The sequence below is a fragment of the Prevotella sp. Sow4_E9_plate genome (assembly GCF_052116205.1).
In the GTDB taxonomy this organism is placed as follows: Bacteria; Bacteroidota; Bacteroidia; order Bacteroidales; family Bacteroidaceae; genus Prevotella.
The window spans coordinates 115343-173013 of record NZ_JBQKLN010000001.1 but is presented as its reverse complement, the minus strand read 5'-3'; the positions used below and the strand labels follow the sequence as shown (position 1 = coordinate 173013).

The following is a 57671-nucleotide window of genomic DNA, read 5'->3' as shown; positions in this document are numbered from 1 at the left end:
GTTTGCCGCTCCAGACAACTTCTACGCTACTTCGGTGAAGAAACCCGAAAAGACTGTGGACATTGTGATGTTTGCCAGGAAAACAGTAAATCCCGCAATATAGATGACGAATTAAACAACATATCAGAACAGATACTGAATATGCTTTCAGATAAACAAATACATGATATACAAGAGTTAAGACTAATCAAAGCTCCAACTCAGATGATCAACAAGGCTGTGAGATCATTAATAGCAGAAAATATCGTCATAACAGACAAATTCGACTTTTGGTTAGGAAAGAATTAATTGAGATTCTAAATCAGAAAAAACAACAAGAGCAAATTTGAAAGATTGAGAAAACATTTAAAAACAATAAAAAAGGGAACGACCCATCACGGACCGTTCCCTTTTAAACATTATGTACGAGAAAAAAATTAGTTGTTCTCAGGGCGAAGTTTACGTACAGTAACACCAGCCTGCCACATTTCCTTGTTGCGCATAGCCTCAAGTTCTGCGTTCAACTTCTCACGGTAATCAGCCTGAGAGTTCTTGTCGATAGAAATCTGAGCCTCATTACCAGTCTTAACAGAGTAATACAACCACTCCATAACAGGCTTGATGGCCTCACGGAAACGAGGAGCCCAATCAAGAGCACCACGCTGAGCTGTTGTAGAACAGTTAGCATACATCCAATCCATACCCTTAGCACCGAAGAGAGGGCCAAGGCTCTGAGTCAACTCCTCAACTGTCTCGTTGAATGCCTCAGATGGAGAGTGACCATTCTCACGGAGAACATCATACTGAGCCTCCAAGAGACCCTCGATAGCACCCATCAAAGAGCCACGCTCACCAGTAAGGTCAGAAGTAGCCTCACGCTGGAATGTAGTCTTAAACAAATAACCAGCACCGATACCGATACCGAATGCAATAGTCTTATCCTCTGCCTTGCCAGATGCATCCTGGTATACAGCATAAGAGCAGTTCAAACCACGACCTTCGCAGAACATAGTGCGGAGAGAAGTACCAGAACCCTTAGGAGCAACCATGATTACATCAATATCCTTAGGTGGAACAACGCCTGTGCGATCGCTCCAGTTGATAGCGAAACCATGTGAATAATACAAAGTCTTACCTGGTGTGAGGTATGGCTTAATCTTTGGCCAGCAAGCAATCTGACCGGCATCAGAAAGCAACATACAGATAATAGTACCCTTCTCTGCTGCCTCCTCGATAGAGAACAAAGTCTTGCCAGGTACCCAACCGTCCTTCAAACACTTCTCGTAGGTCTTACCCTGACGCTGTCCGACGATGACGTTGAAACCATTATCGCGAAGGTTACATGCCTGACCAGGACCCTGGATACCATAACCGATAACTGCGATAGTTTCGTTCTTCAATACTTCACGTGCTTTCTCCAATGAAAATTCATGACTGGTGACAACTGTTTCCATTACGCCACCGAAATTCATTTCTGCCATAATTGTAATTTACTTTTTGTGCGGCTTGCCATTTGTGGAGCCGCGGGTTATACTTGTCCATACGGATGCGAGCTGTATTCTTATCCAAAGAGAGCCTGTTTGATCCGTCCACCACCTATCCAAGATAGCGGCTCTGGGGTTATTTTTTATTTTCGACTGCAAAGGTAAGAAATTCTCATGAAATCACCAAATTTTTCTTTCATTTTTTTACAAATTTTACTTTACTTCTTACGATTTCCACCTCTTCAGAGCTATTTTTACTTATTTTTGTTATTTTTATGCAATATTCTTCGCATTTTTCCTCCTCATTTGTTTTTTCCAAATAGAAATTAAGTTGGTCACCTTGATGACTTTCTGCCACATAAGCAACCTCGAATCGTTGCAAAAAGTGAATTCTGTAATAATCCAAATCAAAGAGATCGAGGATATGTTCTATATATTTCACCGAATTGATGTGTCCATTCACGTCTACATCATTGTAATAAGTATTGATTGTGCGCACCAATTTCGCATCCTTACTCATCTTAACTCTTGAGCTGGCATCTATTGGACATAGCGTTTCTTCATCAATATATTCTTTGATGAGTCCATCATTGATGCTGAAAATATCAACAGGCTGTCGGGTATCAGTATCTATCATTGCCCAGACACTCTTACCATAACCATAGATTTTTTCTTCTATATCCGCAGAAGAAGCATCTACCTTTCCACAGATTTTGAAATCACGGGCAGTGAAATACTTCATAGCATTCTCAACCCAAGTCTCTACGAAAAACTTATCATAAGACTTTGGCATCTCTGTCATTTCTACAGCCAGACGGCTAAGCACCCATGTTTTGTGACGAGACATCAGATAATTCATTCCATACCCACGGTCATTACTATGAAAATCGGCTGCATTGAGCAGATGATTGCCCAAATGTCCCATAAAAAGATGGCTGGAAAAATCACAATGGAATGGTTCTGCCAAAAACTCGTATCGTCCTACTTTACTTAATAATTCTGGTTTCATTTTACTAGATCTTTAAATTAATTTTCCCGTACTAAAAATTTCAAGCTATTTTACACCTTATTATATATAAAGTACACCTTATATTATATATTAAGAAGAAAACAGCTTGCTAAAAACTATACTTATAATAAGAAAAGTCCCTTGTTTCCCTACATTTTACTTGCAGGAAAACAAAGGACCCAATTCTTATCATTTAATCTTCTGCATTCTGCTTCAAATAGTCAGAAATTGGCTCATCAAAACTTCTTGTTACAGCAATTCGTCCGCTACGAGTATACTGCAACAGGCAATCATAACTATTAAGCTGATGGAAAAGATCGGTAATATCCTCTGTCAATCCCGCCAAGAGCACAGTACTGTAAGTAGGATTAACCTCCATCATACGCGCATCATGCTTACGAATGGTACGCGAAACCTCTGGGTTCTCTAACAAAATAGGAGTAGAGATCTTGAAGAGAGCCACCTCATGAATGAAAATCTGATCATCGGTATAGTAATTACTCTTCACAACATCGATTTTCTTCTCAATGGCCTTGTTGATCTTCTCTATCTGCTCAGGATCACTCCATACGGTAATAGTATACTTATGAATGTTCTTAATGCTACTGGCTGAAACATTCAAGCTCTCAATATTAACCTGTCTACGAGTAAATACTGCGGTAATCTGATTCAGAATACCCGCAATATTTTCTGAGTAAACGAGCAGTGTATATAATTTCTTTTCGTTATTATTCTCCATTGTCCTTTTCTTTTAATAGTGAAGCTAAGCTACATCTTAATAGTTAAGTTCAAGCTGCATTTCTTCTACACTCTTACCAGGTAGGGTCATCGGTACGATGTCCTCATTCTCCTTGATGGCACACTCCAAAAGGTATGGTCCCTTGGTGGCTATCATCTTCTCTACCTTTGCCTTGAGATCCTTACGGTCGATAACTACATCATAAGGGATACCATAAGCCTTGGCTATCTCCTCATAATGAGGATTCAGCATACGGGTGAAAGAATGGCGCCCCTCAAACATCAAGTCTTGCCACTGTCGGACATTACCCAAGTAATTGTTGTTCAAGAGAATCATCTTTACAGGAGCCTGCTGTTCCATGATAGTACCCAACTCCTGAATATTCATCTGGAATCCACCATCACCAAAGAAACAGCAGATTGTTCTATCTGGAGCACCGAAAGTAGCACCGATAGCAGCAGGAAGGCCGAAGCCCATGGTTCCGAAACCGCCACTGGTTACAATACTCAACTTCTTTGTAAACTTGAAGTAACGGCTGGAAATCATCTGGTTCTGACCTACATCATTTACGAGAACAGCCTCATTATGAGTAGCTTCTGTCACCACATTGGTAACCTCACCCATCAAGAGAGGTCCCTCTGTAGGATGAATATCCTTCTCTATCACCTTTTCCTGTTCCTGCTGACGATATTCCTCAAAAGAATCTCTCCATTCACGATGAACATTCTTATTCAAAAGACGAGTGATAGCTGGCAAGGTCTGCTTACAGTCACCAACAACAGCAACATCGGTTTTGATTACCTTGTCGATTTCAGCCTTATCAATATCCAGATGGATGATTTTAGCCTGCTTGGCATACTTGGAAGGAACACCGGTAATACGATCACTAAAACGCATACCGATAGCAATGAGCACATCGCATTCCTGGGTCTTCATGTTGGTAGCATAAGAACCATGCATACCAAGCATACCCATATTGAGGGGGTGATTGCTAGGAAGAGCAGAGAGACCGAGCAAGGTGCGGCCTGCCGGAATATCAGCTTTCTCCAAAAACTCAACCAATTCATTATGTGCACCACCCAATTCAACACCATGTCCTACAAGAGCAAAAGGCTTCTTTGCCTGATTGATAAGTTCTGCAGCCTCAGCTACAGACTTCTCATCAATCTTTGGATATGGATTATAAGATGTAACCTTTTCACATTTTACTGGCTCCCACTCACAGGTTGCAACCTGAGCATTCTTAGTAAAATCGAGCACTACAGGACCAGGACGACCACTGCGAGCGATATAAAACGCACGACTTATAGCCCAGGCAACATCCTCTGGACGACGAATCTGATAAGCCCATTTAGAGATTGGCTGGGTAACACCCACTAAGTCTACCTCCTGGAAGGCATCGGTACCCAAAGCCCCTACACCTACCTGTCCGGCAATAACCACGATTGGTGTAGAATCCATCATGGCATCAGCAATACCGGTAAGAGTATTAGTTGCTCCAGGACCACTGGTCACGAGAGTCACGCCCACTTCGCCACTGACTCGGGCATAGCCCTGTGCAGCGTGAGCAGCAGCCTGCTCATGACGTACCAAGATGTGATCAAACATCTTCTTCTCTCCTCTCGTGTAACCATACAGTGCATCAAACACTGGCATGATGCTGCCACCAGGATAACCGAAGATGGTCTTAACCCCTTCGTTATGCAGTGAGCGCATCAAGGCTTCAGCTCCTGTTATTACTTCTTTTGCCATTTATCTAATATATAAAAATGATAAGAGAACAGGAATTTCCGTGAAAGAAATCCCAAAATTCTCTCAGAATAATTCAAACTATCTTTTTTATTTTTCAGCTTAAAAAATTAATCGATGATTCTTACACCACCCTTATCAGCCGAACTTACGCTCTGTGCGTATGCACGCAAAGCCTTGCTTACCACGCGATTACGCTTCAGAGGCTGCTGAGGGCGAGCTGCCAATTCCTCTTCAGAGAGCTTCACATTAATAGAACGGCTAGGAATATCAATGACGATGATATCACCATCCTTAATCTTACCGATGTTTCCACCGGCAGCTGCCTCTGGACTGATGTGACCAATACTTAAACCAGATGTACCACCAGAGAAACGACCATCAGTAATAAGGGCACATTCCTTTCCGAGATGACGGCTCTTGATATAAGAGGTAGGGTAAAGCATCTCCTGCATACCTGGTCCACCCTTAGGACCTTCGTGTGTGATGACCACACAATCACCAGAGTTCACCTTACCACCAAGGATACCCTCGCAGGCATCTTCCTGAGAATCGAAGCATACTGCTGGACCCTCGAAATGCCAAAGCACAGGATCCACACCAGCAGTCTTCACAACACAACCATTCTGTGCGATATTACCAAAGAGAACAGCAAGACCACCATCCTTGGTATAAGCATGTTCGAGATCACGGATACAACCATTCTCTCTATCTGTATCAAGACTTTCCCACTGTGCATCCTGACTTCCCATCTGAGTAGAGAATTTTCTGCCAGGAGCAGAATGATAGATGCGGTCTGCCTCAGGATCAATCTCAGCACCAGTAATATCATACTTCTTCATCTGTTCATCGAGTGTCTTACCATCCACGCGCTTTACAGCACCATTAATCAAACCGCCCTTGTTAAGTTCGTTCAGGATACCCAAGATACCACCGGCTCGGTTGCATTCCTGCACACTATACTTCTGAGTATTAGGCGCCAACTTACAGAGGCAAGGCACCTTACGGCTCAATTGGTCGATATCTTCCATCTTGAAGTCAGCACCAGCTTCCTGAGCTACAGCCAAAAGATGGAGCACGGTATTGGTACTACCACCCATAGCAATATCAAGAGTCATGGCATTGAGGAATGCATCACGGGTAGCAATATTACGTGGCAATACACTCTCATCACCATCCTCATAATAAGCATAGGCATTCTTCACAACCTGACGGGCCGCAGCCTTGAAGAGTTCTATGCGGTTCTTGTGAGTAGCGAGAATAGTACCATTGCCAGGAAGACTCAAGCCGATAGCCTCAGTAAGAGAGTTCATGGAATTGGCAGTAAACATACCAGAACAACTACCGCAACCAGGGCAAGCGCACTGCTCAATCTGCTTCATCTCCTCATCACTCACGCTGGTATCAGCACCCTTAATCATAGCTGTAATCAAGTCGGCATTCTCCCCCTTCCAGCGACCGGCTTCCATCGGACCTCCAGAACAGAATACGGTAGGGATGTTCAGACGCATAGAAGCCATCAACATACCTGGAGTTACCTTATCACAGTTAGAGATGCAAATCATAGCATCAGCCTTGTGAGCATTCACCATATATTCCACAGAATCAGCAATGATATCGCGACTTGGGAGGGAATAGAGCATTCCGTCGTGACCCATAGCGATACCGTCGTCTACAGCGATGGTATTGAATTCGGCTGCATAGCAACCCATTGCCTCAATTTCCTTCTTGACAATCTGACCAATTTCATGAAGATGAGTATGACCAGGAACAAACTGTGTAAAGCTGTTCACGATAGCAATAATTGGTTTACCAAACTGCTCGTGTTTCATACCTGCAGCTACCCAAAGAGCTCGGGCACCCGCCATTCTTCTGCCTTCAGTACAGACGCTACTTCTTAATGGATGTTTCATATCTTTCTTATCTAAATTTCTATTCAATATCATAAAAAAGAGCCTTCAAAATGCTCCAGATTCTATAATTGAGTGCAAAGATACAGAGAATTTATGTAATAACCAACTAATTTCGCATAAACTTTCAAAATAACGCTATTTTTTGTTAGAAAATACAATAAATTGCTTACGATTTATTATAGAATAGCACATTTATATAGAATTGTGCAATCAAAAATCCACGGAATACATGAAATCCTGCAATATTCATGCATTCCGCGGATACTTTTTGTTATCTGATAAAAAACTATAATTCAAAAACCTGGGCAGAACGTCCCTTAACTTCTACTACCTTGTCACCAAGACCACTGATCTGAAGCTTGAGTGTACGTGGCAATGCATTCACCACCTTGAGCCAGGTCTTACCGGTTTTAGAATCCTTTACCACGCTGGTACCTACATAACGCTTCAAGGCTGCAGACAAATTCAGTTCAGAAACAACATAGGTATCACCTGCATGCTGGCCAAACATTTTCTGCATCTTATAGCTTTCGGTAAGACGAATCTTCTCAGAGTTGTCGAAGTAAATCATGTCCGGATTCCAATTGCTGTAACCGTTTTTGCAAAGCAATGGTGCATAAGAGGTCATCTCTACCACATCGGCATTGCGCTCTACATTGCAGAGATGGATGCCCTCTGCCAAAGCCCGGTCTAACTCATTATTACCATTGGCAGCATATTCGCCCAAATAAACCTTCGGTGCCTTGCGGTCGTAGTTATCGTAGTAGTCCTGATGATTGATGAACCATCCCGGCTTCTCGTAGTAATGTTCATCCACCGCATCAATCCATTGCTTATTCTCCTTGGCAATCTTCCACCCCTCAATATAATCAGAAGATGGGTAATGGAATGGACCTACCGTACCTATAACTTCTATCTCAGGATGCTTCTCCTTCAAAGCTTTACATATCATCAAATAGCGCTTCTCGAAATCTGTTGAAATCAAATCCTCATTACCGATTCCCACCATCTTCAGATTGAAAGAAGCAGGATGACCTGCATCGGCTCTCATCTTAGCCCACTTTGATGTAGCAGGGTCGCCATTCGCCCACTCCACCAAGTCGAGCACATCCTGAACATACTGCGGCATCTCCGACATTGGGATTCCTCCCTGCTGACCACAGATTCCATCAGTATTAGGCTGAGAATTCTGACAAGGTACGCCTGCAGCTAATACAGGCAGAGGCTCTGCGCCCATATCTTCACACCACTGAAAATACTCGAAAAATCCCAGCTTACGAGTCTGATGATAATTCCATATATTGCGTGCAGGCTTACGGTCTTTCTGCGGACCTACGCTTTCCTTCCAATGATAAATATTCTCCAAGCCCTGTCCGTGAAGCATACATCCGCCTGGAAAACGGACAAAGCGTGGATTCAATTCTGCGATGGTCTCAGCTAAGTCTTTTCTCAATCCATGCCCTTTATAGGTATCTTGCGGCATCAGACTCACAAGGTCAACGGCCACCTTTTCCTCACCCTTCGGGATAATGGCAAACCGGATATCCTTGCCATCACCTAAATCACCTTTATATTTGTCTGTGACGATGAGTTGGGCTTTATATTCTCCCCATTCAGTACCTTGTATCTTCATCTTAGCCTGAGCCATAGGAAGTCCTTCCTTATCGACAAGCGCCACGGTAAGCTGCTTTTTCTTTCCATCGACACATCGGGCATACAGCCCCACATTGTAAGCAGCACCACGCTTGATAGGAATACCTTCCCAACCTATATTATATATAGGAGTAGAACCCACCATGACAAAATGAGAATTATTCTTGCTCACGCCATTTTCCGTAGAAATTCGGGCAGGAGCATTCTTATCACCGGTAGAAGGCGAAAGTTCAACACCCATCCAGGCAGTAGTGGCATTCCACCCTTTTTTCTCACCATTATATTCGAAATCACCATTCTGAAGCAGCTCAGCACATAGACCACCATCGGCAGCCCTACTGATGTCTTCAAAGAAGATACCTATCAGTTTATCAGAGATACGATACGACTTCTGAGGCTTGACATGAAGCTGAGCGGTCACTTCACTACCACTTCCCAACTCAGTACCCTTTTCCTTCAGATATGCCTGAAGCTCAGCCTCATTGTGGGGCAACTTCCGGCTGTTCTCCCGATTCTCTTCAGCGAGAGCCTTATGCCAGGAACGGATATAATCAAGATGAACAGCCGGAATCTCAAAGTCGTTGCCTTCATATCGTTTTCCATTGATGGTTGCAGTATCCCGCTGCCAGAGAATATCATCTGCAGCAGCTTCGAGCGAATCCTCCTCAAAAGTACGGAAATTCCTATCGGCATGAACATATCGTTTCCCCTTAGCAGTCTTCAGATAGATATCAAAAGTACCATCATCCATCTGATAAGCAGCTACATCCGTGATACCCTTCTCTTTCATGATAGGATAATCCTGTGGACGCCAAGTAACCAGATCTTCCGAATATGCTACAGCAAATTGAGGCGAACGGCTATTGACGCTCCAAAGTGCACGCCAGGTTCCATCATTTGCCTTCATCACAAAAGGACGATACATTTTCTTCTCGCTCCCCCATGGGCCAAAATCACTGGCGCATAACTGTCCTACATCTACCCAGCGCTCATCATCTGTGAAATAAGCAAGATGCAGTCCCTGATTCTCAGCAGGTGAATATATGAAAACTTGACATGTTGAGTCCTTGCCTACTATAGAATAAGCAGGATTATCATTGATTGGATTCTGCGCAACAGATTGCATCGAGGCAAGCAAAACCGCAGAAAAAAGCAAATACTTTGTTTTCTTCATTTTTTGTTATTAATTATTTTTGCATGCAAAAAAGGCAGGATACATTCCTGCGCCCTGCCTCATAAAATCGAGATATTTACTAATCCAATATCTTATCAATAATTGATTATTGGTAATATTCCTTCTTGCCGGCAGCGAGCGTATTCTTCATCAAAGAACAAATCGTCATCGGTCCTACGCCACCTGGTACAGGAGTAATGAACGAACATTTCTCTGCCACCTCATCAAATTTCACATCACCATTCAAGCGGAAACCGCTCTTACGTGTAGCATCAGGCACACGAGTTGTACCCACATCTATCACAACAGCTCCTGGCTTGACCATATCTGCCGTAACAAAATCCGGTCTGCCAATAGCAGCAATAATGATATCAGCCTCAAGGCACTCCTCTTTCAAATGAGCTGAATGAGAGTGACATACAGTAACTGTAGAATCACCATATTGCTTCTGCATCATCAACTGAGCCATTGGTTTGCCCACGATGTTGCTTCTGCCTAGGATGACACACTTCTTGCCACTTGTTTCTATCTGATAATGCTGCAGCAAAGTGAGAATGCCAAGTGGCGTAGCAGAGATAAAGCAAGGCAAACCAATAGCCATTCTTCCCACATTGACCGGATGGAAACCATCCACATCCTTGCGGTAATCTATTGCCATCGTAACCTTCTGCTCATCAATGTGCTTAGGCAGAGGCAACTGCACGATGAAGCCATCAACATCGTCATCATGATTCAGGTTGTCTACACAAGCCAGCAACTCCTCCTCAGTTACATCTTCTTCATAGCGGATAAGGGTCGACTTAAATCCACATTTTTCACACGCCAAGACCTTGTTCTTCACATAGGTCTCGCTACCTCCGTCATGGCCCACAAGAATTGCAGCCAGATGTGGCTGCTTTCCTCCGTTAGCCACAATCTGGGCTACCTCCTGGGCTATCTGTTCTTTAATGGCGGCTGCTGTCGCCTTTCCGTCTAGTAGTTGCATTTGAAATTATGATTATGATTGTACTTACTCTTACATTCCTGGCATCTTAGGCATACCTGGCATACCCTTCATACGGCTCATCATCTGAGCCATCTTGTTGCCTGTCATCATCTGCATCATCTTGCGAGTCTGATCGAACTGCTTGATAAGCTTGTTCACTTCCTGGATATTAGTACCCGAACCCTTTGCAATACGCTGACGACGAGAGGTATTGAGGATAGCTGGATTGGTACGCTCCTTAGGAGTCATACTCAGAATGATAGCCTCGATGCCCTTGAAAGCATCTTCAGGAATATCAACATCGCGGATAGCCTTGCCCACACCAGGAATCATGGCTGCCAAGTCCTTGATGTTACCCATCTTCTTGATCTGCTGAATCTGATTGTAGAAGTCGTTGAAATCAAACTGATTCTTGCGAATCTTCTTCTCCAACTTCTTTGCCTCTTCCAAGTCGAACTGCTCCTGCGCACGCTCTACGAGAGATACAACGTCACCCATTCCGAGAATACGGTCTGCCATACGGGCAGGATGGAACACATCAATAGCCTCCATCTTCTCACCGGTACCGATAAACTTGATAGGCTTGGTAACTACTGTACGGATACTGAGGGCAGCACCACCACGGGTATCACCATCAAGCTTGGTCAATACAACACCATTGAAATCAAGACGGTCATTAAACTCCTTGGCTGTATTGACAGCATCCTGACCAGTCATTGAGTCAACGACAAAGAGAGTTTCATCAGGATGAAGATGATTCTTGAGATTACTGATCTCATTCATCATCTGCTCATCGATAGCAAGACGACCGGCAGTATCGACGATAACCACGTCATTGCCATTGGTCTTTGCCTGCTGGATAGCATGGTCGGCAATAATACATACATCCTTATTATCAGACTCACTATATACAGGAACACCAACCTGTTCACCCACAACATGGAGCTGCTGGATAGCAGCAGGACGGTAAACGTCGCAGGCAACGAGCAATGGCTTTTTACCTTTCTTTGTCTTAAGCATATTGGCAAGCTTGCCGCTGAATGTAGTTTTACCAGAACCCTGAAGACCGCTCATGAGGATGATGGCAGGATGACCTTCGAGCTTCAATGGAGCCTCTTCTCCACCCATGAGTTCTGCAAGTTCATCATGAACCAGCTTCACCATCAACTGACCAGGCTTCACTGCTGTCAACACATTCATACCGAGCGCCTTTTCCTTCACCTTGTTGGTAAATTCCTTTGCCACTTTATAGTTGACATCGGCATCGAGGAGTGCGCGGCGCACATCCTTCATAGTCTCAGCTACATTGATTTCGGTAATCTTACCTTCACCCTTCAAGATTTTGAAGGAACGTTCTAATCTATCACTTAAATTTTCAAACATGTTCTTAATTGTACTTTTTTATTTCGGGCACAAAGTTACGAACTTTTTCCGAGAAAGCCAACTCAATCTCAATTATTTTTCATTTTCTTGCTCTTTTGCTTCATTTTGAACATTTGGAAGCATTTTCTCTGATGATTCCTGCTTGGTCTCATCCTGCTTTTCCAAAGTTTCTTTCTTGTTAGCGCTCAGATTGATAGGATTATTCAGTTCATACTTCTTTCCCGTAGCTTTTTCGTAGGCATTGATGAGCGGATCCTTGTTTTCCATCTTCGAGAACACCTTCCTGGCCTCCTTCAGATGTTTCTGGTCGCGACGCCCCTGACTGTCCATCATGTTGCCCAGGTCGAAGCCTACCAGACGGGTATGTCCCAGTGCGGCATTTCTGCCTGCCTCCACAGCTTCCTGGCAGGCCTGGCTCTTCACCTTGCCGACGTTTTCCTGGTTCTTGCCCCAAACGGTTACCTCACCCAACTGCTTGGCTTCCGGTAAGAGAAACACTGTATCAGGCAATTCCTTGTATCGAATAGTTGCCTTCACATAACCAGGTTTAGATACTGTTGCAGAGTCAAACTGGTAGCGCATCGTCCAATAGCCCCGATAATCGGTTCTCGCCCAATGATTGTTGTTGGTATGGATAAGTGCTTCACGGATAGGCACATGATCTTCTGCCGATGCGATGACACATGTCTTCTGCGCATAGGCAACCTGCCCTATCATAGCAAGCAATACTACAAAAATCAATATCATTCGTTTCATGTTTATTTCCTCAGTTTTTATCTTTTCATTGTTCGTAGCAAATATCTTTGCTTTATGTTGTTCTTTTAAATACAAAAGTAATGATAAAATCTGATACTCCTTAGATTTCCTTAAGAAGTTTAAGTTCATTTAAAGAGTAAATCCTCTTTTTTTTATTTTCGTAACAGATTTCTGAACATCTGAAGCTGAACTTATCGGTTTTACATCTTTGATATACAGCGCGAGCAAGAAAGAATATAAAGAAATGATATATAAATAGTTACACTATATATTTAACACATATTTAACGCAGTTTTTTTTCAGTATTCAGCATTCAGAGTTCAGATTTGCAAAAAACGCCCTGCGGTTACTGTCGAGGACTAAGTATGATACTTTCATCCCATAAGTATGTCACTTTCACCTCATAAGTATGATACTTATACTTCAAAAGCAGCATGGAGATAAGAAGTAATACCAAACAGGAAGCGTCCTGCTCTTTTTTCTCGGTGAACCATAATCTAAGTGTGAGAAAGTATGAGGAAGTATGAAGTAGCGTTTTCAGATTTCGTATCTTTGCAGCGTCATTCAAAGAGAATGATATTCCTATCCCAACGGGGAGGGAAGTAATGCTAGCAAATTGATGAGAACTATAAAAAATATAGGGACATCTCAGTCTCTATCAAAGAAACAAAGGTGCCCCTATAAAATATACCAGAGTCGCCAGTCTGCAAATAAGGGATTTATTCTGCAATACCCTGCTTCTCAATACGCTTAGCCTCTTCAAGCAACTTGATGGCATCCACATACTGAGCGATACCCTGTGCCACTTCCTTGGCTGCTTTCATTGCCAAGACAACAGTCTGAGGACGGTGGACCACATCACCTCCGGCAAAAACACCGCGACGGGTTGTCATACCGAAAGGACGCTCCACCACCTTTACGTATCCCTTCTCATCTACCTCTATACCCTCAGTAGTAGACACAATACGGTTGGCAGGTCTCGAACCAATGGCCAGATAAATACGATCGAACTTTTCAACTCTTTCGCCCTCAGGAGTATTCAATACACAACTTCCAAGACGGCCATTTTTACCTTTGAGGAAAGCTTCAACGGTGGTCTTCCACTCAAATTTCACCCCTTCCTTGAGCGCTTCCTCATACTCACTTTTGATGGCAGGCATCTCTTCCTGCGTCTTACGATAAAGCACGGTTACATCAGCACCGAGACGAATGGCAGTACGAGCAGCATCCATAGCCACATTACCACCACCAATCACACCAACCCTTTCTCCATCACGCAAAGGCACCATATCACGAGTCAAAGCTCCTTCGTTATAGGCATTTACATTGTGCAGGAAATATGTACTCTGGCTGACACCGTGAAGGTTTGAACCTGGAGTGGAATCCATATTTTGAGGTACACTGGTACCTGTTCCCATAAAGATGGCATCATAGCCTGCACGGAAAAGACTGTCTATCGTAACATTGTTCTCACCTACCATACAGTTGGTAATAAACTGAACACCCAATGCCTCAATCTTACTGATCTCATCACGTACAACGCTCTTAGGCAAACGATACTCAGGAATACCATACATCAAGACTCCTCCCGGCTCTGCCTGTCTCTCAAAAATAGTAACATTAAAACCCTGACGAGCCAAATCGCCCGCAACAGTCAAACCTGCAGGACCAGAACCAATGACAGCTATACGACCACGGGTCTTCTGTGGCAAGCGTTCACGGGAAAGTTTCATCTTCGTATCAAAATCAGCAACAAACTGTTCCAGTTTTCCTATCTGTACAGGCTTACCCTTCTTTCCCAGCACACAATGACCTTGGCACTGCTTCTCATGAGGGCATACACGTCCGCAGATAGCAGGCAGATTTGTTTTTGCATTGAGGATACTCATTGCAGCACCCATGTTACCCATAGAGAGTTCATGCACAAAGTCAGGAATGTCGTTTTCAATAGGACATCCCTTCTTACACTGCGGAATCTTGCAGTGAAGGCAACGTTTGGCTTCCTCTATCGCCTCACGGGTAGAGAAGCCCTCGTTTACAACCTGAAAAGCGGCAGAGGTATCAACCTGAGTTTGCTGCTCATTCATATCTATTCCTTTCTGACTTGTCTGTTCGTCCATTACTACTCTTCTTTAATGTTTTACAATCTTTTTTTTAAAAAAAAGAGAGTCCAATATTCCCATACAAGACTCCCTATAAGACTTATTATAATTAACTATTATGATTTCTTGATTTCAATATCTTCCTTCACATGATTTCTAATCTTTGTGAGGAAAACCTTCATGCGTTTGGCATCCTTATGATCGATGATATCAATCAATTCAGCGAGCTCCTCGCGAATCTGTGCTACCTGACCACTAGTATATGGGTTGAAGAGAATTTCCTGCAACAGATAATCATCCTCGTTCAATACCCCCTTGGCAATCTGCATGTGACGCTTGAAGGTTGTACCAGGTGCATCCTGATGTTTCATAACCGCAGCAAATACGAAAGTACTTACAAAAGGAATACTCAACGAATAAGCCACCGTCTGGTCATGCTCATCAAAAGTATATTCATGAAGACTCAATCCCAACTTCTGATACAGATCCTTAAAGAAGATTTTACCCATATAGTCACCCTCTTTGATAATAACGGCATTCTCTTCAGAAAGCTGATTCAAATTGGCGAAAGTAGGACCAAACATCGGGTGCGTACTCACAAATCGGAAACCACTCTTTTCATAGAATTCCTGCAAACCAGTCTTTACAGATGCAATATCCGAAATGATACAGTCGTGAGAGAGATGTGGCAACACCTCTTCAAAGGCAGAAAGAGTGTATCTTACCGTCACAGCATTGATGACAAGCTCAGGACGGAACATCTCTATCTCCTCCATTTTAGTAAAGCGGTAGCAGTTATATGTGAAACGCAGACGCTTGGCATCCTTCTCGAAAACTGCCACCTCGTGATCAAAGCTGAGCAGGTCGATGAAGAAACTTCCCATCTTTCCTGCTCCCATGATTAATATTCTCATATTTTTCAAGTGAAGAGTGAAGAGTGATGAACAAAGAATTCTACAGCATCATTTGTTTAAACGAAAAAACTACAGCAAAGAACCCAAGCCCTCAAAGCATTTGGATTCTCCACTCTTCGTTCTTCACTCTTCACTTAATTTACTTCTGATTCAAAATTTCCAACTGCTGACGAACACTCTCTTCGTGAATGTGCTCAAAAATCTGAGCAGCAAACTCAGGACTCATACCACAGAGAGAAGCCTGAGCACCTCTCTTATCCAGAATCTCATTATAACGATTAGTCTGAACGATAGTCATATTATGCTCCTTCTTGTAAGTACCAATCTCACGGCATATACGCATACGCTTAGCCAAGAGATCCATCAACTGGTTGTCACACTCATCAATCTGGCCACGCAACTGATGTAAGCCCTCAGTAGAGTAATGCTCATCACGAACAACGAGCAGACTCAAAATGTAATCCAGGATTTCTGGAGTAACCTGCTGCTTAGCATCACTCCATGCATCGTCAGGATTGCAATGGCTTTCAACGATAAGACCATCAAAACCTAAGTCCATTGCCTGCTGGCAAAGAGGAGCTATCAAATCGCGACGACCACCGATATGGCTAGGATCACAAATGATAGGCAACTGAGGCAGGCGACGGTGCAATTCTATTGGAATCTGCCACATTGGAAGATTACGATAAATTTTCTTATCGAAACTTGAGAAACCACGGTGGATAGCACCAAGCTTCTTGATGCCAGCCTGATTAATACGCTGGAGAGCACCAATCCAAAGTTCGAGGTCTGGATTAACAGGATTCTTTACCAATACCGGTACATCCACGCCCTTCAAGCTATCAGCAAGAGCCTGCATGGCAAATGGGTTGGCAGATGTACGTGCACCTACCCAGAGAATGTCGATTCCATATTTCAAGGCGAGCTCTACATGCTCAGGAGTAGCCACCTCAGTAGCAGTGAACATACCAGTCTCCTCCTTTACCTGCTTCATCCAAGGTAAAGCAACCTCGCCATTTCCCTCGAAACCTCCTGGTTTGGTACGTGGCTTCCAAACACCTGCGCGGAACATGTGGCAACCCTTAGCTGCCAACTGTTTTGCGGTAGTCATCACTTGCTCTTCTGTCTCTGCAGAGCATGGACCTGCAATGATACAAGGGCGTTCCTGGTCACTAGGAAAATTCAATGGTTCTAATTCTAATTCCATAGTCGTATATTTTTATGTTCTTATGATTCAAATACTTTTTTAATTCTTTCCAATGCCTCCTTCATTTTTTCATCCTTGGCACAGAGGCTGATACGGATATATCGCTTGCCATTACTTCCGAAGATAAATCCTGGTGTGATAAACACACGAGCCTCATGGAGAATCTTCTCAGTGAGATCTTCGACCTCTGTATACTTCTCGGATATCTTACCCCAGAGGAACATTCCCACCTGATTAGGATCAAATTTGCAATCGAGCACCTTCATGATTTCTTCTGCAATATCACGGCGACGGCGATAATTAGCAATATTATTCTCACGATGCCACTCATCAGTATTATTGAGCATAGCTTCAGCTGCAGCAAGTTGGATACCACGGAAGGATCCGTTATCGATATTGCTCTTCACTTTCAGAATCCAAGAAATAAATGTCTTATTGCTCGAAATCATCGCCACACGCCAGCCTGGCATGTTGTGGCTCTTGCTCAGGGAATTGAACTCGATGCAGCAGTCCTTGGCTCCCGGCACCTGCATGATGCTCATTGGGTGCTCGTTGAGGATGAGCGAATATGGGTTGTCGTTCACCACCACTATGTTGTGCTTCTGGGCGAATGCCACCAGCTTTTCGTAGGTTTCGCGCTTCGCCACACCGCCTGTCGGCATGTTAGGATAGTTGGTCCACATCAGCTTGACGTGGCTCAGGTCCATCTTCTCCAGGGCATCGAAATCAGGCTGCCATCCGTTGTCCTCTCTCAGGTCGTAATAGGTAATCTTGGTTCCAAGAATCTTGTTGATGGCTGTATAGGTTGGATAACCTGGATTAGGAATGAGTACCTCATCACCAGGATTGCAGAATGCAAGCGTTACGTGCAGAATACCCTCTTTGCTACCGATAAGCGGCTGGATTTCCGTAGCCCAGTCAAGGTCTACATCATACCAACGCTTATAAAATCCAGCCATAGCCTTACGCAATTCCGGTATGCCCACTGTAGGCTGATAACCATGTGCGTTAGGATTATTGGCTACCTCGCAGAGCTTATCGATAGTCTGCTTAGAAGGCGGCATGTCTGGACTTCCAATGGCAAGGCTGATAATGTCCATGCCCTCGGCATTTAACTTAGCCACTTCCTTCAGCTTGCGACTGAAGTAGTATTCCTGTATTTCCGTTACTCTATTGGCTGGTTGTATCATAATTCTTATTTTTAATTCTTAACTGTCAACTATTAACTATTCATTTCAATCTATTCCTTCTCCTCGTATTCACCAAGGACCTTGATTTCCTTTACCAGTGGTGTGATGGCATCAATACTTTGGCGATAACGTGTCAAATTATCATAGGTAAGATCCACATAGAAGAGATATTCCCATTCATGTCCGATGTTCGGCAACGACTGAATCTTCGTCAGATTGATGTCATAGAAACTAAGAATGGTGAGTACCTTGGAGAGCGATCCTTCAGTATGAGGTAAGCTGAAGACGATACTAGCCTTGTTTGCTTTCTCGACAGGACGAAGCAGGGCCGCCTTCTGCGGATTGCAGACCACGAGGAACCGGGTATAGTTGTGCGGATTATCGTGGATTTCCTCCTGTAATACCTTCATACCATACATGTGGGCAGCATAGGCAGAACAGATAGCAGCCCATCCATGCACCTTATGCTGAGCTATATAAGCTGCAGATCCGGCAGTATCCTCTGCTTCCACAGCCTTTAAGTCCGGATGATTGGCAAGAAACTTACCGCACTGCATCAAAGCCACAGGATGAGAATGAACTTCCTGGAGGGAACTCCAGTCATCATCAGGCAAGCAGCAGATGCTATGCTCTATATGAAGTTTATGTTCTCCCACAACAGTCGTGCCGCTCTCCCGCAACAACTCATAGTTGTGAAGCAAACTTCCCGCAATCGTATTCTCTATGGCACAGATACCAACCACGGTTGGATCGCGCTTGATATTCTCAAACACCCCTTCGAAAGTGGCGCAACATATCAGCTCTATCTGCTCACCCTCGAAATACTGATGGGCAGCGATGTCGTGGAAAGATCCCAACTCTCCTTGTATTGCTATTCTCTTCATTGCCTTGTTTCTTATCTCTAACCCAATGTTTACTTAAGAACATTTACGAAAAACGGTCCAACTCTGTATAGAGCGGGACCGTTTCGATGATTTCAAAGAATCTAATATCCTAAGTTGAAATTTACACGCAACTTCCCGCTTTACAATCGCTTGCAAAGTAAAAGTAATAGCTAAAAAAGTATGCGTTCAACTTCTTCATTGTCTTATTATTTTAATTGTTAATATTACGACTGCAAAAGTAACACTTTTATCTGACACCACCAAACAATTTGTCACTTTTTTCTGAATTTTGCTTATATTTTCTGTTCTAAAGCATTTTTTTCAGCAGATTTTTATCAGAAAAAACTGATTGCTTGCAGATTTTTATCAGAAGAAAATAGATTCCTGTTACTCATTTCTGACGGAAACTGAGTCTAATGACAGTGTTCTCTACCTTCTGCCTTAAACTCACCTGTCAACTCTTCTATCTTTTCAGGATTCAGTTGCAGATATCGCTGCATATCCTTCTGTGCTCCTTCCTTGTCACCCATCTGCATCAACAGCCGCCCACGCTTCAGAAGATTTTCACTCAGGGCAGTCTTGTTTTCTGCATTTCCGACTTCAGCCTCAGCTATCTTCTCCTGCTCCACAATCTGTTGAGTCAGGGTAGCAATCAAGAGCACAGGATTCATCTCATTTAAATCCATATTATCCTTCTATATAATTAATGTGAAAAACTACGAGATGGCACCAATGATTTCGGTAACAGAAGCACATCCGTGTGCATCAAGCCATTCATTAATGCCATCCTTTACCTTCTTCGTAACCGCAGGATCAACAAAATTGGCAGTACCAATCTCAATAGCCGTTGCTCCACACATCAGGAATTCGATAGCATCCTTGGCATTCTGTATACCACCCAAACCAACTACAGGAATCTTCACAGCATGCGCAACATCCCAAACCATACGCAAAGCCACAGGTTTCACGCAAGGACCGCTCAAGCCGCCTGTACGAATACTCAACAAAGGCTGACGCTTCTCAATATCAACAGCCATACCCATCAAAGTATTGATAAGTGAAACAGAGTCTGCGCCCTCTGCCTCTACAGCACGGGCAATATCAGCAATATTGGTTACGTTAGGAGAAAGCTTCACGATAAGCGTCTTATGATATGCCTTTCTAACAGCTTTCACAACGCTTGCGGCACCTTCACAAGTAACACCGAATGCCATACCGCCATCTTTCACGTTTGGACAAGAGATATTCAGCTCGATAGCAGGAATCTTCTCCAGTTCATTGATGCGCGCAGCACACTCTGCATAGCTTTCAGGCGAATGCCCACTCACATTCACAATCATATTGGTATCAATATCTTTTATCTGAGGATAGATATGTTCGCAGAAATAATCTACGCCCTTATTCTGAAGTCCCACGCAATTAAGCATTCCCTGAGGTGTTTCAGCCATACGTGGATAGTCATTTCCCTCACGAGGTTCCAGAGTTGTACCTTTAACGATAATACCACCGATATCCTCTAATGGAACAAAATCAGCAAACTCCAAGCCGTAGCCGAAAGTACCCGATGCAGTCATCACAGGATTCTTCAATTTCAAATCCTTTATATTTACACTTAAATCAGCCATAATCTTTTAATAATCATTAAAAATGTTTTTACAAAACAAAGATTTTCCGATACCGTTTCCCACTCTAATGTAAAAAGTTTCTTCACTTTTCCCACCCACCGTTAGAGCAAGAGGCAACTTCATTCTTTATTTTCCTGCTTCACTAAATATCCCAAGTGAGTTTTTTGATATTGATGACAGGACCATCCTTACAAACACACTGATTTCCTTCAGTAGTTTTCTCTACACAACAGAGGCAAGCACCAACACCGCAAGCCATCTTATTCTCCAGAGAGACCTCACATTCTACATCTGCCTTCTTTGCAAAGCGAGCCACGCTTACCATCATCGGCTTAGGACCACAAGTAGAAATCATATCAAACTTCTCATTCTCTAAAACGGAGTGATTGGTCACAAAGCCTATTTCGCCCGCAGAACCATCTTCGGTAGTAATACAAACCTTACCGATCTTAGCAAATTCATTCAGTTCAAGCAAATCTTTTGCAGAACGTGCTCCCAACAGGAACACAACCTCAGCTCCAAAATCCTTGATAAGTTTACCAAAATATAGAAGTGGAGCTACACCTACGCCACCACCAACAAGCAGAAATTTCTGACTCTTTTCAGAAGGCATTGTAAAGCCATTACCAAGAGGCAACATACAGTTGAGAGAATCACCGGCCTTCAACTGTCCGAGCTGACGAGTGCCATCTCCAACCATTGCCACAAGCAACCAAAGCTGATTATTTTCACGATCCACATAATTAATGGAGATAGGACGACGAAGCATTGTGGTAGACGAATGCTCTACCTTTACTTCTACAAATTGGCCAGGCAAAATTTCCGGCAAAGGCTTTTCATCGGTAAGCTTTATCAAAACGTGCTTATCGCTGAGCGCTTCAACAGAAACTACCTTTAGGTCGAGAACATATTTTTTCATCTTAATGCTAATTTTATATGCTTATTATATATAATATGTATATGCACGCTATTGCATTCTTTCAAACAAACCATGCACACGTGACTTCTAAATGCAAAGGTACACCAAAAATCTGACTTAACGAAAAGAAACTAAGTTTTTTTTCAGATTTTCTAACCACCCAGGACGCCTTGACGACTTCAATTATAACTTGGGCACAACCATGAGCAAGAAGTTTTTAAATCATCAAGCCGTACTTGAACCACATTCGAAAGTTCTGACTTTTACTTTTTAGGAACAAAGGTCTCCCAAGTCTGATCATCATAGAAAATACGAATCTCAGTAATCTTTCTCTGTTGTTTGTCCACATACTTTACCGCCGTTTGAGCAATATTTTTAGGTGTACGGTTTACACCTTGCATTTGAGGCTGCTCAAAAAGCGATGGGGAAGTAGGGGAGCCAGTACTACTAGCCGCACCAAAATCAAGAGTAGCTTCTACAGAAGAACCTACAGGTCTGGTGGAACTACCCGTCATGCTTCCTGCTTTCGCCGCTAAGCTTTCATTCATAGGATCTAAACCATTAGCCAGCCTTTCATTTCCATCCTCCTGAGCCTCCTGACTATTATACATAGGAGGAGTACCATAGAGTATCCAATACACATTTACTTGAGGAAAACTCTTATGAATCCCATCCACAATACTGAGTGACGGATTGGTTTTTCCATTGAAAATATTACTCAATGTTGCAGGTGTGCTACCTATCAACTGAGCAAAGCTTTGCTGAGTAAGATGCTGGTCATCCATCAGCTGTTTGATTCTATCTTTCATACTCTAAAATTTTATCGTTTACTTATGTCTAATTTCTATGTTTAATTTCCGAACAGGCGTTTTTTAACGCCATTTTCGTTTGATTTTACAAAGGTAAAACAAAAAATCGAAATATCCAAACATTTGCAATAGATTTTAGTTTTTTAAACTTTATCTTTATATTTGCGAATCTAAAATTCTATTCAACCTTACTTCGGTTTTTAGGTTTATATTTATAAATATCAACTTCAAAAACAAAACATTTAACAATTCATTTCTTTAATATTTTCGCCTAACTCACTGATTTATGAATCAATAACTAACACAAACCATTATTAATATAACGTTTTATACGTTATTTTCCTATTACCTAACATATTAAACTAGGTTTATAGAGTAACACAATCTCATAAACAACTGAGTTACAACAAGATACAAGATATACATTTATCACGAATATTTATACATTTATCAATATAAAACCGAAAATTCATATTTATATTTATAAACATGAATTCCTCTATAAAGAATTTAGTTTTCTAGTATTTATATTTATAAACCAAAATACAGGATTGTATTTTATAAATTCACATTGATAAACTCTCAAAACATAAACCTTAAAAAATACAAACGTCAATTATCAGGCAACTGAAAATGGTAAATTTTTCCATTTTCGTCGTATTCTAGCCCATAGGAGGGGATGAACGAAAATATGCGAGTAATGGAAGGGGTTATTTTACATAAATATCTGATAATCACATATATTATGTACTATTTGAGCTAAATCCCAAAAATAGCCATCTAGCTTAGGAAATCACCTTTTTTATCATTTTTGAGCCCAAAAACACGTTTTCAGAACCCTGAAAAATCTCATTTTTACTGCTCAAAACACCCCTTTCAGCAAGAATTTACAAAGCTAAACGCTAGTTGGAAGCTACTCAGCTTACCCTGGTTCAATAGAGAGAAAACGCAAGCGAGCTTCTGTCGAGAGAAAACTCCCAGCAGAAGCTCGCCTACTCTACCCCACAACTAGTGAAGAATAAAAAATATAAGTTCTTTCATTAATTCGCCTGCCGAAGTAAATGGATTATCGAGACCTTTGCTCTTCGCATCTACCTCCTTAAACTTATCAATAATTCCCATCACCTTCATGCCAGAATAGTTTCTCATTCCTGTGATATAATCACGCACTGCCCAAGTTCCACGCAAATCCAAGAATTTTGCGAGTTCATTTTCATTCTGTTTATTAGGTGCATAATAAGCTATCATCAAGTTTTGGAAATAACTGAAGAGTATTGGGAGTAACGCATAGAGCGAACCACTCTTTGGATTTCCGTCAAAATATTTTATTATCAGATTTGCCTTATAAACATCTCGGTTTATAATAGCACTCCGAAGTTCGAACGCATTGAAATCCTTACTTACCCCTATTTCCTTCTCCACCAACTCAGGAGTGACACGTCGATCTTTCTCAGGAAGAGAAATGAGCAACTTATCAAGCTCCGAAGTAAGACGATGCAAATCAGCACCAATATGATCCGCTATCATCTGAGTAGCCTTGGGTTCTATTGTAGATTTCCTACTCTTGAGGTACGTTTCAATAAAACCAGGTAGCTGACGGTCATAAAGCTTCTTGCTTTCAAAGACCACTCCCACCTTTTCAGCTTGCGGAATAAACTTCTTCCGTCGGTCAATACTTCCGTTTTTATGACACAAAACAAGAATTGTTGTTTTTACAGGATTCAGGAGATACTTTTCCAGCGGTTCCAAATTCCGCAAATTCTGAGCTTCCTTCACTACCACCACCCTATATTCAGCCATCATCGGATAGCCTTTGCACATATCAACCACCTGCATTGCATTGACATCAGCGCCAAAAACTACGGTTTGATTGAAATCCTGCTCTTCCGGTTTAAGCACATTTTCACTGATAAAATCACAGATCTTATCTATATAAAAAGATTCATCACCCATCAAAACATAGACAGGCGCAAACTTCCGAGCTTTCAAATCTTTTATGATTTGCTCGTAACTTATTCCACTTTTCTTTTCTGCCATTGAATTATTTTTTGTACTTTTGCACAAGCAATCTTGCTGCAATCATGCAGGCATTCCATTCTCGCTTTTTGCCAGTTATTACAGCCTGCATTTCTGCATGCAAAGATACAAAAATTATTCGAACTACATATATAATAAGGTAGAGAAAATAAAAGTATATAATATATAATAAGGTATAGAAAAATGATTCGCTTAAATTTACCACCTTTCGAAATGAAGATTTCTGGTACTAAGCAGCAACCAAAAATCCTTGATATTCTACGAAGAAAATATATCGCACTCACTCCAGAAGAATGGGTGCGACAGCACTTCATCCACTTTCTTATCGAGCATAAAGGATACCCTGCTGCCCTACTCGCCAATGAGATCCAGCTGCAATGTGGCGATAAAGTTTTGCGTGCTGACAGTGTTCTCTACTCCCGGGAACTTCAACCCAGAATGATTATAGAATACAAGGCTCCGCACATTCCCATCACTCAAAAAGTTTTCGACCAAGTCTCGACCTACAATCTCCTACTTCATGTTGACTTTCTGGTCGTCAGCAACGGTCTGGAGCACTATATTTGTAAGATGGATTATGACGGTAAAAAATATTTATTTCTTGAAGATATCCCTAACTATTCGGATTTATTGACACTTTAGCCACATATTATCTCCTTTCAAAATTTGCGAATTTACGGCCAATTAATCAGCCGTTCGAAAATTCGGAAATTTTGAGAGGGTTATTTTATGATAAAAAATCCCATTTCTTTTTGTAGTCTCCCTCTTTTATACTATCTTTGCAAAAAATATAGTTAATAATGTATGGGTACTCATCATTATTGAAGGTACCTAAATATATAGGTTATAAAGCAAAATGGCAAACGACAATATAAAAAAGATAGCTGTGGCAGGTACTGGCTATGTTGGTCTGAGTATAGCAACACTCCTGAGTCAGCACCACGAAGTTGTGGCAGTAGATGTGATTCAAGAAAAAGTGGATCTCATCAATAACCGCCACTCTCCAATTCAGGACGAGTACATAGAAAAGTACTTATCCGAGAAAGAGCTGAATCTCAAAGCAACAACCGATGGGGCTGCAGCTTACAAAGATGCAGACTTCGTTGTAATAGCTACCCCAACCAACTATGACCCTGTCAAAAACTACTTTGATACATCCCATGTAGAAGAAGTCATTCAGTTGGTAAAAGAGGTTAACCCAGAAGCCATCATGGTAATTAAAAGTACCATCCCCGTAGGATATACAGAAAACATTTGCAAAAAAATGGATTGCAACAACATCCTCTTTGCCCCAGAATTTCTACGGGAGAGCAAGGCACTTTACGACAACCTCTACCCTAGCCGCATTATCATTGGTCGTCCAAAAGACAATGAACGACTAGACAAGGCTGCCCATACCTTTGCTGCTCTTTTGCAAGAAGGTGCCATCAAGGAAAATATCGAAACCCTATATATGGGACTAACCGAGGCAGAAGCCGTAAAACTCTTCGCCAATACCTATCTGGCTCTCCGCGTAAGCTACTTCAACGAGTTGGATACCTATGCCGAGATGAAGGGACTTGATACCAAAGCCATCATAGACGGTGTAGGGTTGGATCCCCGCATCGGCACATTCTACAACAACCCTTCGTTCGGATATGGCGGCTACTGCCTTCCAAAAGATACCAAACAGTTGCTGGCAAACTACGCAGACGTACCAGAGAACCTGATCCAGGCCATTGTAGAGAGCAATCGCACCCGAAAGGATTTCATTGCAGACCGTGTGCTCAATAAGGCAGGCTATTATGACTATGCCAACCAGAACAATTATAACGAGGCAGAAGAGAAATCATGCGTCATCGGTGTATACCGACTCACCATGAAGAGTAACAGCGACAACTTCCGTCAAAGCAGCATACAGGGCGTGATGAAACGCATCAAGGCTAAAGGCGCACAAGTCATCATCTATGAGCCAACCTTGAAAGACGGAAGCACCTTCTTCGGCAGCCGGGTGGTGAATGATCTCGATGCATTCAAGCTGCAGAGTCAGGCTATCATCGCCAACAGATACGATAAATGTCTGGATGATGTAGAAGAGAAAGTTTATACTCGCGATATTTTCAGAAGAGACTAAGAGAGTGAAGAATGAAGAGTGAAGACTTCAAAGCTTATAAAGCGCAAGCCTATTTAAATGTTAGATATTAAATAATAAACATCAAAATAGATAAAAATGGCAAAATTAGTAATCAATTCCTATGAGGAATTTGCATCTCACCTCGGTGAGAAGTTAGGAGAATCAGACTGGTTGCAGATTGACCAGGAACGTATCAACAAGTTTGCAGATGCAACTCTCGATCCACAGTGGATCCATGTAGACGTAGAGCGTGCCAAGGTAGAGAGCCCTTACCACAGCACAATCGCTCATGGTTATCTTACCCTCTCAGTATTGCCTTATCTCTGGCAGCAGATTCTGGAGGTAAACAACCTTAAGATGCTCGTTAACTACGGTATGGACCAGATGCGTTTCGGCCAGCCAGTCATCACTGGTTCACGTGTTCGCCTTGTTGCTACCCTCCACGACATCCAGAACCTTCGTGGCATCTGTAAGACCAGCATCAAGTTCAGCATTGAGATTGAAGGTCAGCGCAAGCCTGCCCTCTCAGGAATCGCATCATTCCTCTATTATTTCAACAACTAAAGAGGAATATTCATAAAAGATACAGAAAATTGTCCTTCTGCTCAAGACGACACGAGAGAAGGACATTTTCTTTTCAATTAACAGAACGGTTTCTCTATTCAGAAAGAGAATTCCTTTCATAAATACCGATATTTTTATGGCAGCAGGAAAATGGATAGGCGGATTTCTCGGTTTCATCACCGCCGGCCCTCTTGGAGCCCTGGCTGGCTTTGCCCTAGGCTCTCTTTTCGACCACGGACTGGACGAGGTAAACAAGGAGGGATACAACAACCGGGAATATAGCAATGCCTATGAAGCCTACAGCGGGCAGCGCCGAAACTATGAAGGCGAGCGAAACTCATTCATGTTCTCGCTCCTCGTACTCTCCTCATACATCATCAATGCCGATGGCAAGATTATGCATTCAGAGATGGAGCTGGTACGCAACTTCCTCCGACAGAATTTTGGCGAAGCAGCCAAACAGCAGGGAGAAGAAATCCTCCTCAAACTCTTTGAACAGCAGAAACGTATTGGCATGCAACAGTATCGCAGCGTCATTCAAGACAGCTGTCATCAGATACGTTCCAATATGATGTACGAACAACGTCTTCAGTTGCTCAACTTCCTGGTTATGATAGCCCAAGCCGATGGTGTTGTGTCCCAAGCTGAGATACAGGCTCTCAAGGAAGTAGCCATCCACATGGGATTATCAGCAGAAGACGTTGATCAGATGCTCAATCTTGCGAGCGGCTCATCATCAGACAGTCTTGCTGACGCTTACCGTATTCTCGGCATCAGTCCGGAAGCCTCCAATGATGAAGTAAAAGCAGCCTATCGCAAGATGGCGCTCAAGCATCATCCCGACAAGGTGGCAGCATTGGGCGAAGAGGTACGCCGTGCAGCAGAAAAGAAATTTCAGGAAATAAACGATGCCAAGGAACGCATCTTTAAAGCAAGAGGAATCTAACCAAAAAACGCCCTGAAAAAGTAAAAGCCAGAAAAATGCTGCTTTTACTCTTTCAGGGCGATTTTTATTTTACTATTTTTTATTCTCCGTCTTCAGCCTTCTTCTTACGGATAGCGCGCTTGCGCTTTGGCTTCTCTTCAGTAGCAGGAGAAGCTACCTTGATACCAGCCAATTCCGGGTCGATGAGAATACGTCCACAGTACTCACAAGGGATAATCTTCTTGTGCATCTTGATATCCAACTGGCGCTGAGGTGGAATCTTGTTGAAGCAACCACCACAAGCATCACGCTGTACGTATACGATACCGAGACCATTGCGAGCACCCTTACGGATACGCTTGAAGCTAGCGAGCAAACGTGGCTCAATCTTCTTTTCAAGCTCCAGAGCCTTCTCCTTCAAACGCTCCTCTTCCTCACGGGTTTCAGCCATGATGTCTTCCAGTTCAGAACGCTTCTCTACCAAGCCCTTCTCGCGGTCAGCCTTCTGCTCCTCAGCCTTGTGCAAGTCGAACTCACGCTCACGAATCTGCTGCAATCCCTCGCGAATCTTCTTATTGCAAAGCTCGATTTCCAACTCCTGGAACTCGATTTCCTTACTCAAAGTATCATACTCACGATTGTTGCTTACAGTCTCGAGCTGAGCATGATAGCGCTCTACGCTAGCCTGCGCATCAGCAATTTCCTGCTGCTTCTGAGATACTGCACGGTCAAACTGCTCCATCTCGCGCTGAATATTCTCAATACGAGTTGTCAAACCAGCAATCTCGTCTTCCAAATCCTCAACTTCGAGAGGCAACTCACCTCTTAACTCACGATTCTGATCAATGCCAGATAAGGTAACCTGAAGCTGATAGAGAGTCTTCAACTTCTCTTCCACTGTCAAATCTGTAGGATCTTTCTTTGCCATAATTCTGTATATCTAATTTTTAAACCTTATTTTATAAATATATAATTGGATTCGTATTAATTTCCGAGAAATAGCATTTTGCTTCCGGGAACTGTTCCTGGATAATGCTACGGAAGATTTCGCTGGTGAACTGCTCGCTCTGATAATGTCCGATGACACAAATCTGTATTTCCTGTTCATGACCGAAATACTCATGATAGCTCATCTCGCCCGTGATAAAGGCATCAGCTCCAGCCTGGATAGCCTCTTCCAGCAGGAAGGAGCCCGAACCGCCACAAAGCGCCACCTTGCGGATTGGTCGGCGCAGAAGCTGATTACACTGCACGCACTCTACACCGAATCTTTCACGAAGCAGCAGCACCAGGTCATCAGCAGCAATTCCTTCAGCAAAGTGATTCTTCACCTCTTCAGAAAGTTTGCCAGCCTCAGCAGCTTGCCGAATATCCTCATCCGAGATTTCTCCGATAACTCCATTTCCGCCTTTCACTCCGTCCACTTCCTTTTCACCACCGAAGAACCTGACATTTTCCAGTCCCAGTTTCTCAGCAATCTTGAAGTTCACGCCCCCCGTCGCAGCATCCATATTGGTATGCATCGACACGATAGAAATATCGTTCTTAATCGCCTTGCGCACAGTACGTTGAACGTAGTTTTCATCTGATATTCTCGCCAACTTGCGAAATATCAGCGGATGATGGCTAACGATGAGATTACATCCCTTTTGAACAGCCTCCTCCACCACCTCTTCAGTGACGTCAAGACACAACAATGCCCCTGACATTTCTACCGCCTCTGTCAATCCAACTTGCAAGCCGGCATTATCATATCCTTCCTGCAAGGGCAGAGGCGCGTAATGTTCAAGGGCATCAACTACCTGTTTTATTTTCACGCTCCTATTATTATGTTTTAAAAGACTCATCCTGCCCGCTCATCATTCCTGCGGACATAGATTTCGCCTGTTTTTATCTTTTTAGATTGCAAAGTTAAGCATTTTTCCTTGATTTTATCCTTATTCCGCTCTCCCTTTAATCTTTTTTAATAAAAACTTTTGCTTTTGCATAAAATATTCCACAAAAATACTCGGAAGTTGTAGATTTTTTATTAATTTTGCAAACATATTAGAAATAACAAAAAAAACAGATAAAAAGCCGAGCCCAAAAAGCCGAGCTTGGAATTTGACTAAAAAATACAGTTTATGTATCAATCCACATTGCCTTGCGATTTCGCACTCCCAGCAGAATGGGAGCCACAAAGTGCCATCATGCTGACATGGCCACATGCGGGCACCGATTGGAAGCCCTACCTGCCAGAGATAAGCCAGACTTATCTGGAATTGGCAGACATTATTACCCGCTATGAGCATCTGCTTGTAGCTACACCCGACGTGACTGGTATCCAGCTCCTGCTGGAAAACCATCTGAATCAGGAGCAAATGAACCGTATACATCTCTACGAGGTAGAGAGTAATGATACCTGGGCACGTGACCACGGCCCTATCACGATGGTTTTGCGGAAAAAGCAAAACACATGGATGGTGCCAATCCGTATGCTCGACTTCAAATTCAACGGTTGGGGCGAGAAGTTCAGATGGGAAAAAGACAATGCCATCAATCTGAAGCTATACTATATGGCAGCCTTCAATGCCGACATGGAAAACCATCAGGGGTTTGTACTGGAAGGTGGCAGCATAGAAAGTGACGGTAAAGGCACTCTCTTTACCACCTCACAGTGTCTGCTGGCTCCTCATCGCAACCAGCCGCTCGACCATGACAGCATCGATCATCTGCTCAAGACTTTCTTCCATCTCAAGAGAGTGGTATGGCTGGATCATGGCAATCTCATCGGTGATGATACAGATGGTCACATTGATACCATCGTCAGAGTGGCTCCTCACGACACCTTATTATATGTAGGGTGTGATGACCCGGAAGATGAGCAATATGAAGACTTCCAGGCACTTGAAAAGCAGCTTCAGTCGCTTTTCACCTGGGAAGGATACCCGTATCGACTGCTCAAGCTCCCGATGCCAGACCCAATCTTTGATGAGGGTGACCGCCTGACTACAGACAAAGACAGCAAGGGCGACCGCCTGCCTGCCACTTATGCCAACTTCCTGATTCTGAACAAGGCTGTGATATATCCAACCTATAATCAGCCAGCGAAGGACGAGGAGGCACGCAAGCAGATTCAACTTGCCTTCCCAGACAGAGACATCATCGGTGTAGATTCCCGAACCATCATTCGCCAGCATGGCAGCATCCACTGCCTCACCATGCAATTGCCAGAAGGAGCCCTGAAAGGAGATAGAAATGATTATCCGGAGGCTGCCCAGTGGCAGACATAAAGGGTTGGGCATAAAGTTAGATGTTCGAAATCTAAAGTCCAAAGTAAAGAAGTTCAAAGTAAATAAAGCAAAAAAAGTAAATGAAACTCGGTATTTTACAACAACATAATACGGCAGATATAGCCAACAACAAAACCCGCCTCGCTGAGGGCATTATCGACCTTGCCCACCGCGGTGCGGAGCTCATCGTTCTTCAAGAGCTTCACAATTCCCTCTACTTTTGTCAGGTAGAAGATGTTGAGCTCTTCAATCTCGCAGAGCCAATCCCTGGTCCGTCAACAGAATTCTATGGCAAACTGGCGAAAGATCTCGGTGTGGTTATCGTAACCTCACTCTTTGAACGCAGAGCCCCAGGACTTTATCACAACACAGCTGTCGTCATAGAAAAAGATGGCAGTATCGCAGGCAAATATCGCAAGATGCATATCCCAGACGATCCTGCCTATTACGAAAAGTTCTACTTCACCCCTGGCGACCTCGGTTTCCGTCCTATCCAGACTTCAGTAGGCAAACTGGGTGTTTTGGTTTGCTGGGACCAGTGGTATCCGGAAGCAGCCCGACTCATGGCATTGCAGGGAGCAGAAATGCTCATCTATCCTACTGCCATTGGTTATGCAACCTATGATACACCGGAAGAGCAGCAACGACAGCGCGAAGCCTGGACCACCGTGATGCGTGGTCATGCGGTAGCCAATGGTCTGCCTGTTGTCGCCGTAAACCGAGTAGGCTTTGAACCTGATCCTAGCGAACAGACTGGAGGCATCCAGTTCTGGGGCAGCAGCTTTGTTGCAGGTTCTCAGGGCGAACTCCATTACCGTGCAAGCGATCAGGAGGAAGAAAGTCTGGTTGTTGACATCGACCTCAAGCACAGTGAGGATGTACGCCGTTGGTGGCCATTCCTCCGCGACCGCCGTATAGAAAACTATGGAGACATCACCAAGAGATTCATAGATTAAAGAGATTTTAGATAAATTAAGGTATAGATTTTCAGGATAATGCAGAATTTAGAAGTGATGGTGGTATTGTTCATCATCGTAATTTTAGGCTATGTCGCCTGCAAGTTAGGCTATATGGGCGACAAATTTGACAAGAAACTATCCAGCATCGTAGTGGACATAACCTGTCCACTGCTGGTGCTGTCATCGGTAATGGGGGATGAGTTGCCCGACCGCACGCTCATCCTCCCACTTTTAGGAGTTGGTTTCCTTACCTATATATTATTATTGGTATTTGGCTTCTGGGTTCCACGCCTCATCACCAAGAACCATGACGACCAGGGCATGATAGGCTTCGCCTTGATGTTTGCCAACGTGGGCTTTATCGGATACCCTATCGTATCGAGCATCTTCGGTCCGAAGGCCATCTTTTATGCAGCCTTGCTCAATATGCCCAACACCTTCTTTATCTTTACGGCAGGTGTGATGCTCATCAAGGGTGAATACAGCATCAAGCAGTTCAATCCTAAGGTATTGGTGAGTCCAGCCTTGCTGGCAGCTTTCCTTGCCGCCCTTCTGGTAGCTTTCGGCATCCATACCCCCGACATCATTGCCCGCCCTGTGACGATGGTAGGAAACGTTACGGTTCCAGCAGCCCTTATGATTATCGGTTCTTCCATGGCAAAGCTTCCAGCCAGAGAGATTATCGGAAGTCCGAAGGTATACATTTCTTCTGTTCTCCGCCTAGCAGTGGTTCCACTGAGCATCTACTTCCTGTTCAAGGCGTGTGGCGTCAACGATTTGGTAAACAATATCAATACGGTAGTCATAGCGATGCCTGTAGCCAGCTTCGGCACCATGTTCTGCCTGAAATACGGTCGCAATCCATCGCTCATCACTGAGATGACTTTCATCACCACCCTGGGCAGCATCATCACCATTCCTCTGATTACACTGCTGTTTTCTTGATTTTTTCATGATAAGAACCATAAAGTTAGGGAAAAATTTCACTATTTCCTATTTTTGCTCTATCTTTGCAAGTCGAAAAAACTTAAATGGTTATTATATATGATATTAAACAGTCTTCTTAAAAATACCCGTCTGATGTGTCTGGCTGGTTTTCTCGGCATTACATTGCCCCAGATGACCGCGGCCCCGATAGAACATATTGGCGACAGATACATCATGCATGTTTCAGAAATGGAACTTACCGGTGAAGAATCTCTCCTCGATGTTCTGATGATGTGTCCTGAGGTAATCAGCCTCGATGGCAACAACATCATCGGCGGTGATCCCTTTGCCAACCAATATGGAAAGTTCGTCATCCGTATCGACAATCAGGAATACGGACTCGATTATGCCACCCTGCTCCACCATTTCAAGGCTCGTGAGATTGAAAGCATCAAAGTTTGCCAGAATGCAGAAGTGATGAAGGGCTGCAGCAGTCTGAAGAAAGTAATCGACATCACTCTCCGCAAGGGCGAAAACGGTGTGAGCGGAAGAGCGGGACTCTTTGGTGATACCTACGGCGGTGGCAAGGGAATCGTCAGCGTTCTGAGCCAGCAGGATGACCTGCGCATCCTCAGCCACGTAGAAGGCAACTTCCAACGCACCTCCAATAGCGATAAGGATGCTTATCAGAATCAGAGTTCCAATACCATCAACCATTACTCGCATGAGGGAGCCAAGCTCAATGTTCTCTGGACTCCAACCAGCAAAGACGTACTCGAAGTGGATGCGATGCAGACCTACACCCGCAATCATTTCACCCATTCACCAGCCGAATATGTACGTGCCTATCATCTGCAGGCAGACTATACGCGGACACTAGGCGAGAATGGTTCCAGCATCCTCTTCACCTTGGGTGCAGAACATATCAGCGACAATGGCAGAACCCAGGAAGAAAGCCAAACCTTCCCTTATCAGAACCACTCCACCTATCCGTTTGCGGTGGTAGAATATGCCACTCCGGTCTTCACCAAAGACCTTTGGATTACGGCAGGTTTTGAGGGCGGTTTGTCTATCGAGAAGAATTGCATTGCTGATTACATCAACCATTCCAACTACGAGGATTTCTATGTCCAGCTGGATTACAATATCGGCAAGTGGGGATTCATGGCTGGTGAGCGATACCGCATCATCAATTTCCGCCCTAAACAGATCAGTTCTGTCAGCAACTGGAAGCATACCACCCACAACCACATCTACTCATTCAGTACATACTATACCTTCACTCCGGGTCATACCCTGCAAGGCACCTTCTGCCGCCGCATCTTCAATCCGGAATTTGGCGACTTTGTGACTGCGGGAGATATGGAGGGCGCATGGAAGCCAACCTATACCACCGATATCAGGAATAGTCTTGCCAATGTTATGGAGTTGAAGTATACCTACAGCAAGCCGAATCTCGTGGTCAGCACCTCGGTGAAGAACATTCACCAGCATCTGATAGACAACAACCACGACAACACATTAGGCATCGGAACCACCGCCTTCTGGCATACCGGCATCCTTCGCCTTACCGCTGGCTTCAACTACTTCTGGGAGCGGGCAGAAACACCAGTGGAAGAGACATCATTAAGAGATACAAGCTATCACAATTTTGCCGTCTTCAAGTTGGCTCCTCAGCTTACCCTGGCAGATGGCTGGCGTCTCACCTCTAATCTCATCTGGTGTACTTACCGTCATACTGCTACTCCTGCCTATACCCCTGCCAATCTCTATGCGGAAGTAGGAGTCTACAAGAATATCGGCAAGTACCTTACCCTGGAAGGCAGATTCCATGATATTGCCAGTCAGCACTTTGGCAACCGTGCCGCTACAATCGGCTGCACCTATTACTTTTAAAAGTGAGTAGTGATAAAAAAAGTCCCCTGATGCTTTGCGGCACCAGGGGACTTTTCTATTGTTTAATTGATTTATCGTCAGCAAATGATTATTTTCTAATCATCTTCTTTCCATTCTGGATATAAATGCCCTTAGATGGAACATTTGGTATTCTGCGACCGTTGAGGTCATACAATGCAGACTTCCTTGTCTTATTATCCAAAGTAGCAGAATTGATACCTGTTACTACCAGGTCTTCTACGATATTGTCAAAGTTGACTATCCAGTTTTGGGTATACTGATAAGCCTCATACTTTTCCTTACTTCCAGGATAAAGATGCAACGTACGACTTACCTTGTCACCTTTGTTATAGAATACGCACCAGCTTATCCAAGAAGGAGCCTCCTTATGACGCATATACACATCTGCCAAAGAATAGCATCCCCAAAACGTATTCAATCCGAATTCCTGTATGGTTTCAGGCAGGTCAATTTCTACCAATCCAGTTTCTCTAAATGCATTAAAACCAAGAGTATTCACACCTGCCGGCATCTTGAAGTGCTTCAGATTGGCATTCTTCCAGAAAGCGCCATCCGGAATCATATTGGCGTCATAGCTATCATAGGCAACAACTTTGGCATCACTCAAGTCGATGCTATTAAATGGATGACTGTTCAATTCGTCAAAGTCTCGCTTGTCTATCTCACCGTTTACCTTTATATTGGTATATACATAATAATCAAGATTCTTACTTTCCAACTCTGCCTTCAGCTGTCCCGGTGCAGACAAATTTACCTCAACTGTCTTTTCCTCATAATTGCGATATGTTTTAACCACAAGATTATAAACCGGTTTTAGACCTGGAGATATAGCATAGAATGTAACCCCATTAGTAAATGATACAGTAGGAACACTCTTGCCATCCAATTCTATAAAACTCTTAGCTATACCCTCATCTATCTTTACATTGAAATAATAAGGACAGCCCTGCAATGGTTTGCCATTATAAAACCAGGTTTTCAAATTATATGAGCTTGAAGCCTCTACAAACTCAGCTCCTTCACCCAATTCTACCTTCACTTCGAATGTACGTGGCAGGAATCCTGTAGCAGGCACATGTACTTCCGTCATATCTGGTCCATAGATTTCAACATATGCGTCAGTACCATCTTCCTTAGATACGACTGTCAAGTAGTCACCTTCTTGAGCATCCACTGAACAAGCACCGTTTAACAATAGTTCATAGAAATAATATCCAGATTTCAATTCTTTTATTTCGGTTTCAGCAAAGACTTCACGGGTTTCTCCCTTGGCATTTTTCAAAGCTATTGCTATTTTTCCGGTATACGAATTCTCCCCCTGACACTGAACCGGTAAAAGATAGAGAGTCAGATCTTTACCAGCCTTTACATCAGTAACATCCATATTTAACGTTTCCAGCCAACCATCAACCTTGATGAATCCCAGATTAGAAAGGACTTCCTTACCGTCAGAAGGCTGAAGCGCAAATACGGCTGCTTGAGATGAATTGTACTGGTCTCCCTGAGGCGTTCCGTCAACTTCAGGATTGAGGGCACCGATGCGATAGAATCCATCACAATATCCACCCCAACCCCAGTTTACACTGAAGCTTTCATCCTTATAGCCATCAATCACAAAGGAGTGACCTCCTACATTGGCATCAGAGGCTGCATACAGAACTGGACGGTTGGCATCAATCTCAGCACGCAATCTGCCGTTCCAGGCTTCAGCACCCAAATCCTCTATTTTCAGATGTCTGGCATACTTACTGTAACCGAAATACTTTTTCAGAGCAGTTACCAGGTCTTCCAAAGCAGATGCACTTCCTCCATTGGCATATTGCATATTCACAGCAATACCCAGGTCAGACATCAGTCTGGCAACACCATCAAATGCCGCATCATTATCACCAGTATACCTGACAGGCATATTAGCCCAGTCATAATCATGCTCAAAACTTGCGGTAAGGTTCTGACCATTCCAGGTATAGGAATGAGACCCAACGCCCTTTGCAGGATAGCCATGATGTTTCATCACAATAGCACCCGCTGTAGCCACACATCCCGTTACATAATTATTCGGAGTATACTTGTTGAATGGAGCCCCCTGGTTCCATTTCGCCGTATTCAGCAGTTTTTCTCCAGTAAATTCGGCTCTTGTCGAAGTAGTATTTGCCTTATAGTTTTTACCCAATGCAGCAATCTGCTGCTCATAGCTCTTCAGCAAATCCTTCAAACCCTCAGGCAAGTTGTTAGCATCAAACGCCCCCGTTGAGGTATAACCCAAAACAGGTGCCACCGCATCATCGCCGGCAATGATGACAAATCCACCGGCATCATTATTAAAAACATAGTAGGAATCATTTCCCAGAGTAGAGAGAGATGCTGTAGAGACCACTCTGCTCTTAGCCTTTGCCTTCATAGGCATCTGCTTTCCCCAGAAACTGTAGGCTTGCTGTTGAGCCTGCCATTGGCTGATTCGCTTAGCTTGAATAGTTGCCAGTCCACTAACGAGCAACAAAACAAGCATGAATTGAAATTGTATCAGTCGCTTCATACGCTTAAATATTAAAAGGTTATTACTTTTCTTCTATTTGCTCTTAGAATTACTTTCGATTGCAAATATATAAAAAAAAGTAATACAAAGCAAGAAATAATGCAAGTTTTTTAACGCAAAAGAATCTTTTTCCGTAAAGAGCCACTGTCTACTATACTGCAACAATCGGTAACCCTATTACTTTTAACAATCTTTTTCTAAATCAGAAGCAAGATTTCCGTTCACTTCTCATTTTATCATCAGAAAAGATAAATAAAACAAGAAAGGAACAATAAGTATGAGAAAAATTAATTTTAAGAAAATCGGATTGGCTGTAGCCATGCTGCTGTCAGCCTTCACCTTCCAGTCATGCAATGACGATGACGATACCGATTGGAGCCAGGTATTACCAAATGCCCTGGTCACAGTCAAGCAGAATGGCGACGCCTGCTACCTGCAGCTCGATGACAACACCACCCTGCTCGCCCAGAACCTCAAGTCTACCGTTTTCGGCGGCAAGGAGGTACGTGCACTCGTCAACTACTCTTCAACCAATGAGAAGAGCGACCAGTACAATCAGGTAGTGCATGTCAACTGGATAGACAGCATCCTGACCAAGAAACCGGTACCATCACTCGCTTCTGATGCAGAAAACAGCGAGAAATACGGCAACAACATCGTAGATATCGTCCGCGATTGGGTAACCGTAGCCGAGGATGGCTATCTCACCCTCCGCTTCCGTGCTCTTTGGGGTGGCATGAGTACACATTACATCAATCTCCTTACCGGTGTAAACCCAGAGAATCCATACGAGGTAGAGCTTCGTCACAACGTAAACGGTGACCCACAGAATTACTGGCGTGATGCCCTGGTAGCCTTCAATCTCAACGATGCCCTGCCAGATACCAACGGCAAGACGGTGAAGCTCACCATCCGCTGGCGCTCAAGCCAAGGCTTCAAGAAGGTAGATTTCGACTACTGTTCCCGCAAACCTATCACCAGCGCCAAGATGCTGGAAGGCTATAGCGAAGCAGGCGAAATCAACAGAGAAATCAGATAAAAAAGAAAAATCCCCTGATGATTCCAATTCCGGACTTCATCAGGGGATTTTTTTTAACACGGACAAATTGAATTTGTCCGGACAACCACTTGGATATGTTTCATTATTAATCACGATGCCTTGGATCCGGTTCCGCTACCATTGCCGGCTTTTCTTCCGGCAATTCATACCTCCTGATATGATGATCTTCCAGGAAGATATGGTTTAGCGTAAAGGCCAGGGATTCCAGGGTCTTCTCCCTGACAGCCGGCTTCAGTTCGCATTCCCATATCACGATGGTATGCCATCCCATTTCAGCCAGCCGATGCAGCACTTCATGGTCCCTCTCCCGGTTCCTCCTGATCTTCTCCATCCAGAACTCTGTGTTCGATTTCGGCACCACATAATATTTGCACCCTTCATGTCCATGCCAGAAGCACCCATTCACTAGAATGCAGGTACGATACTTCCTGAGCACGATATCCGGCTTTCCCGGCAACCGTGGATGATTGAGCCGATACCTGAATCCCCTAGCCCACAGGAACTTCCTGACAAGAATCTCCGGTTTGGTATCCTTGCCCTTGATTGCCGCCATATTATTGTGGCGCTGTTCTATGGTCATTCTATCTGGCATACGCTTTATTTACAAAGACTTCTTACTTCTGTTTTTTCAAGCTATATGCTCCTCTATATGAAAAAATTCCGCAGTTTGCGGAACTTTTCTCAGATTCATTGTAAAACCCAAAATCGTCAACAGGCTGTTGACGATTTCAAATTATTGGTTCCTAACTCTTGAACCACTTGCGAAAGCCTTGTTAATTATATTGTTCCAAATTCTTGATCTCTTCGATAGATAAGCCGGTGGATTTTGCAATGACGTCTATTGGAGTATTGTATGTCAATAGGTTCAAAGCAATCTCTTTATTTCTCTTTTTTTCTCCTTTTTCTATACCTTTTTCTATACCTTTCTCTATACCTTTCTCTATACCTTTTTTCATTCCTTTCTCCTCAGCATGCTTATATACCGCATAATTGTCCCACATGACCATCATGCTGTTATCGTATTTCTCCTGTTCCTCTTTGGTCAGAGTCTTGGAGTCGGCTATTTCTGCCAGTCTCTTGAATATCTTATGCTGAGCCTCAAAAGGCATTTGTTCCAAAGTCTCCATATGCTTCAAATTATAAATCCAACAATCTAAGAACGTAGTACACTCTTCCTCTTTCTTCTTGAAAAGAGGCATTACCAAATAGATTAAGCGGATCTTGTTAGAGTAAACCTCTCCGCTATCCTTGTCTGCCAGCACAACGTCTGTTCTGAACTTCTTGGGTGTATTTTCATCTACATCAAAGTTCATGAAACAGATAACATAAACGGGTGTGAGATGATAATCCCATTGTCCTCTTATGCCTTGGTCTACTATCGTCTTCGATGCATAGTAGAGAGACCGGTCGATGAAATAGGTCTGGCTCCTGTTTTGCATTTCAACGATAATGTGCTCACCTGTGTCAGTTTCGCAAAAGACGTCGTAGATGATACCTCTCTGGTCTTTTGTTTCTGGCAACATCTCCTTGTCCTTAAACTTCACATCCGTGATATGCTGCTCTCCCAGGAGCAACTGGTTCAAGAACTCAATCAGCAAGTCTTTGCTGTACTCCTGGCCGAAGATTCGTTTGAACGACCAGTCTGAGAATGGATTGATGTATCTTGCCATATCTTTGCGATTTTATGTTCTCGCTGCAAAGATACACTTTTCTTTCGTAACTTCCAAGAAATTAACTAAAAAAGTTCTCTAATTCTAATTCTTGACTAAAAAAGATACTAGCAGCTGGATAATGTCTGCGGCATAAATGCCCATTAATTATGAATTTGAGCCAGAAGATGTAAACAAGGAGAACTTATCCATAGCAGAAATGAGCAGTAAGAAACTCGACTGGTTTCGCAAGGTCTGCGCAGCAGTACTTTAGATACCTTGCCCCACACACCCTGAAGGACCAGAAGCTCCTAACCCAGGGCATGTGGTGCCTAAGAGGGTATTCAGTATTCAGTATTCAGTTTTTTTCGCGATAGTTAGCCTTCCTATGGTTATAATCTGTAAGTAATTATTTTATATTATATATTATTATATATAATAATATATAATATACTATCTATAGAGAGGGTGAAAACAACAGCGAAAAAAACTGAATACTGAATACTGAACACGTTTCCCGTAATCGGGTATTACTTTGTAATATTATGATTTATACCGCAAAACATAGTTTTCTATACCGCAAAACATAGAGATGTGCCCCATAAAACATAGAGTTAGTCTTTTTAACTTAGTTTCAAATCGTAAGCTGCAGAAAATCGATTCTTATCACATGCCAAAATTTGGCAGATACCGAAATTCTTCGTATCTTTGCACCAGCAATCTAAGAAAACGCCTTATATGCCTGAAAACGGTTATCTATGATGACCGGGGCGGGAGATAAATGATGACAGGCGCCACTCATCAATGATGCCCCCGAAAAGGACAGGAAACGGGGCTTCCGGGGAGATGAGAAAAATGAACCTTTTAACACAAACGACTATAATTAATTACAGCATCATAATGCGTAGCGTGAACGCAAATCTCCTGGCTATCAACCAGGCAAAGTCACGCATCAACCAGGCAAAGAAGGAAGGCAAAACCAGCGTTGGCCTCAATGCTCCAACCACTCCGGAGGAAGGCGATGACGGAACCAGCGGTGGCGGTTCTGCTACTGGTGGCAGTGAGAACACAGGAGGCAGCGATGTAGATATCTATGTAGAAATGCCCCTGAGTTTTTTCTGATAGTCCGTCTGAAAGCATACCTTGAAGCCCTTCTGGGCTGCCCTGTTGATATTATCAGAAAGCATCACCACCTCAATCCCTTCCTTCTCAAGGAAGTTGAAAGAGAGGGGGATTGAAGTGATTCATCTGAACATTTAAACTAGAAGAGAACAAATACATGAAAATCTGAAGAATATTCCACAATGTTCAGGAATCATTCTACCATATACCTTGTAAATCATGTAATAATTCATAAAAAAGAAGACTTTTGCTTGTCTAATTCAACTTTTTATCTTATCTTTGCAATATGAAGAAGGAACAAGAACATACATTGACTGCTATCCGTGAATGCCTGGCTAAGAATATGCCACCATACGGAAAAGCGATACTTTTTGGCTCACAAGCTAGAGGTACCGCAAGGGATGATAGCGACTGGGACATTCTTGTTATCTTAGACAAGGAACAGCTTCTTCCTTCTGATTATGACAATGTTACCTATCCTCTTACCGAGCTAGGTTGGGATTTAGGCAAAGAAATAAATCCTGTAATGTATTCCGCTAAGGAGTGGCAGAAATATAAAATTACACCATTTTATAAAAACGTAGAAAAGGAAGGAGTAAGATTATGGGGCTAACAAACGATGAAAGAAGTTCTTTAGTAGAACTTCGTCTGGAAAAAGCAAAAAGATTTATAGCAGAAGCAGAGCAAATGCTTTCTATGGGATTATGGGATTTGGCAGCTAATAGGTTTTACTATTCTTGTTTCCATGCTGCTCAGGCACTATTAATACATTATGGGCTTTCGGCACATACTCATGCTGGTACTTTAGGCGTATTTGGCATGAATTTCGTTAAGACAGGTAAAATTGACAAAGAACTTGGTGCATTTTTCTCCAGAATGGAACAATTAAGAATGAAAGCTGATTATAACTGCGAATATGATGTAAGTAATTCAGATGTCGAGAATATGCAGCAACCAGCTCATGACTTTTTAAATAGCATCATCAAACTTATCAACGAAAAACAATAATGTGCAATACAACTTTCACCCGAGAGTCGTACTTTTGCCGAAACATCATTAAAGAACAACATGGAAGATTACGATAAACTTATGGTTGGCGACCAATCTACTGACGGGCGCATTATAATTGCAGACAAAGACAGACTTTGCTATCAGGTAAAATTAGAAAGCAAAGGTGCTTTTAGCATGCGTACCATATCCAAGCAATTACTGGGAGAATTTATAGACTACTATAAAAAGAATCCCAACAAAAAGGCTGAGGATGCCAGAGTAGAACTCAAAGAATTATCTAATATTGATAAATTTGAATATGGCTACAGCGCAACGTTGACAGCTATGGCAAAGATGGTTCTTGACCCAAAGAACGAGCTTATAAGAAAGGGTATCTCTACAGATTCTTTTTCTACAGAAAGTTCTTTACTTAAAGCGGCAGGACTTCAACAGATCTACTATGGTGCTCCAGGCACAGGTAAATCAAAGGCAATCAAGGATTTGACCTTTAGTGAAGACGTTATTCGAACTACATTCCATCCAGACTCAGATTACGCCTCTTTTGTAGGTACTTATAAACCTATTACAGAAGAAGTTGTACTCCGAGATTGTAATGGCAAAAAGGTTATTGATGAGGAAACCGGAAAGGTTGTAAAGGAAGACAGAATTGCCTATAAGTTCATTCCTCAGGCTTTTCTCGAAGCCTATGTTGAAGCGTGGAAGAAACTTGGTAGCAAAAAGAGTGAAAAGAGCGACAAAAGCTATAATAGGATCCACCCAGCACTTCTCGATACTCCAGATATTTTCACTAAGAATAAGGCATCAAAAAAGCAATATCTTATTATCGAAGAAATAAACAGAGGTAATTGCGCCCAGATCTTTGGTGACCTATTCCAATTGCTTGATCGCAACGAATATGGCTTTTCTGATTATCCTATCGTAGCAGACAAGGATATGCAGAAATATCTTGAAAAGGAATTTGAAGGATGGGAGATTACGAATAAAGACAAAATCAATCAGCTCTATGGCGAAGCCAATATGGTAAGCCTCATCATGAGGGGAGAACGACTTGTTCTGCCTTCCAATCTTTATATTTGGGCAACAATGAACACCAGCGACCAGAGCCTCTTCCCTATCGACTCTGCCTTTAAGCGCCGCTGGGATTGGAAGTATGTGCCTATTCGTGAAGGTCGTGACAAAGAAACCAATGCTAAACTCAACTGGTACATCAATACGGGTAATAAGCAATATGATTGGTGGTCATTTATCAGCAAGGTTAATAAGCTGATTGGTTCACTTACCAATTCTGAAGACAAGAAACTCGGCTATTTCTTCTGCAAGGCAAAAGATGGAGAAATTGATGCCGACTTGTTCGTTAGTAAGGTTATCTTCTATCTCTGGAATGATGTGTTTAAGGACTATGGTTTCGATGATAAGGACTTTCAGGATGAAGAGGGCAAGATTCTGTCTTTCGACCGATTCTACAAGGATAAGAATGGCACAACCTGCGTTGATATAGCTAATGTTGAGTTGTTCCTGGAAAATTTGGGAGTAGATGATTTCATCCCTGAAAAAGGAGAAGAAGAGGAAAATATTGATGCTGCCCCAAGCAACAACGAAACTAAAGGCAACGATAATACAAAGTACAAATTAAATGGCTCTAACCCGCTTGGCAAAGGTGAATTAGGTATTTCCATCATTAAACAATATCTGAATGAACATCACGAGATGAAATATTCAGAAATCAAAGAAACCTTCCCAGATACTATGCTTGGAAAGGACTTGAAACTCATTGGATTAATCGTCACTCGTCAAGAAATAGAAAACTCTGTAGAAAGTTACAAGAAAAGAGCCTATGGCTTTTATAAAAAAGATAGAAAATTCTATTCGTCTGATGGAGTCGAGTTCTATGTAAGCAATTGGTGGAATATAACAAACATTGATTCGATTATCAAATTCGCAAAAGAACAAGGCTGGACTGTAGAAACAATAAAATAAAGATATTATGAGAATCCTCATAGAAGAACATCAGTATCAGGCAGAACAGATCAGGGATGTCCTGCACGGCATTGACGCCATGCAGGACATTGATGGCAACGTCAGCATCAACTACGTTGGGTATTACTACAATACCCAGCTCAACGATTGCGTCTTCATTTTGCCGAAGGTACTGCTCGAAGATACACCTGAGGGCGAAAAAGTATTCGGCAAATACGCCCCAGAAAACATCGTCAACCTGAACCAGAACAACCCACTCTCTCAACAGGAGAAAGACTTCATCTATGAGTTCTCTGTCTGGATTTACCGCACCATCGAGGTTTACAACAATACCACCAGAAACGGCATTGTCTATCACCAGAAAATAGCGTGCCTCGGTAAAAGTAACAGACAAATCAACAACACATTCCTCGATATTCTGCTGGCTCTCATCGACTTCAACAAGCATAACCAGGATTTCATCTTCTTCATCCTGAAGAACATCCATTCCGGTTACAACCGCATTCATTGGTCTAAGACCATATCCACCACAAGAGCCATTGTCTGCAAAAACAGTCCTGTTTATACCAATCCTGTTAACAGGAAGAAACAGATAAACTTCGATGAAGAATTACTGATTATTTTCTTTTCCATCCTGAACTATATCAGCGAAAGATATGGTTTCACCAATCATATCAACTGCAATTTCCAGTTAATCACAGGTTATCGTTTCAAGACTTATCTAGATGGACTAGGAAAGACCAGACTCCTCCAGATTAAATACAAGTACTTTTCTGATAAAGCATTATATCTCTGGAAGTTATGCTATGACTTCTTTGACAACGCCAAGCGCATGAACACCCAGAAGGAACGCAAAGAGTATCTTCTGGTTAAGAGTTTCAATATCGTTTTCGAAGCCATTATTGATGAACTTCTGGGAGAAAAGAACATCCCAGCTGGTCTGAAAGAACAGGCTGATGGCAAACGCATAGACCATTTGTACACCTACCAGAACCTGATTACAAGCAAAGATCCAGAGCCTGTTTATTACATCGGTGATAGCAAATATTATAAGCTTGGTCATGCCATCGGAAAAGAATCTGTATATAAGCAGTTTACGTACGCCAGAAATATCATCCAGTGGAACCTGAACCTCTTTATGAATGACGACAAGGACGATGAAGAGCTCCAATACGACAAGCGTAACTTTGGCAACGTACCAAAGCTCCGTGATGATTTGACGGAAGGATACAACATCATTCCGAACTTCTTCATTAGCGCAAAGATGGCAGAGAATCTATCTTTCTCAGACCAGGTATCGTCAACCGACAGGGAACATAAGTGCTTCAATACCCAGCATTTCAATAACCGCCTGTTCGATCGAGACACCCTCCTAGTCTTCCATTACGATGTAAACTTCCTCTATGTCGTATCTCTGTATGCCCGTCATAATGAGCACCAGAAATTTTCCTGGAAGAACAGAGTCCGCAAGATGTTCCGGGATGAAATCCAGAAAATGCTGGATGAAAGATATGAGTTCTATCGCCTTACACCGAAAGAAGGTACTCAAGTAGAAGAATTCGTCAACAGGCATTTCAGAATGCTTATCGGCAAAATCTTCTCTCCATCAAAAGGCAATGATTATCTGATACTAGCACTCGAAAAAAACAATTCTGATAAGAAGCAAAAAGAAGAGATAATAGAGGCTACCAAGGAGAAATTTCATCTAGAGGAATTTGCCTTATCAACTAACGGCAAGATTGACTAGCGTATTATAAGATACTTTCCACTACCCCAACATCCGCTGCAGCCCAGTCGAGCCCCTTCAGTTCTTCTTTGCTGCACCACTTGCTATCAGCATGCTCCCTTCTCCTGAACCCATCAACCTCAGCTTTTGGAGTACATAGATAGGCTGTCATAGTTATCGAGAAATCGGGATATTCGTGATTCACGGTCACCAACTTCTCTCCTACTTCTACCGGATACTCCATCTCCTCCATCAGCTCACGAGCCAACGCCTGTTGAGGAGTTTCACCTGGTTCTATCTTGCCCCCAGGGAACTCCCATTTATAGCTGGTATATTCAAACTTCGTCTTGCCTTTCTGCATGGAGAGAAACTTGCCTTCATGGCAAACCACGGCTGCAACCACATTATAATGTTTCATTGTCTTATCTCCTATTTAAAATTTCATTTACTCCATCCATTGGAAATCCTCCTGCAATTCCTGCGGCAACGGATTATCCATGTGAATATCATACAATATGGAACCATTCGTCGTGGCACCCTTTCTTGGATTCTCCAAATACCCTGTTCCAATATAAGTATATGGCAGAGTAATGCCATTCTCGGCACTCACCTTTCTCACAAATACCAATACCCTTTTGGCTGCCCGCTGCAAAGCCTCATCCTTGGCAGAAATACGGGCAATACTTTCCCACTGGAAAACATCTGGCGACAAGAACTTGTCATTATACTTCAAATGTTCATACAGCGAGGCATCCTTCTTTAAACCCGCAAAGATATACATATTGCCATTTTTATAATAAGTGCCATACTGATTGTGCTTCGGATTTTCCAGTATTTTCAAGAGCACCTGGTCCTGACGATAATCCTGCCACAACAGGAAATCTTCTTTCGTTTCAGCATATCTTGCCTCATATTGCGTCAAGCCATAGTTGAGCAAATCTTGCAGATACGCATCATATTCATCTTCTCTTTCGCCACATAAATGCACTTCATCCGCTTCTATCTTCACAGCAAATCCCTCTTCCAGGAATCGCAAAGCGTGCTCCAGTTGCTCATGCCTGAAGCCAGGAATCTCCTCCTGGATATTGGCTTCTATGCGAGATAAAGAAGTCTCTCCCTCCAGTAAATTTCTGATTACTAAATACTCGTGTTCTCTTACCAAAGGCAAAAGACTTGAAAGATAGTTGATGCAAGCAATCTGCTCTTCTGAGAATACAGGCAAATCCTCTTCCTCTATGCCCTTCAAGAAGCCATAATAAGAATTGGTTTTCTTGGAACCAATCTTTATCTTCATGAATTTCAAGAGATTAGGAGCATAATCACTATTCATATAATCCATGTGCGATGGATAAGACGGAGTCTTCAAATATGCCTTGAAATTCTGATAATCCATCTTCAGATAGTTGATGCGATTGAAATTCTCGCTCTCTATCTTGTCAATGATTTCTTCTTTAGAAAGATCGTCGATATGTATCTCAACACCATAATTGTCCAGACCTAAACTTTTGAAATCATTCCTTACCATAAACTTCAAAAGTTTCTTTTCCAAGATGGAATTTCGGGAAAGACTACCAAGTGCCAAGGCTATATGAACGCTACGCTTATAGCTGTTGCCGATGAAATCGAGTATCGTAACATAAGGCTTGTTGGCATACTTACGAAGTCCTCGACCCAATTGCTGTAAGAAGATGGTACTCGATTCCGTTGGGCGCAGGAAAAGCACCATGTTGACACCAGGAATATCCACACCCTCGTTCAGAATATCTACAGCAAACAGGATTTCCAAATCCCGGTTTTCATCTTGCAAATCATTGTAGGCACGAATACGTTCACCGGTCTTGTTCTTACCACTCAAGAAAGCTGTATGATAATAATCACCCAGATTATCAGCCATCATTCTAGCATGCTGGATGTTTCTACAGAAAGCCAGAGCTTTCAGTTTCTGTCCTTTCATACGATGTTTCTCTATCTGTTGATGGATAAACTCACAGTTCTCTGGTGTAGAAATCTGTGATATCATACGGCGTTCTCCTGAAGCAGTCAAGCCATAATCAACCAGTTCGTCACGAATGCCGAAATAATGGAATGGCACAATCAGATCATTGATGATGGCATCACGAAGCCGCAACTCGTATGGGATATTATTGCCGAAAATCTCTACTACATCCTGATTATCCATTCGGTTCTCGGTAGCTGTCAAGCCCAACAGGAACTCTGGCTCAAAATAGTCGATGATTTTCCGATAACTGTCCGCAACAGCATGATGACACTCATCGATGATGATATAATCGAATTCCTTCTTATCAAAGAGTTCGAGTGAGCGGCACATAGATACATTGGTAGAAAACAGAAAATCTTCTTCTGTTTCCTTTGCTTCCGCATTATACAAGCCGCAAGTTTTAGAGCCACCAAATACCTTTTGGAATGTCTCTAAGGATTTCTTCAAGATAGAACCCTCGTGCACAATATAGAGTAATCTGTCTGGGTTGAAATTGAGCGCATCAAATGCTGCCAGATATGTCTTTCCGGAACCTGTAGCAGAAATCACCAAAGCCCTCTCCTGTCCGATGGCACGGTAACGATTCAATTCTCGAAGCGCTTTGCGCTGCATATAATTAGGCTTGATATCGGAATTCGCCATATCGTAATCCATATCCCAACGCTCTATAGCAAAACTGAGTTTTGTAGAGTAATCCTTGATTCTATCCTGTGATAATTCATAAGTCTGGTTCCAAAGATTTTCAAACTCATTCATTGCATCAAGATAAGCCTCGGTATCACGGTCGCAGTTTACAACCAAATCCCACTCTATGTTTTTCAACAAAGCATAGCGAGTGATATTAGATGACCCAACAACCATCTCGATTCCATCTTCCATCTCGAAGAGATAGCCCTTGGAGTGGAATCCATTGGTAGAATAGTTTTTCTCATCGTGGAAGCATTCATCATCCAGATGGCATTCAAAATTGGGATATCGAGTTAGGCTCATAAAAAAATTCAAGGATTCTACATCCGTGAAGTTCTGATAGGTAGAAGTGATGATTCTTCCTTTGGCTCCACGCTCTACAGCTGCTTTGATATCTTTAGACAGGAGTACCAAGCCGGCTTTCTTGATAAAGCTGACCGAGAAATCAAATGCCTTGCAGCGACGCAAGTTCATCTGAATGGTTGACAGGAAGGTTGTCTCTGTATAATTTGTTAAGAATCTCGATTTCATAAGCCTTGTATTTTATTTCAAATGCAAAAGTACAAAAAAGAATTCATGCACGTTCCTTTTTCTTATGTTTTCTCACATATTATATTCATTTTTCTAGAATTTCAATCAACATCTTCTTTCTTACAATGCAAGAATCCGACTTCTTACCATAATATTAAAAGACAATATAAGTTTCGCAATATACATGAAAAAGTTTTTTCCATATTAATGCCACATTTGCCACACTGCACATTAACTATCTGATTTACAGAAAATAAAGCGTGGCAATAAGAGCATTTTTTATTGCCACTTATTGCCACCTAATGCCACGTGCACGAACACAAAAGCTTTTCTAACATACTAGAGAAGCAATTCTATCTAAAACGTTTGTTGATTGTCAATAAGTTACAAAGACAAAAAATATAATTGGGGACTTTTTCTAGTGGACTCAGTTCTTCACTTTTTTCCCCTAACCTTTTCCTTACCCTCTTTTAGAAAGAAAATTCTGGAATTTCTTGGCAGATTCAATAAAAATGCGTATCTTCGCAGCAGATTTATAGAATCTAAAATAATTAATTATGGGTAGATACATCAACCCTTTTACCGATTGGGGCTTCAAGCGTCTCTTCGGTCAAGAGTTCAGCAAGGACTTGCTGATTAATTTTTTGAACGACTTGTTTGAAGGCGAGTTTCAAATCAAGGACGTAACATTCAAGGATAAGGAACAGCTTGGAGATTCTAATGATCTCCCTGGCTGCATCTTTGATATCTATTGTGTAACCGACGATGGCAAGCATTTCATCGTTGAGATGCAGAACAGATGGGTACCCTTCTTTGTGAATCGTTCCATCTATTATGCTAGTAAGGCTTTTGTCGCCCAGCGCAAGAGGTTTGATGAAGCAGGTGAGCGCACTCCTGTTTTATACCAGTTTGTGCCGGTGTATGTGGTTTGCATCATGAATTTTATGCCAAGGGGGCACGAGGTGACAAAGTTTAGGACAGACGTGGCTTTAAGAGAAAAGTCTAGCAACTCTATGTTTTCTGATAAGCTTCGTTTCATCTATCTTTCTCTTCCCTTCTTTGATAAGAGTGAGGAAGAATGCGAGACAGGTTTTGAAAAATGGATTTATGTATTGAAGTATATGGAAGTATTGGAAAGATTGCCGTTTACGGCACAGAAGAAGATATTCGATCATCTTGCTAAATTGGCAGATGTTCGTTGCTTGAGTAGTGAGGAACAGGAAAAATACGATGAAAGTATTAAGGCTGTTGACGATTACTACTCCGGTCTTTATGGCTCTTATGTTGAAGGCGAAGAAAAAGGAATAGCTAAAGGTAAAGCGGAAGGTAAAGCGGAAGTAGCCCGTAACATGATGGCAATGGGTATGCCTTGGTCTCAAATCGTGCAGTTAACTGGATTAACAGAAGAACAGCTGAAGCAACTTCAGTCGTAGTGAATGCTATCATTCTTATAAAAATCTGCCCGCGTTCATGAGCATGCTTACTCATGTACATGAGCATCCATACCCATGTACATGAGTAAGCATGACCGAAACGATGAACAAATGTGACCGAGGTTGTCGGGCAACTTTGCCCAAGGCTTCGGGCAAAGTTGGGCAAGGCTTCAGGGCACATTTCTCATACGCAGATTATTTTCCAGGTATGTACAGCGTGACTTTTCCTGATTTAGTAGTCACTTCTTTACTTGATATACTAAAAAGGTAGTCACTTCTTTTTGTGGGTTCCTAATTTATGCCACATAATTCATTCCGTTCCTTTCTTTCCTATCTTTCTGTGTCTATTCTCCGCAAATTTGCGGAGAATAAGCCAAATAATCTCCGCAAAACTTGCAGTATTCGATAAAAATGCCTATTTTTACAGGAAAATTGCTTCTCATGTATACTAGAAAAGCTTTTGTGTTCGCACACGTGGCATTAGGTGGCAATAAGTGGCAATAAAAAAACACGCTTATTGCCACGCTTTATTTTCTGTAAATCAGATAGTTAATGCGCAGCGTGGCAAATATGGCATTAATATATAGAAAAAAAATAGCCCCTGATGCGTTTCTTGCATCGGGGGCTATTTTTCTAGGGGGTGCTATCAGATTTTTACAAGAACGCAATGGTCAAACCTGCCATCACGATACTTACCATCGACATCAACTTGATGAGGATATTGAGCGATGGACCAGAGGTATCCTTGAATGGGTCGCCTACGGTATCGCCTACAATCGTTGCCTTATGATTCTCACTACCCTTGCCTCCGAAGTTGCCCTCCTCTATCATCTTCTTGGCATTGTCCCATGCACCACCTGAATTAGACATGAAGACGGCAAGCGTGAAGCCGGCTGCAAGACCACCGGTAAGAAGACCGAGCACACCGGCAACTCCCAAAACCAGACCTACTACGATAGGAATGATGATGGCAAGAAGAGACGGGATTATCATCTCACGCTGAGCACTGCGGGTACTGATTTCTACACAACGACCGTAATCCGGAGTTGCCTTGCCTTCAAGGATTCCCTTAATCTCACGGAACTGGCGACGAACTTCCTGAACCATTGACTCAGCCGCACGTCCCACAGCTCCCATCGTCAGTCCGCAGAACAGGAAGGCAGCCATCGCACCGAGGAAAGCGCCTACCAGAACCTTAGGATTAATCAGGTTAACCTGGAAGAAGTTGATAAAGTCGATGGTGTTGGCATTCGATGGGTCGAAGAGATTGCCGGCAGCATCCACATACTGCTTGCCATTCTCTACGGCACGAATCATGGCTATCTTAATCTCCTCAATGTAAGATGCAAGAAGCGCCAAAGCTGTAAGGGCTGCTGAACCGATGGCAAAGCCCTTACCGGTAGCTGCTGTGGTATTGCCAAGTGCATCGAGAGCATCGGTACGTTCACGCACCTCCTTACGCAGTCCGCTCATCTCTGCATTACCTCCGGCATTGTCGGCAATAGGACCATAGGCATCGGTAGCAAGGGTGATGCCGAGCGTTGACAACATACCTACGGCTGCGATACCGATGCCATAAAGACCGGTACTGATGGACTTAGCAGACATCGATATGTCAAAACCATTGGCACAGAGGAAACTCAACATGATGGCAACAGAGATGGTTACCACAGGAACCATGGTGGAAATCATTCCCGTTCCGATACCCTTGATAATCACCGTGGCAGGACCTGTCTGCGAAGCCTCAGCTATCTTCTGTGTTGGCTTGTAGCTCTGGGAAGTATAATACTCCGTAGCCTGACCGATGATGACACCAGCCACCAGACCGCTGATAACAGAGAATGAGAGTCCGAGCCAGTTCTCGATGCCCAGGAGATATAATATAATAAAGGTGGCAACGGCGATAAGACCGGCACTTACATTGGTTCCCAAGCCCAGGGAATGGAGCAGATCCTTCATGGATGCGCCTTCCTTGGTACGGACCAGATAGATGCCGATAAGCGAGAGGAAGATGCCGATGGCTGCAATGATCATAGGTGCGATAACGGCACGGAGCTGCATGTCGCTATTCATGGCAAAGGCGGTGGCACCCAGAGCAGCGGTAGAGAGAATAGAACCGCAATAGCTCTCATATAGGTCGGCCCCCATTCCGGCTACGTCGCCTACATTATCACCCACATTATCGGCAATGGTTGCAGGATTCCGGGGATCATCCTCTGGAATATTAGCCTCTACCTTGCCCACCAGGTCAGCTCCCACATCGGCAGCCTTGGTATAGATACCTCCACCTACACGGGCAAAGAGAGCCTGGGTAGAAGCACCCATACCAAAGGTAAGCATGGTGGTAGTGATGGTGATGAGGGCAGTAGACTCACCGGCATACACCGCATTAAGAACAATAAACCAGATGGCAATATCGAGCAATCCGAGACCAACCACAACGAGTCCCATCACGGCACCGCTGCGGAAAGCAATCTTCAGTCCCTTATCGAGACCGGTACGAGCTCCATGGGCTGTACGTGCCGAAGCATAGGTAGCCGTCTTCATACCAAAGAATCCCGCCAGTCCGGAGAAGAGTCCACCGGTAAGGAAAGCGAACGGAACCCACGGATTCTGCACTTTCAGCACATAAGCCATAAAAGCGAAAACAATGGCAAGCACTACGAAGACAATGATCACCACCTTGTACTGCTGCTTGAGGTAGGCCATTGCACCTTTTCTAACATGTGCTGCAATCTCTTTCATTCTCTCGGTTCCCTCGTCCTCTTTCATCATCGAACGGAAGAAGAACCATGCCATTCCCAATGCAACAACGCTGGCTATCGGGATGAGCCAAAATACTAATGGAATGTTGTTCATAATGGTATGTTTATTTGGTTTGTAAATCTGATTGTCAGTTGTTTTGATTCTGCAAATATAGTTTTTTAATCCGATAACTCCAAATAAAACAGAGGAAAAAATCTTTTTCTGAAAGAAAAATTTGGTAGTTACTGAATAAAGCCGTAACTTTGCATTCCTCAATGACAAAATACAAGATATAGATTAGTAATTAAAAGCAATATGAATAATCATACAACATCCATTGCAACGAATAAGAAACATCATTACCGGGAACTGCTTTCGATAGGATTTCCTATTATTATCGGACAACTAGGAACCATTATTCTGGGATTTGCTGATACGCTGATGATTGGTCATCACAGTACACCTGAACTGGCAGCAGCAGGATTGGTGAACAATATCTTCGGTCTCGTCTTTGTATCCTATATGGGATTCACCTACGGACTCACTCCTATCATCGGCAAGCTTTACGGAGAGGAACGCACCGACTGCATCGGACAGAAGGTTCGCAACTCCTTCATTGCCAATATGCTGACGGGAGCCATTTTTACGGCTGCTCTCATCCTGCTCTATCTCAATCTGGCACATATCGGACAGCCGGAAGAACTGCTATCGCTCATCCGTCCCTACTTCCTGGTGAACCTTGCCTCGGTTCTCTTCATGGGTATCTTCTTTACGATGAAGCAATTCCTGGATGGTATCGGAAAAACCAAGGTGGCGATGTGGGCGATGATAGGCGGAAATGTGGTCAATATCCTCGGCAACTGGGTATTGATTTACGGTGTGGCTGGTTTTCCGGAACTGGGTTTGCTCGGAGCCGGAATCTCAACCTTGGCAAGCCGCATCCTCATGGCTCTGGCAATGGTGAGCATTGTGATTGCCGGCAAGGGATTCAGAGAATACAGACACGACCTCATCCATAGTTCACTTAATAAGGCAGACTTCAAGGAGATGAACCGTCTGGGCTGGCCGGTAGCCTTACAGTTGGGAATGGAATCGGCAGCCTTTACGCTGAGTTGCGTGATGGTAGGCTGGCTGGGTACTATCCCGTTGGCAGCTCATCAGGTAATGATTACCCTCTCCCAGCTCTTCTATCTCGTACTTTCGGGTATGGCAGCAGCGCTGGCAATCCGCGTGAGTCACTTTATGGGACAGAAAGACTATGCTGCCGTACGCCGCAACGCCTACGATGGCTTCCGTCTGAACTTGCTGTTCTCTCTCTGCATGGGAATTCCGGTATTTCTGCTTCGCCACCAGATAGGCGGTTGGTTTAATGCCAATGCCGAGGTACAGGCGTATGTGTCGGTATTGATAATCCTGATGATGGTATATCAGTTTGGCGATGGTTTGCAATATACCTTTGCCAATGCCCTTCGAGGTATCGCCTGTGTGAAGCCGATGGTGCTCTATGCCTTCATCGCCTACTTCGTCATCTCACTTCCATTGGGCTATACCCTCGGTTTTCCTTGCGGCATGGGCATACTGGGCATCTGGATTGCCTTCCCTTTCGGCTTGACGATAGCAGGCGAAATGTATCGTCGCCGATTTGAGAAAGAACTGAAGAAAATAGAGCAAAGATAGGATAAGAATATACGATTTTACCACGAAAATGAGATTTTTTGGTTCAAAAGTACATTTTTTATTGTAAAAAGCTTGCTTTATATATTTTTTTCATATATCTTTGCTCCCAGTTAGATATGAAAAAATACCTAATACTCTGAATCAACAGAGATGAAGGCTTATCAACAAACAACAGTATTAACAATTAAAAAATTAGAGATTATGAAGAAATTATTGGTTATGGCAGCCATGGTGCTGTCTTCAGTAGGTGCTTTCGCACAGCAGGCTGCTGGTACAACAACTATTCAGCCTAAGATTGGTTTGAACGTTGCTACAATAGGTGATAACGACTGGAAGGCAGGTTTCGCTGCTGGTGCTGAGTTGCAGTATCAGTCTACAAGCAACTTCGGTATTGCTGTAGGTGCTCTCTATTCTGTACAGGGCTTCAAGGCAGAGGACGTAAAAATTGCAGGTATGACTTTTGAAGGTGGAAAGTGGAACCCTGGCTATATCAATGTGCCTATCACTTTGAACTACTATCCTGTAGCTGGTCTTGCTCTCAAGGCAGGTTTGCAGCCAGGTTTCCTGGTAAACAAGGACGATGCTGAAGACGTTAAGACAGTAGATCTCTCTATCCCTGTAGGCCTCTCTTACGAGTACCAGAACCTTGTTTTCGATGCTCGTTACAACATCGGTGTAACTAAGGTTTTTGAAGACGTCGATCACTACAACAACGTAATCCAGATTACTATCGGTTACAAGTTCGCTCTCTAAAAAGCAGCGACTTTAAAATAAGACAAAAAAGAATCCCCGCTCCTCATCATGAAGAGCGGGGATTTTTTTTGGCATATCTATTTAAACTTCACTTAGAACATTCTTCCTCCTGGATGGCCACCACCGAATGGGCGACCATGGAAGTTAGGACGACCGCCAGGACCTCCAGGGCCATCAAATCCACCCTTGCGTGCCTCCTTGCCTCCAAAGAGATTCAAGCGATAAACCACATGGAGCATCGCATAGCTGTTGATGGCATTATACTCGGTATCCGTACGGGATGTAGCCGAGATAGCACGAGAGAAGGTGCTCTGCTGACGAAGAAGATCGTAGAACTGAAGCATGATGGTAAGAGGCTTGCCCTTCAGGAAGCCCTGAGAGAGCTGCGCATTCCATACAAACTCATCGGTGTTCATACTACTGTCGTTATAGCCACGGCGACTGTTGATAGAGAGACTTGAGTTCAGGCTGGTTCCCCAAGGAGCGGTAAGCGTCATGCTTGGACCATAAGAGAACTGCCAGGTCTCGAGGTTGCTGGTAGGCTGAAGCTTGTTCTTTGCCTTATTGTAAGTAAGCGTACCATCGAGCGAGAACTCAGCCCAGTCATTACGATAGCTGAAAGAAAGATTCTGACGCCAGGTGATACTGCGGGTAGTATTCTTCTGAGAGTCTGATTTCTTGTCAAGACTCAGATAACTTACATAGTTATTGTAATTGGCATGGGCTCCAGTATTGATGTTCCATACACCTGCACTATCGATAGAGCAGTTGAACATGAAGGCTCCCATCGCATTCCAGTTTCCATTGATATTCTCTGGTCGGGTGATTCTTCCACCAGTCGTCTCATCGTATGTCACCTTATTGCTGATGCTATTGTTGGTGGTAGAGAAGTTGACGAAAGTCATGATACCCTTATTATGGTTCTGCACGAAATTGTTGTAGAACAATCGGAAGTTCTGAGTGAACGATGGCTTCAAGCCTGGGTTACCCATCGAAATGTTCAACGGATCGCTGTTATCCGTGATGTCGAGCAACTGAGAGATGCTTGGCTGAGAGGTTGTACCACGATAGTTGATTCGCAGGTTACTCATCTTTGAGAAGCGATAACGGAAATCGAGGGTTGGACTCACATTCACCACATTGCGAACGGTATCTACATGCACGCCCTGATAATCCTGGATATACTTAGACTGCTGTGGCTGAACCATCACACCGAAGTTCAGGTTATACTTCTGACGGATGAATCGCATCATCACCTGGATATCATGGTTATAGTTGCGATACTCTGAGAAGCGACTCAAATTATCATCCCTATAGTCATTGAGATGACCGGCAAACGGATTCAAGTAGCTGTCCCAACCGCGATATTCATGATCACCACTCATCGCATACTTACTGAAATCGTAGGTGCTGCGGTCGCTCTTGGAGTAGCTGTAAGTAAACTTATAGCTGAACTGCAGGAAGGTAGCCTTCCAAAGTGGCTCACTATAGGTCAACTGTCCCGCATAACTGTAATTCTTCGAAGGAGTCAGGTTATAGCGGTTGGTCTGATAAGTAGAATCCTTACCCTCCGCTGT

Annotated in this window: 46 protein-coding genes (2 of these 46 running past the window's edge); 18 read left to right on the top strand and 28 right to left on the bottom strand. The window is 43.2% G+C overall.

Features of this window, described 5'->3' with window-relative positions:
- On the top strand, positions 1-288 hold the 3' portion of the coding sequence (locus ACTQ53_RS00660; protein WP_441931656.1) for a RecQ family ATP-dependent DNA helicase. 1626 nt of this gene lie to the left of the window's left edge; only the last 288 of its 1914 coding nucleotides appear in the window; the start codon falls outside the window, past its left edge; it ends in the stop codon at positions 286-288.
- A 128-nt stretch (positions 289-416) separates the two neighbouring features.
- Here the strand turns inward: ACTQ53_RS00660 and ilvC are convergent, their stop codons facing one another.
- The 19 genes from ilvC to holA all read right to left on the bottom strand — a co-directional run bounded on the left by ilvC (position 417) and on the right by holA (position 24511).
- A complete protein-coding gene (gene ilvC / locus ACTQ53_RS00655; RefSeq protein ID WP_144152272.1) occupies positions 417-1460 on the bottom strand; it encodes a ketol-acid reductoisomerase in 1044 nt (347 codons plus the stop codon).
- Positions 1461-1659: 199 nt separating this feature from the next.
- Positions 1660-2472, bottom strand: a complete 813-nt coding sequence (locus ACTQ53_RS00650; RefSeq protein ID WP_441931655.1) for an acyl-[acyl-carrier-protein] thioesterase — start codon at positions 2470-2472, stop codon at positions 1660-1662.
- Between the two features lie 193 nt (positions 2473-2665).
- Positions 2666-3211, bottom strand: coding sequence for an acetolactate synthase small subunit (gene ilvN, locus ACTQ53_RS00645; protein WP_217759908.1), 546 nt, complete (start codon positions 3209-3211; stop codon positions 2666-2668).
- A 36-nt stretch (positions 3212-3247) separates the two neighbouring features.
- Positions 3248-4963, bottom strand: a complete 1716-nt coding sequence (gene ilvB, locus ACTQ53_RS00640) for a biosynthetic-type acetolactate synthase large subunit (RefSeq protein WP_294970155.1) — start codon at positions 4961-4963, stop codon at positions 3248-3250.
- 107 nt (positions 4964-5070) lie between these two features.
- Positions 5071-6873 carry a dihydroxy-acid dehydratase gene (gene ilvD / locus ACTQ53_RS00635; RefSeq protein ID WP_153123114.1) on the bottom strand — a complete coding sequence of 601 codons (1803 nt, stop codon included), beginning with the start codon at positions 6871-6873 and terminating at the stop codon, positions 5071-5073.
- Between the two features lie 286 nt (positions 6874-7159).
- Positions 7160-9700 carry an alpha-L-arabinofuranosidase C-terminal domain-containing protein gene (locus ACTQ53_RS00630; protein ID WP_294970150.1) on the bottom strand — a complete coding sequence of 847 codons (2541 nt, stop codon included), beginning with the start codon at positions 9698-9700 and terminating at the stop codon, positions 7160-7162.
- Between the two features lie 106 nt (positions 9701-9806).
- A complete protein-coding gene (gene folD, locus ACTQ53_RS00625) occupies positions 9807-10685 on the bottom strand; it encodes a bifunctional methylenetetrahydrofolate dehydrogenase/methenyltetrahydrofolate cyclohydrolase FolD (RefSeq protein WP_441931654.1) in 879 nt (292 codons plus the stop codon).
- A 30-nt stretch (positions 10686-10715) separates the two neighbouring features.
- Complete coding sequence (gene ffh, locus ACTQ53_RS00620) at positions 10716-12068, bottom strand: signal recognition particle protein (RefSeq protein ID WP_294970144.1); 1353 nt, start codon at positions 12066-12068, stop codon at positions 10716-10718.
- Between the two features lie 72 nt (positions 12069-12140).
- Positions 12141-12824: a hypothetical protein gene (locus tag ACTQ53_RS00615; protein WP_441931653.1), complete on the bottom strand. Its 684-nt coding sequence runs from the start codon at positions 12822-12824 to the stop codon at positions 12141-12143.
- A gap of 719 nt (positions 12825-13543) precedes the next feature.
- Positions 13544-14911: an NAD(P)-dependent oxidoreductase gene (locus ACTQ53_RS00610; protein ID WP_441931689.1), complete on the bottom strand. Its 1368-nt coding sequence runs from the start codon at positions 14909-14911 to the stop codon at positions 13544-13546.
- Between the two features lie 131 nt (positions 14912-15042).
- Positions 15043-15840 carry a prephenate dehydrogenase/arogenate dehydrogenase family protein gene (locus ACTQ53_RS00605; RefSeq protein WP_294970139.1) on the bottom strand — a complete coding sequence of 266 codons (798 nt, stop codon included), beginning with the start codon at positions 15838-15840 and terminating at the stop codon, positions 15043-15045.
- Positions 15841-15979: 139 nt separating this feature from the next.
- Complete coding sequence (locus ACTQ53_RS00600; protein WP_294970136.1) at positions 15980-17047, bottom strand: bifunctional 3-deoxy-7-phosphoheptulonate synthase/chorismate mutase type II; 1068 nt, start codon at positions 17045-17047, stop codon at positions 15980-15982.
- Positions 17048-17067: 20 nt separating this feature from the next.
- Complete coding sequence (locus ACTQ53_RS00595; RefSeq protein ID WP_441931652.1) at positions 17068-18237, bottom strand: pyridoxal phosphate-dependent aminotransferase; 1170 nt, start codon at positions 18235-18237, stop codon at positions 17068-17070.
- Between the two features lie 50 nt (positions 18238-18287).
- Positions 18288-19121, bottom strand: coding sequence for a prephenate dehydratase (locus tag ACTQ53_RS00590; RefSeq protein WP_295346520.1), 834 nt, complete (start codon positions 19119-19121; stop codon positions 18288-18290).
- Positions 19122-19534: 413 nt separating this feature from the next.
- The gene (locus ACTQ53_RS00585) at positions 19535-19807 is read right to left on the bottom strand and encodes a tetratricopeptide repeat protein (RefSeq protein ID WP_294970130.1); all 273 of its coding nucleotides are present in this window, start codon (positions 19805-19807) and stop codon (positions 19535-19537) included.
- 30 nt (positions 19808-19837) lie between these two features.
- Positions 19838-20746, bottom strand: a complete 909-nt coding sequence (locus tag ACTQ53_RS00580; protein ID WP_441931651.1) for a dihydroorotate dehydrogenase — start codon at positions 20744-20746, stop codon at positions 19838-19840.
- A gap of 142 nt (positions 20747-20888) precedes the next feature.
- Positions 20889-21665 carry a dihydroorotate dehydrogenase electron transfer subunit gene (locus tag ACTQ53_RS00575; RefSeq protein ID WP_295346522.1) on the bottom strand — a complete coding sequence of 259 codons (777 nt, stop codon included), beginning with the start codon at positions 21663-21665 and terminating at the stop codon, positions 20889-20891.
- A gap of 263 nt (positions 21666-21928) precedes the next feature.
- Positions 21929-22474: a helix-turn-helix domain-containing protein gene (locus tag ACTQ53_RS00570; protein ID WP_294970121.1), complete on the bottom strand. Its 546-nt coding sequence runs from the start codon at positions 22472-22474 to the stop codon at positions 21929-21931.
- Positions 22475-23482: 1008 nt separating this feature from the next.
- A complete protein-coding gene (holA, locus tag ACTQ53_RS00565) occupies positions 23483-24511 on the bottom strand; it encodes a DNA polymerase III subunit delta (protein ID WP_178403757.1) in 1029 nt (342 codons plus the stop codon).
- A gap of 183 nt (positions 24512-24694) precedes the next feature.
- Between holA and ACTQ53_RS00560 the strand changes: the two genes are divergently transcribed.
- The 4 genes from ACTQ53_RS00560 (at position 24695) to ACTQ53_RS00545 (ending at position 28134) form a co-directional block, all read left to right on the top strand.
- On the top strand, positions 24695-25153 hold the full coding sequence (locus ACTQ53_RS00560) for a type I restriction enzyme HsdR N-terminal domain-containing protein (protein WP_153123141.1): 459 nt from the start codon (positions 24695-24697) through the stop codon (positions 25151-25153).
- Positions 25154-25367: 214 nt separating this feature from the next.
- Positions 25368-26624, top strand: coding sequence for a nucleotide sugar dehydrogenase (locus ACTQ53_RS00555; protein WP_441931650.1), 1257 nt, complete (start codon positions 25368-25370; stop codon positions 26622-26624).
- Positions 26625-26720: 96 nt separating this feature from the next.
- Complete coding sequence (locus ACTQ53_RS00550) at positions 26721-27188, top strand: MaoC family dehydratase (protein WP_153123145.1); 468 nt, start codon at positions 26721-26723, stop codon at positions 27186-27188.
- A gap of 136 nt (positions 27189-27324) precedes the next feature.
- The gene (locus ACTQ53_RS00545) at positions 27325-28134 is read left to right on the top strand and encodes a TerB family tellurite resistance protein (protein WP_441931649.1); all 810 of its coding nucleotides are present in this window, start codon (positions 27325-27327) and stop codon (positions 28132-28134) included.
- A 79-nt stretch (positions 28135-28213) separates the two neighbouring features.
- Here the strand turns inward: ACTQ53_RS00545 and ACTQ53_RS00540 are convergent, their stop codons facing one another.
- Together ACTQ53_RS00540 and ACTQ53_RS00535 are read right to left on the bottom strand one after the other, a co-directional pair.
- Positions 28214-29041: a zinc ribbon domain-containing protein gene (locus ACTQ53_RS00540; RefSeq protein WP_153123149.1), complete on the bottom strand. Its 828-nt coding sequence runs from the start codon at positions 29039-29041 to the stop codon at positions 28214-28216.
- A 31-nt stretch (positions 29042-29072) separates the two neighbouring features.
- Positions 29073-29930, bottom strand: a complete 858-nt coding sequence (locus tag ACTQ53_RS00535) for a Nif3-like dinuclear metal center hexameric protein (protein WP_441931648.1) — start codon at positions 29928-29930, stop codon at positions 29073-29075.
- Positions 29931-30236: 306 nt separating this feature from the next.
- On the opposite strand from ACTQ53_RS00535, the gene ACTQ53_RS00530 reads away from it, so the two are divergent.
- The 4 genes from ACTQ53_RS00530 (at position 30237) to ACTQ53_RS00515 (ending at position 35167) form a co-directional block, all read left to right on the top strand.
- The gene (locus ACTQ53_RS00530) at positions 30237-31385 is read left to right on the top strand and encodes an agmatine deiminase family protein (protein ID WP_294970105.1); all 1149 of its coding nucleotides are present in this window, start codon (positions 30237-30239) and stop codon (positions 31383-31385) included.
- 80 nt (positions 31386-31465) lie between these two features.
- Positions 31466-32341: a carbon-nitrogen hydrolase gene (locus ACTQ53_RS00525; protein WP_441931646.1), complete on the top strand. Its 876-nt coding sequence runs from the start codon at positions 31466-31468 to the stop codon at positions 32339-32341.
- A 39-nt stretch (positions 32342-32380) separates the two neighbouring features.
- On the top strand, positions 32381-33289 hold the full coding sequence (locus tag ACTQ53_RS00520; RefSeq protein WP_441931644.1) for an AEC family transporter: 909 nt from the start codon (positions 32381-32383) through the stop codon (positions 33287-33289).
- Between the two features lie 99 nt (positions 33290-33388).
- Positions 33389-35167, top strand: a complete 1779-nt coding sequence (locus tag ACTQ53_RS00515; protein ID WP_441931642.1) for a hypothetical protein — start codon at positions 33389-33391, stop codon at positions 35165-35167.
- 88 nt (positions 35168-35255) lie between these two features.
- On the opposite strand, the gene ACTQ53_RS00510 is transcribed toward ACTQ53_RS00515, so the two are convergent.
- Entirely contained in the window at positions 35256-37724 is a 2469-nt protein-coding gene (locus ACTQ53_RS00510; RefSeq protein ID WP_441931641.1) for a C10 family peptidase, read from the bottom strand.
- Between the two features lie 277 nt (positions 37725-38001).
- On the opposite strand from ACTQ53_RS00510, the gene ACTQ53_RS00505 reads away from it, so the two are divergent.
- The gene (locus tag ACTQ53_RS00505) at positions 38002-38763 is read left to right on the top strand and encodes a NigD1/NigD2 family lipoprotein (RefSeq protein WP_294970093.1); all 762 of its coding nucleotides are present in this window, start codon (positions 38002-38004) and stop codon (positions 38761-38763) included.
- A gap of 106 nt (positions 38764-38869) precedes the next feature.
- Here ACTQ53_RS00505 and ACTQ53_RS00500 read toward each other — a convergent pair whose 3' ends face one another.
- Positions 38870-39376 (bottom strand): very short patch repair endonuclease, encoded by a 507-nt coding sequence (locus tag ACTQ53_RS00500; protein ID WP_294970090.1) that lies wholly within the window; start codon positions 39374-39376, stop codon positions 38870-38872.
- Positions 39377-39557: 181 nt separating this feature from the next.
- Positions 39558-40454: an Rpn family recombination-promoting nuclease/putative transposase gene (locus ACTQ53_RS00495; protein WP_294970087.1), complete on the bottom strand. Its 897-nt coding sequence runs from the start codon at positions 40452-40454 to the stop codon at positions 39558-39560.
- Positions 40455-41288: 834 nt separating this feature from the next.
- Between ACTQ53_RS00495 and ACTQ53_RS00490 the strand changes: the two genes are divergently transcribed.
- The 5 genes from ACTQ53_RS00490 (at position 41289) to ACTQ53_RS00470 (ending at position 46290) form a co-directional block, all read left to right on the top strand.
- Positions 41289-41555 carry a hypothetical protein gene (locus ACTQ53_RS00490; RefSeq protein ID WP_441931640.1) on the top strand — a complete coding sequence of 89 codons (267 nt, stop codon included), beginning with the start codon at positions 41289-41291 and terminating at the stop codon, positions 41553-41555.
- A 286-nt stretch (positions 41556-41841) separates the two neighbouring features.
- Complete coding sequence (locus tag ACTQ53_RS00485; protein ID WP_295347463.1) at positions 41842-42168, top strand: nucleotidyltransferase domain-containing protein; 327 nt, start codon at positions 41842-41844, stop codon at positions 42166-42168.
- Positions 42159-42563, top strand: coding sequence for a HEPN domain-containing protein (locus ACTQ53_RS00480; RefSeq protein WP_295347465.1), 405 nt, complete (start codon positions 42159-42161; stop codon positions 42561-42563). The genes ACTQ53_RS00485 and ACTQ53_RS00480 overlap by 10 nt, the downstream gene beginning before the upstream one ends.
- A gap of 60 nt (positions 42564-42623) precedes the next feature.
- Positions 42624-44543, top strand: coding sequence for a DUF4268 domain-containing protein (locus ACTQ53_RS00475; RefSeq protein ID WP_441931639.1), 1920 nt, complete (start codon positions 42624-42626; stop codon positions 44541-44543).
- Positions 44544-44550: 7 nt separating this feature from the next.
- The gene (locus tag ACTQ53_RS00470) at positions 44551-46290 is read left to right on the top strand and encodes an LlaJI family restriction endonuclease (protein ID WP_441931638.1); all 1740 of its coding nucleotides are present in this window, start codon (positions 44551-44553) and stop codon (positions 46288-46290) included.
- Between the two features lie 4 nt (positions 46291-46294).
- Here the strand turns inward: ACTQ53_RS00470 and ACTQ53_RS00465 are convergent, their stop codons facing one another.
- Together ACTQ53_RS00465 and ACTQ53_RS00460 are read right to left on the bottom strand one after the other, a co-directional pair.
- Positions 46295-46687, bottom strand: coding sequence for a (deoxy)nucleoside triphosphate pyrophosphohydrolase (locus ACTQ53_RS00465; protein WP_441931637.1), 393 nt, complete (start codon positions 46685-46687; stop codon positions 46295-46297).
- A gap of 27 nt (positions 46688-46714) precedes the next feature.
- Entirely contained in the window at positions 46715-49486 is a 2772-nt protein-coding gene (locus tag ACTQ53_RS00460) for a DUF3427 domain-containing protein (protein ID WP_441931636.1), read from the bottom strand.
- 557 nt (positions 49487-50043) lie between these two features.
- Here ACTQ53_RS00460 and ACTQ53_RS00455 point away from each other — a divergent pair.
- Positions 50044-50919 carry an Rpn family recombination-promoting nuclease/putative transposase gene (locus ACTQ53_RS00455; protein WP_441931635.1) on the top strand — a complete coding sequence of 292 codons (876 nt, stop codon included), beginning with the start codon at positions 50044-50046 and terminating at the stop codon, positions 50917-50919.
- Between the two features lie 654 nt (positions 50920-51573).
- On the opposite strand, the gene ACTQ53_RS00450 is transcribed toward ACTQ53_RS00455, so the two are convergent.
- Positions 51574-53778, bottom strand: a complete 2205-nt coding sequence (locus ACTQ53_RS00450; protein WP_441931634.1) for a sodium-translocating pyrophosphatase — start codon at positions 53776-53778, stop codon at positions 51574-51576.
- Between the two features lie 201 nt (positions 53779-53979).
- Between ACTQ53_RS00450 and ACTQ53_RS00445 the strand changes: the two genes are divergently transcribed.
- Positions 53980-55341 carry an MATE family efflux transporter gene (locus tag ACTQ53_RS00445; protein WP_441931633.1) on the top strand — a complete coding sequence of 454 codons (1362 nt, stop codon included), beginning with the start codon at positions 53980-53982 and terminating at the stop codon, positions 55339-55341.
- Between the two features lie 201 nt (positions 55342-55542).
- Positions 55543-56094, top strand: coding sequence for a porin family protein (locus ACTQ53_RS00440; protein WP_441931632.1), 552 nt, complete (start codon positions 55543-55545; stop codon positions 56092-56094).
- Between the two features lie 92 nt (positions 56095-56186).
- On the opposite strand, the gene ACTQ53_RS00435 is transcribed toward ACTQ53_RS00440, so the two are convergent.
- Positions 56187-57671, bottom strand: partial view of a TonB-dependent receptor gene (locus tag ACTQ53_RS00435; protein WP_441931631.1) — the 3' portion only. It continues 1449 nt past the right edge of the window; only the last 1485 of its 2934 coding nucleotides appear in the window; its start codon lies beyond the right edge, outside the window; the stop codon is at positions 56187-56189.

Bases quoted from the DNA above. Each gene is read 5' to 3' on its own strand.
- ACTQ53_RS00595 (WP_441931652.1), bottom strand. From the start codon at position 18,237: ATGATACAACCAGCCAATAGAGTAACGGAAATACAGGAATACTACTTC.
- ACTQ53_RS00480 (WP_295347465.1), top strand. From the start codon at position 42,159: ATGGGGCTAACAAACGATGAAAGAAGTTCTTTAGTAGAACTTCGTCTG.
- ACTQ53_RS00460 (WP_441931636.1), bottom strand. From the start codon at position 49,486: ATGAAATCGAGATTCTTAACAAATTATACAGAGACAACCTTCCTGTCA.
- ACTQ53_RS00575 (WP_295346522.1), bottom strand. From the start codon at position 21,665: ATGAAAAAATATGTTCTCGACCTAAAGGTAGTTTCTGTTGAAGCGCTC.
- ACTQ53_RS00600 (WP_294970136.1), bottom strand. From the start codon at position 17,047: ATGGAATTAGAATTAGAACCATTGAATTTTCCTAGTGACCAGGAACGC.
- ACTQ53_RS00530 (WP_294970105.1), top strand. From the start codon at position 30,237: ATGTATCAATCCACATTGCCTTGCGATTTCGCACTCCCAGCAGAATGG.
- ilvD (WP_153123114.1), bottom strand. From the start codon at position 6,873: ATGAAACATCCATTAAGAAGTAGCGTCTGTACTGAAGGCAGAAGAATG.
- ACTQ53_RS00610 (WP_441931689.1), bottom strand. From the start codon at position 14,911: ATGAATGAGCAGCAAACTCAGGTTGATACCTCTGCCGCTTTTCAGGTT.
- ACTQ53_RS00630 (WP_294970150.1), bottom strand. From the start codon at position 9,700: ATGAAGAAAACAAAGTATTTGCTTTTTTCTGCGGTTTTGCTTGCCTCG.
- ilvC (WP_144152272.1), bottom strand. From the start codon at position 1,460: ATGGCAGAAATGAATTTCGGTGGCGTAATGGAAACAGTTGTCACCAGT.
- ACTQ53_RS00570 (WP_294970121.1), bottom strand. From the start codon at position 22,474: ATGAAAGATAGAATCAAACAGCTGATGGATGACCAGCATCTTACTCAG.
- ACTQ53_RS00590 (WP_295346520.1), bottom strand. From the start codon at position 19,121: ATGAAGAGAATAGCAATACAAGGAGAGTTGGGATCTTTCCACGACATC.
- ACTQ53_RS00465 (WP_441931637.1), bottom strand. From the start codon at position 46,687: ATGAAACATTATAATGTGGTTGCAGCCGTGGTTTGCCATGAAGGCAAG.
- ACTQ53_RS00440 (WP_441931632.1), top strand. From the start codon at position 55,543: ATGAAGAAATTATTGGTTATGGCAGCCATGGTGCTGTCTTCAGTAGGT.
- ACTQ53_RS00555 (WP_441931650.1), top strand. From the start codon at position 25,368: ATGGCAAACGACAATATAAAAAAGATAGCTGTGGCAGGTACTGGCTAT.
- ACTQ53_RS00585 (WP_294970130.1), bottom strand. From the start codon at position 19,807: ATGGATTTAAATGAGATGAATCCTGTGCTCTTGATTGCTACCCTGACT.
- ACTQ53_RS00545 (WP_441931649.1), top strand. From the start codon at position 27,325: ATGGCAGCAGGAAAATGGATAGGCGGATTTCTCGGTTTCATCACCGCC.
- ACTQ53_RS00455 (WP_441931635.1), top strand. From the start codon at position 50,044: ATGGGTAGATACATCAACCCTTTTACCGATTGGGGCTTCAAGCGTCTC.
- ACTQ53_RS00485 (WP_295347463.1), top strand. From the start codon at position 41,842: ATGAAGAAGGAACAAGAACATACATTGACTGCTATCCGTGAATGCCTG.
- folD (WP_441931654.1), bottom strand. From the start codon at position 10,685: ATGCAACTACTAGACGGAAAGGCGACAGCAGCCGCCATTAAAGAACAG.
- ACTQ53_RS00515 (WP_441931642.1), top strand. From the start codon at position 33,389: ATGATATTAAACAGTCTTCTTAAAAATACCCGTCTGATGTGTCTGGCT.
- ACTQ53_RS00470 (WP_441931638.1), top strand. From the start codon at position 44,551: ATGAGAATCCTCATAGAAGAACATCAGTATCAGGCAGAACAGATCAGG.
- ACTQ53_RS00580 (WP_441931651.1), bottom strand. From the start codon at position 20,746: ATGGCTGATTTAAGTGTAAATATAAAGGATTTGAAATTGAAGAATCCT.
- holA (WP_178403757.1), bottom strand. From the start codon at position 24,511: ATGGCAGAAAAGAAAAGTGGAATAAGTTACGAGCAAATCATAAAAGAT.
- ACTQ53_RS00650 (WP_441931655.1), bottom strand. From the start codon at position 2,472: ATGAAACCAGAATTATTAAGTAAAGTAGGACGATACGAGTTTTTGGCA.
- ACTQ53_RS00505 (WP_294970093.1), top strand. From the start codon at position 38,002: ATGAGAAAAATTAATTTTAAGAAAATCGGATTGGCTGTAGCCATGCTG.
- ffh (WP_294970144.1), bottom strand. From the start codon at position 12,068: ATGTTTGAAAATTTAAGTGATAGATTAGAACGTTCCTTCAAAATCTTG.
- ilvB (WP_294970155.1), bottom strand. From the start codon at position 4,963: ATGGCAAAAGAAGTAATAACAGGAGCTGAAGCCTTGATGCGCTCACTG.
- ACTQ53_RS00500 (WP_294970090.1), bottom strand. From the start codon at position 39,376: ATGCCAGATAGAATGACCATAGAACAGCGCCACAATAATATGGCGGCA.
- ACTQ53_RS00475 (WP_441931639.1), top strand. From the start codon at position 42,624: ATGGAAGATTACGATAAACTTATGGTTGGCGACCAATCTACTGACGGG.
- ACTQ53_RS00445 (WP_441931633.1), top strand. From the start codon at position 53,980: ATGAATAATCATACAACATCCATTGCAACGAATAAGAAACATCATTAC.
- ACTQ53_RS00615 (WP_441931653.1), bottom strand. From the start codon at position 12,824: ATGAAACGAATGATATTGATTTTTGTAGTATTGCTTGCTATGATAGGG.
- ACTQ53_RS00495 (WP_294970087.1), bottom strand. From the start codon at position 40,454: ATGGCAAGATACATCAATCCATTCTCAGACTGGTCGTTCAAACGAATC.
- ACTQ53_RS00525 (WP_441931646.1), top strand. From the start codon at position 31,466: ATGAAACTCGGTATTTTACAACAACATAATACGGCAGATATAGCCAAC.
- ACTQ53_RS00605 (WP_294970139.1), bottom strand. From the start codon at position 15,840: ATGAGAATATTAATCATGGGAGCAGGAAAGATGGGAAGTTTCTTCATC.
- ACTQ53_RS00560 (WP_153123141.1), top strand. From the start codon at position 24,695: ATGATTCGCTTAAATTTACCACCTTTCGAAATGAAGATTTCTGGTACT.
- ACTQ53_RS00540 (WP_153123149.1), bottom strand. From the start codon at position 29,041: ATGGCAAAGAAAGATCCTACAGATTTGACAGTGGAAGAGAAGTTGAAG.
- ACTQ53_RS00520 (WP_441931644.1), top strand. From the start codon at position 32,381: ATGCAGAATTTAGAAGTGATGGTGGTATTGTTCATCATCGTAATTTTA.
- ACTQ53_RS00550 (WP_153123145.1), top strand. From the start codon at position 26,721: ATGGCAAAATTAGTAATCAATTCCTATGAGGAATTTGCATCTCACCTC.
- ilvN (WP_217759908.1), bottom strand. From the start codon at position 3,211: ATGGAGAATAATAACGAAAAGAAATTATATACACTGCTCGTTTACTCA.
- ACTQ53_RS00450 (WP_441931634.1), bottom strand. From the start codon at position 53,778: ATGAACAACATTCCATTAGTATTTTGGCTCATCCCGATAGCCAGCGTT.
- ACTQ53_RS00510 (WP_441931641.1), bottom strand. From the start codon at position 37,724: ATGAAGCGACTGATACAATTTCAATTCATGCTTGTTTTGTTGCTCGTT.
- ACTQ53_RS00490 (WP_441931640.1), top strand. From the start codon at position 41,289: ATGAACCTTTTAACACAAACGACTATAATTAATTACAGCATCATAATG.